Here is a 47,008-nt window from a genome sequence, read left to right as displayed (position 1 = left end):
CCCGCGGCCCGGCCCGATCTCGGTAGGCCGCCAGTCCCTATATGACGCCCAGTGCCGCCGCCGCGCCCGCTCCGCCCAGGAGCATGAACACCGGCATCAGTACCTTCAGCTCCACCCAGCTGCCGGCCCGGAACCGCATCGCCTTCGGCGGGCCTATCGGGTACCAGCGCTTGCGGCCCAGCGGGATGGGCCACAGGATCGGGCAGCCCGACACCGTCAGCGCGTCCCCGATGTCGTGCACCAGCGCGCCCAGGACGATCGGCAGGCCCAGCCAGAGGTACTCCTGTCCCGGGGCGGTGAACAGCCAGTCGGCGCCGTTGCCCGGCTTGTCCAGGACGTCCGCCAGGATCCAGGCGCTGGTGGCGCCGAGCAGCCAGACGAGCACATCGCTGGAGACCCGCGCGGCCCGCCACAGCAGGCCCTCCACGGCGAGCACGAGATGGACGAACAGGATCGCGAGCACCGCCCAGCGCCCGCCCGCGTAGGCCACCGCGGAGGCGCCGGCCCCGGTCAGCACCGCCCAGAGCCAGGTGTGGGTCAGTGTGCGGTGGCCGCCGCTCCTGCGAGGGTCGCCCGGCTTCCTCGTGGCCTTGTAGACGGCGTACGAGAGCTTGTCCACGATCTCGCAGAGCGTCCGTGACACCGGGCCGAACGCCCGGGAGATCGTCGCCGCCTTGTGGTCCAGATCGGGGGCGAGCGCGGCGCCCGCGCAGATCAGCGCGCCGACCACCAGGACCGGCCAGGGCATTCCGTGGCCCGCGGCAGCCGTCGCCGCGCCCACCCCCAGCCAGGCCGCGGCCCCCGACAGAGAGTGTGCCGGTCCCATCATGCTTGTACCCGCCCCGATGCAGTTGTGATGAAGCCCCGCGTACGGGGGCCCAGTTGACAGGCCAGGGTACCGTCCGTGATCTTCGCTTCCCCGGCCGGTTCCCGTATCCAGGGGGAAGACAGGCAAGATGGGGGCGTGACCCTTATCGATCAGCTCCCGCCGGACGCCGACCCCGATGCCCTCTTCGAGGCCTTCTCCTCCTGGGCCGAAGGCCAGGGCATCACGCTCTATCCGGCTCAGGAGGAGGCGCTGATCGAGGTGGTCTCCGGAGCCAACGTCATCCTGTCCACCCCCACCGGCTCCGGAAAGAGCCTGGTCGCGGCGGGTGCGCACTTCACGGCGCTGGCCCAGGACAAGGTCACCTTCTACACCGCGCCGATCAAGGCGCTGGTCTCGGAGAAGTTCTTCGACCTCTGCAAGCTCTTCGGCACGGAGAACGTCGGCATGCTGACCGGCGACGCCTCCGTGAACGCCGACGCCCCGGTGATCTGCTGCACCGCCGAGGTGCTGGCGTCGATCGCGCTGCGCGACGGCAGGTACGCGGACATCGGCCAGGTCGTGATGGACGAGTTCCACTTCTACGCCGAGCCGGACCGCGGCTGGGCCTGGCAGATCCCCATCCTGGAACTGCCGCAGGCCCAGTTCATCCTGATGTCGGCGACCCTCGGTGATGTCTCACGCTTCGAGGAGGACCTGACCCGCCGTACGGGCCGGCCCACCTCCGTCGTACGGTCCGCGACGCGCCCGGTCCCGCTGTCGTACGAGTACCGCCTCACCCCGATCACCGAGACACTGACCGAGCTGCTGGAGACCAAGCAGGCGCCGGTCTATATCGTGCACTTCACCCAGGCCGCCGCCGTCGAGCGGGCGCAGTCGCTGATGAGCATCAACATGTGCACGCGCGAGGAGAAGGACCGGATCGCCGATCTGATCGGCAGCTTCCGCTTCACCACCAAGTTCGGGCGCAACCTCTCCCGCTATGTGCGCCATGGCATCGGGGTGCACCACGCGGGCATGCTCCCCAAGTACCGGCGGTTGGTGGAGAAGCTCGCCCAGGCCGGTCTGCTGAAGGTCATCTGCGGTACGGACACGCTCGGCGTCGGTGTCAACGTCCCGATCCGTACGGTGCTGTTCACCGCGCTCACCAAGTACGACGGCAGTCGTGTCCGGACCCTGCGCGCCCGGGAGTTCCACCAGATCGCGGGCCGGGCGGGCCGCGCCGGATTCGACACGGCGGGCCTGGTCGTGGCTCAGGCGCCCGAGCATGTCGTGGAGAACGAGAAGGCGCTCGCCAAGGCGGGGGACGATCCGAAGAAGCGCCGCAAGGTGGTGCGCAAGAAGGCCCCCGAGGGCTTTGTCGCCTGGTCGGAGACCACGTTCGAGAAGCTCATCGGTTCCGATCCCGAGCCGCTGACCTCGCGCTTCCGGGTCACCCACACCATGCTGCTGTCGGTGATCGCGCGGCCGGGCAATGCCTTCGAGGCGATGCGCCGGCTGCTGGAGGACAATCACGAGCCGCGCAGACAGCAGCTCCGGCACATCCGGCGGGCCATCGCGATCTACCGCTCGCTGCTGGACGGCGGGGTCGTGGAGCGGCTGGAGACCCCGGACGCGGAGGGCCGTATCGTCCGGCTCACGGTCGATCTCCAGCAGGACTTCGCGCTCAACCAGCCGCTGTCGACCTTCGCGCTGGCCTCGTTCGAGCTGCTGGATCCCGAATCCCCCTCGTACGCGCTGGACATGGTCTCCGTCGTCGAGTCCACGCTGGACGATCCGCGGCAGATCCTCGCGGCCCAGCAGAACAAGGCGCGCGGTGAGGCGGTCGCCGCGATGAAGGCGGACGGTGTCGAGTACGAGGAGCGGATGGAGCGGCTCCAGGATGTCTCGTACCCCAAGCCCCTCGAAGAGCTGCTCGTCCACGCGTACAACACCTACCGCAAGAGCCATCCATGGGTGGGCGACCATCCCGTCTCGCCCAAGTCGGTGATCCGGGACATGTACGAACGGGCGCTGTCCTTCACCGAGTTCACCTCGTTCTACGAGCTGGCCAGGACCGAGGGCATTGTGCTGCGCTATCTGGCGGGCGCGTACAAGGCGCTGGAACACACCATTCCGGACGATCTGAAGTCGGAGGACCTGGAGGATCTCACCGCGTGGCTCGGGGAGATGGTGCGTCAGGTCGACTCCAGTCTGCTCGACGAGTGGGAGCAGCTCGCCAATCCGGAGGTGGAGACGGCCGAGCAGGCGCAGGAGAAGGCCGATCAGGTCCGACCGGTCACGGCCAACGCCCGCGCCTTCCGGGTGCTCGTACGCAACGCGATGTTCCGCCGTGTGGAGCTGGCCGCCCTGGACAAGGTCGGCGAACTGGGCGAGCTGGACGGTGAGTCGGGGTGGAACGCGGATGCCTGGGGCGAGGCGATGGACGCGTACTGGGACGAGTACGAGGACCTGGGCACCGGGCCCGACGCCCGTGGCCCCAAGCTGCTCGCCATCGAGGAGGACCCGGCACACGGTCTGTGGCGGGTCCGCCAGACCTTCGCCGATCCCAGCGGCGACCATGACTGGGGCATCAGCGCGGAGGTCGATCTGGCGGCCTCCGACGAGGAGGGCCTGGCCGTGGTGCGTGTCACATCCGTGGGGCAGCTCTGAGTACGGCGGACGGCTCCGGGCAGGGCCATGAGCCGGCGCCCGAGCACCCGGTGGCACGGGGGAGACGGGACCGGAACAGGACCTGGACCGGGAATGGGACCTGGACCGGGAACGAGAACGGGAACGAGACGGAGAACGGAGCACAGCGCGTCATGACGAACCCCGCCGAGCGGCTGGTCGATCTGCTCGATCTGGAGCGGATCGAGGTCGACATCTTCCGCGGGCGCAGCCCCCAGGAGTCGCTGCAACGGGTCTTCGGCGGCCAGGTGGCGGGCCAGGCCCTGGTGGCGGCGGGCCGTACCACCGACGGGGACCGGCCGGTCCACTCGCTGCACGCGTACTTCCTGCGGCCGGGCCGCCCGGGTGTGCCGATCGTGTACCAGGTCGAACGGATAAGGGACGGCCGGTCGTTCACCACCCGCAGGGTCACCGCCGTCCAGCAGGGCCGCACGATCTTCAATCTGACGGCGTCCTTCCACCGTCCGGAGGAGGCCGGGTTCGAGCACCAGCTCCCGCCCCGGCTGGAGTTCCCCGACCCGGAGACACTGCCGACGGTCAGCGAGGAGGTGCGCGCCCATCTGGGCCGACTGCCCCAGCCACTGGAGCGGATGGCCCGGCGCCAGCCCTTCGACATCAGATATGTGGAACGGCTGCGCTGGACCCAGGAGGAGATCAAGGACGCGGATCCGCGCAGCGCGGTGTGGATGCGCGCGGTGGGGCCGCTGGGCGACGATCCGCTCGTCCACACCTGCGCGCTGACATACGCGAGCGACATGACGCTGCTGGACGCGGTACGGATCCCCATCGAGCCGCTCTGGGGGCCGCGGGGCTTCGACATGGCGTCGCTGGACCACGCGATGTGGTTCCACCGCCCGTTCCGCGCGGACGAGTGGTTCCTGTACGACCAGGAGTCGCCGATCGCGACGGGCGGCCGGGGACTGGCGCGGGGCCGGATCTACGACCGCGAGGGCCGGCTGCTGGTCTCGGTGGTGCAGGAGGGGCTGTTCCGGCGGCTCGACCCGGCCGTGTCGTAGGGTCTTTCGTTTGGATCTGGCTGGATCAGGGAGCGGGGGCTGGTGCCGTGGATCGCAAGGCGGAGGAGGGAGCCCACGCGGAGCGTAGGCGACCGACGACAACGCCGCGAGGCGCGGTGCCAGGGCACGCGAGCCCAGCAAGATCCAAACGAAAGGCCCTAGGGCTCAGACGCCCGGGAGCGGATCCTGGTCGGCCTCGCGCCGACGGGTCCTGATGTCCGGCGCGGGCGGATGGAGCTTGGCGTCACAGGCGGGACCGAGGCCGGTACGGCGCGATGCCGTACCGGTGAGCGGTCGGCCGCACATACCGCACCTGATCTCGCGGCGGGGATCCGGCGGGCCGGGGTCGGGCGCCGAGCCCGGCAGCCGTCCGAAGTCGTCCGGGCCCACGCCCGGACCGTCGTCGTCGATCCCGGATACACGCATGTCCCAAGATCTATCAGCCCGCCGGAGGCCGCCGTCACCCACGGGTCCACAATGGGGGAGAACGCCGGAGACCGAGGAGATCTTGATGACTCTGTACGACATCCCGCTGCACACCCTCACGGGTGAACCCACCTCCCTGGCCGCCTACGAGGGCAAGGCCGTACTCGTGGTGAACGTCGCGTCCAAGTGCGGCCTCACCCCCCAGTACGCCGGTCTGGAGCGGCTCCAGCAGCAGTACGGCGAGCGGGGCTTCACCGTCCTCGGCGTACCCAGCAACCAGTTCGCGGGACAGGAGCCCGGCACCGCGGAGGAGATCCAGACCTTCTGCTCGGCGACGTACGGTGTCACCTTCCCGCTGCTGGCGAAGACGGATGTGAACGGGGAGACCCGGCATCCGCTCTACGCGGAGCTGACGAAGTCGGCCGACGCCCAGGGCGAGACGGGGGACGTCCAGTGGAACTTCGAGAAGTTCCTGCTCTCCCCCAAGGGTGAGGTCGTCGCCCGGATCCGGCCGCGTACGGAGCCCGAGGACCCCGAGGTCATCGCGGCGATCGAGGCGCAGCTTCCCGGCTGACCCGTCCTCACCGGGGCCGCCGCGCGCGTGGCGGCCCCGGTCCGCGGCCGTAGCAGTAGCCGCGGCCTCGGCCATGGCTATGGCTACGGCTACGAACCTCAGCGGATCGGCATGCCCGACAGGGTGCGGGCGATCACCAGACGCTGGATCTCGCTCGTCCCCTCGAAGATCGTGTAGATCGCGGCGTCCCGGTGCATGCGCTCCACCGGGTACTCACGGGTGAAGCCGTTGCCGCCCAGTATCTGCACGGCCTGGGCCGTGACCTGCTTCGCCGTCTCGCCGGCGTACAGCTTGGACATCGAGCCCTCGGCGGAGGTGAACGGCCGTCCGGTGGCCGCCATCCAGGAGGCCCGCCACACCAGCAGCCGTGACGCGTCGATCCGGGTCCGCATGTCGGCCAGTTGGAAGGCGATGCCCTGGTTGTCGATGACCGGGCGGCCGAACTGGCTGCGTGTCCTCGCGTAGTCGAGCGCGACCTCGTACGCCGCGCGGGCCGTGCCCACCGCCATCGCGCCGACCGCCGGGCGTGAGGCCTCGAAGGTGGCCATGGCCGCGTTCCTCACCCGCTCACCGCCCGGTGCCGTCCTCGCCCGCTCACGGGCCCGTGCGAGCCGCTCGTCCAGCTTCTCCTTCCCACCGAGCAGACAGTGCCCGGGGACCCGGACGTCCTCCAGGACGACCTCGGCGGTGTGGGAGGCGCGGATACCGTGCTTCTTGAACTTCTGGCCCTGGGAGAGACCGGGGGTGGCCGGCGGGACGATGAAGGAGGCATGGCCCTTCGAACCGAGTTCCGGGTCGACGACGGCGACCACGACATGGACATGGGCGATGCCGCCGTTGGTCGCCCAGGTCTTGGTGCCGTTCAGCACCCACTCGTCCTTCGCCTCGTCGTACACCGCGCGGGTGCGCATGGCGCCGACGTCGGAGCCGGCGTCGGGCTCCGACGAGCAGAAGGCGGCGACCCTCACCTCGTCCGCGTCGCCGTACATCTGCGGGATCCAGGTGCCGATCTGCTCGTCGGTGCCGTTGGCGAGGACACCCACGGCCGCCAGGCCCGTACCGACGATCGACAGGGCGATGCCCGCGTCGCCCCAGAACAGTTCCTCCATGGTCATCGGGATACCGAGACCGGTGGGGTCGAAGAACTGCTGGGCGTAGAAGTCGAGGGAGTAGACACCGATCCTGGCGGCCTCCTGGATGACCGGCCAGGGGGTCTCCTCACGCTCGTCCCACTCCGCGGCGGCGGGACGGATGACATCCGCGGCGAAGCCGTGCAGCCAGTCACGGACCTGCTTCTGGTCGTCGTTGAGTTCAAACGTGAACTCGGCCACGGTTCCCCTCCCACACTGCGTCACCACGGTGCCGCTCACACACGTTACCCACGGTAACGCCAGTCTGTTACCGGTAGGTAGAAAATGTCAACCGGCCATGGTCTGATCAGCATTGATCTCGGCCAGGGTGTTACGTTGCCGGTGCGTCAGGCAATCGCATGGGCGGGGAGACATCAGCTATGGAGACCACACAGCAGGCCGAACAGCAGCGGTCGGCGCGACAGCGGAGACGCCAGCTGCTGGAGGCCGCCGACCGGGTCGTGCTCCGGGACGGCCCGCACGCCTCCATGAACGCCATCGCCGCCGAGGCGGGCATCACCAAGCCCATTCTCTACCGTCACTTCGGCGACAAGGGCGGGCTCTACCGCGCGCTCGCCAAGCGCCATACCGACGCGCTGCTCGACGCCCTGCGGACCGCGCTCGACGCGCCCGCCGAGCGCCGCCGGCGCGTGGAGGCCACGCTCGACACGTATCTCGCCGCGATCGAGGCGCGCCCCCAGGTCTACCGGTTCCTGATGCATCCCGCCGAGGACACCCAATCGCCCGAGCAGGGCTTCGACGTGGGCCGCCACTCGGCTCCGCTGCTGCGCCGTCTCGGCGAGGAGCTGGCCAAGGTCATCGAGGAGCGGGTCGACCTCGGTCCGGACAGCGGGCAGCTCTCCCGGGTCTGGGGCCATGGCATCGTCGGGATGATGCACGGGGCCGGTGACTGGTGGCTCGGTGAACGGCCCTGCTCACGCGAGCAGTTGGTACGGAGCCTGGCGGATCTGCTGTGGGGCCGGCTGGCCTCGGTGGACGACCGCGAGGGCGGACCCGGGTTCTGAACGCTCCATCAGACGTACGAGTCCACCGCCGCGGCGGTGGACCAGGGTGCGCGGCGCGCGGCGCGCAGCACTCCGGCGCGGCGCCTGCCGGTGAGCCGGTCGGGGTAGACCATGCCTTCCAGATGATCGCACTCGTGCTGGAGACAGCGCGCGAAGAAGCCCGTTCCCTCGATCCGCAGCGGTTCACCGTGCCGGTCGACGCCCTCCGCCACGGCATGGTCGTACCGCTCCGTCCCCGCCTCGATGCCCGGCAGCGAGAGACAGCCCTCGGGGCCGCGCAGAACGATCTCGTCCGCCCGGGTCAGCCGCGGATTGACGAGGTGTCCGAGATGGCGGACGTCCTCGTCGTCCGGGCAGTCGTACACGAACACCCGGAGCGGTACGCCGATCTGGTTCGCCGCGAGCCCGACCCCCCGAGCGGCGTACATCGTCGCGAACAGGTCCTCGATCAGCCCGGACAGCGCGGGACCGAAGTCCGTGACAGGCTCACAGCGGGCGTGCAGCACCGGATCGCCCAGCATTCTCATGGCGCGTACTCGTCCGGCGCTGCCGGGGATCGAACGGTTTCGCATGCGGGTCAGGGTACGGTCACGGTGACCTCCGCCTTCCCGCCCGGTGCCGCGGTTCGGGCCCTTGGCCGGATCTCGATAGGCTGACCCCGGACCGACGCAAGGAGGATCAAGGACGATGGCAGGCAACACGGACCCGCTGACGCCACGGGCCAAGCTGGCCGTGACGGCGGGCAAGGCCGCTGCGGCGGTGTCGCGCGCCGCCGGCCGCGGCAGCGGATCGGTGATCGGCGGCAAGGTGGCGCTCAGACTCGACCCCGATCTGCTGGGTCGGCTCGCGCAGCACCTCGACGTCATCCTCGTGTCGGCGACGAACGGCAAGACCACCACCACCCGGCTGATCGCCGAGGCACTGCGGGCCGCCGGGCCCGTGGTCTCCAACGCGCTCGGCGCCAATATGCCGGCCGGCATCACCTCGGCCCTCGCGGGCGGTTCCGACGCCAAGTACGGCGTGATCGAGGTCGACGAGAAGTATCTCGCCGGTGTCGCGAGGGACACCACACCGAAGGCGATCGCGCTGCTCAATCTCTCCCGCGACCAGCTCGACCGCGCCGCGGAGACCCGGATGCTCGCCGAGAAGTGGCGCGAGGGCCTCGCCGGCACGAAGGCCGTCGTCGTCGCCAACGCCGACGACCCGCTGATCGTCTGGGCCGCCTCCTCCTCCCCCAATGTGGTCTGGGTGGCCGCGGGACAGGAGTGGAAGGACGACGCCTGGTCCTGCCCCGCCTGCGGCGGTGTGATGCAGCGCCCCGGCGACGACTGGTTCTGCGGTGAGTGCGGCTTCCGCAGGCCGTCCCCGAGCTGGGCGCTCCACGGGGACCATGTCCTCGACCCGCACGGCTCCGCCTGGCCGATCCATCTCCAGCTCCCGGGGCGTGCCAACAGGGCGAACGCCGCCACCTCGGCCGCCGTCGCGGCCACCTTCGGGGTGCCGCCGCAGGTCGCGCTGGAGCGTATGTACCAGGTACAGGCCGTGGCCGGCCGGTACGACGTGGTGTCCTTCCTCGGCCGGGATCTGCGGCTGCTGCTCGCGAAGAACCCCGCGGGCTGGCTGGAGACGTTCTCGCTGATCGACGCGCCCCCGACCCCGGTCATCCTCGCCGTGAACGCCCGTGGCGCCGACGGCACGGACACCTCCTGGCTGTGGGACGTCGACTACACCCGGCTCGCCGGCCATCCGATCTTCGTGATCGGCGACCGCAAGCTGGACCTCGCCGTACGCCTTGAGGTCGCGGGGCTGGACTTCCGGGTCTGTGAGACGCCCGACGAGGCCGTACGGATGGCACCGCCGGGGCGGATCGAAGCCATCGCCAACTACACATCGTTCCAGGATCTGCGCAGACGAGTGGGGAACTGACGTCATGTCGGGATACACCGGTTCACGGACCGAGGGACGAGCGAGAATGAGCGACAACAGCCTCCGGCTGGTGTGGATCTACCCCGATCTGCTGAGCACCTACGGAGACCAGGGAAACGCTCTGGTGGTGGAGCGCCGGGCACGGCAGCGCGGTCTGAACGTCACCCGGGTGGACGTACGCAGCGACCAGCCCGTACCGACCTCCGGCGACATCTATCTGATCGGCGGCGGCGAGGACAGGCCGCAGCGGCTGGCCGCGGAGCGGCTGCGCCGTGACGGCGGGCTCAGCCGGGCCGTCTCCAACGGCGCCATCGTGTTCTCCGTCTGCGCGGGCTATCAGATCCTGGGCCATGAGTTCGTCAACGACCTGGGCGAGCGTGAGGCCGGGCTCGGACTGCTCGATGTGGTCTCCACCCGGGGCGAGGGCGAGCGGTGTGTCGGCGATGTGCTGGCCGACATCGATCCACGGCTGAATCTGCCGCAGCTCACGGGGTTCGAGAACCACCAGGGCATCACGCATCTCGGGCCGACGGCGAGGCCGTTCGCGCGGACCCGGCTCGGTCGCGGCAACGGCACGGGCGACGGCACGGAGGGCGCGTACAACGACACCGTGTTCGGTACGTACATGCACGGACCGGTGATGGCCCGCAATCCGCAGATCGCGGATCTGCTGCTGAAGCTGGCCCTCGATGTGAACGCGCTGCCGCCGACGGACGACCGCTGGTACGAGGCGCTGCGCGCCGAGCGGGTGTCGGCCGCGATGCAGCCCTCCTGACCGTCCCCGCCGCCGTCCTGGTTCCTCCGGAGCCGGGACGGCGGCATGCGGGGGCGGGGCGGTGGCGGGACGGGGGCGGGACGGGGTGCGGAAGCCGCACGTCCGCGCGTCGGGACCGTACGGACGGGTGTCCAGCAGTCGGACGTGGGTTTCGGTCACGCCGCTGCCCGCCGGTAGGCTGAGAAGGATCTGTCCGGACGATGGGGTCCGGCCGTCGGCCCACGTTGCAAAGGTATCCCGGGCAATGCGAATTGGTGTGCTCACCTCAGGCGGCGACTGCCCCGGCCTCAACGCCGTGATCAGGTCCGTCGTACACCGCGCCGTCGTCGACCACGGCGACGAGGTGATCGGATTCCACGACGGCTGGAAGGGCCTCCTGGAGTGCGACTACCGCAAGCTCGACCTGGACGCGGTCGCCGGCATCCTGGCGCGCGGCGGCACGATCCTCGGCTCGTCACGGGTCCAGCCCGCGCATCTGCGGGACGGGGTGGAGCGGGCCAGGGGCCATGTGGCCGAGCTGGGTCTCGACGCGATCATCCCGATCGGCGGCGAGGGCACCCTCAAGGCGGCCCATCTGCTCTCCGAGGCCGGGCTGCCGATCGTCGGTGTGCCCAAGACCATCGACAACGATATCTCCGCGACCGATGTGACGTTCGGTTTCGATACGGCCGTCGGTGTCGCCACGGAGGCGCTCGACCGGCTGAAGACCACCGCCGAGTCCCATCAGCGGGTGCTGATCGTCGAGGTCATGGGCCGGCACACCGGCTGGATCGCGCTGCACTCCGGGATGGCCGCCGGAGCCCACGCCATCGTCGTGCCCGAGCGTCCCTTCGACATCGGCGAGCTGACCGCGCTGGTCGGCAAGCGCTTCTCGGCGGGCAAGCGGTTCGCGATCGTGGTGGTCGCGGAGGGCGCGAAGCCGCGCGAGGGCTCGATGGAGTTCGACGAGGGGGGCAAGGACGTCTACGGCCACGAGCGGTTCGCGGGTGTGGCCCGGCAGCTCTCCATCGAGCTGGAGGAGCGGCTCGGCAAGGAGGCCAGGCCGGTGATACTCGGCCATGTGCAGCGCGGTGGCACCCCCACGGCGTACGACAGGGTCCTGGCCACCCGTTTCGGCTGGCACGCCGTCGAAGCCGCGCACCGGGGCGAGTTCGGGATGCTGACGGCGCTGCGCGGCACGGACATCGTGATGGTGCCGCTGGGCAAGGCCGTGGAGACGCTCAAGACGGTGCCCGCGGAGCGGTACGCCGAGGCGGAGTGCGTGCTCTGACCTGCCTGCCGCCCGGTCGCAGGGCTCCGGATGCCCGGCGACGGCGGCGAACCGCCCCCGGTCGCCGTCGCGGCCGGGGGCGGTTCTAGGCTGGTGCGGACAACCGGCACGAATCCGGCCGGGGTGAGCGGTCACGTCCCACGGGAGCACACGGATGGATCACAGCGGGCACGGCACGACCATGGATCTGCCGCCGTTCACGCTGGGACGGGCGCTGGAGTACTCCCCGGACCTCTTCTTCCTGATCGGATGCCTGCTGGCGCTCGCCCTGTACGGCTGGGGGGTGCTGCGGCTGCGCCGGCGCGGTGACGCCTGGTCCGCCGGCCGTACCGTCGCGTTCGTCGCCGGTGTGCTGACCGTGGCACTGGTGATGTGCACCAAGCTGAACGACTACGGCATGGTCATGTTCAGCGTGCACATGGTCCAGCACATGGTGATCAGCATGGTCTCCCCGATCCTGCTGCTGCTCGGCGCTCCGGTGACCCTGGCCCTGCGCGCGCTGCCGGTGGCGGGCCGCGGCCACAAGGGACCGCGCGAGCTGCTGCTCATGGTGCTGCACAGCCGCTACGCACGGATCGTCACCCACCCCGCGTTCACCATCCCGCTCTTCATCGCGAGCCTCTACGGGCTGTACTTCACCCCTCTCTTCGACTTCCTGATGGGGTCCAGGACCGGGCATGTCGCGATGATGGTGCACTTCCTCGCGGTCGGTCTGATCTTCTTCTGGCCGATCATGGGCATCGACCCGGGGCCGCACCGGCCCGGCCATCTCATGCGGATGCTGGAGCTCTTCGCCGGGATGCCCTTCCACGCCTTCTTCGGGATCGCGCTGATGATGGCGAGCGAGCCGATGGTCGCCGCGTACCGCGATCCCCCCGGCTCGCTCGGGATCGACGCCCTCACCGACCAGAACGCGGCGGGCGGGATCGCCTGGGCGTTCAGCGAGATCCCCTCGGTGCTGGTACTGATCGCGCTGGTCTACCAGTGGTACCGCTCGGAACAGCGGCAGGCGCGGCGCTCCGACCGGGCCGCCGACCGCGACGGTGACAAGGAGCTGGCGGAGTACAACGCGTATCTCGCCTCGCTCCGGGCCCGGAGCCAGTAGCGCGAACCCCTTGCCGCGGGCGACGATGGGCGTCACAGCCCCGGCCCGGAGGAGGACCAGATGTCCGGATCCACGAAGACGATGGGTGTGGTGACCGTCGGTGCGCTGGTCCTGGTGACGGGTTACACCGCGGTGCTCGGCAGCAACGGGTGGCTCTGGTTCGGGTGGGTGGTGCTGGGGCTGATCACCATCGCCATGATCGCCTCACGCGGACGCTGACCGGGCACTGGGGATCCCTCGGCAGCCCGCGGAATCTAGAGCGCTCCGGCGTCCCTGGCCGTCCAGACCGAGGGGTAGAGGGGGCGGAAGCCCAGTTCGTCCCGGATGCGGAGGGTCGAGGCTATGCCGTACCAGGGGTCTGGATCGGTGCGCCCGGCCAGTCCCGGGGGCACGGGGACGCCGTTGACCTGGTGTGCCTCCACGGCCGTCAGCGGCGCGTCGTCCGCGATGTTGTACTTGCCCGCCGCCCTCCCCGGTGCGTACAGCAGCCGGATCAGCCCCTGGGCCACATCGGCGTGGTGGACCATCTGGAGCCGCTGGTTGCCCGCCCAGTGGGCCGCCCACCCGAGCGCCTGCGCGAGATGCGGGTCACCGTCCCCGTAGACGAAGGCGAGCGCGCCGATCCGTACGGCCATGCCCTGCCCGTCCGTGACCTGTCCGTCCACCACCCGCTCGCCGTCGTGCAGCGCGAGCAGTCCCGCCTCCGCCTCGGCCTTGGACTCGGTGTACGCGCCCCACAGCGGGCCGCCGGGCACGGGCTCGTCGTCCTCGGTGAGCGGTCTGCCCCGGCCCGCGCCGTACACGAGATTCGTGCTCACCTGGACGAACCGCCGCACCCCGCTGTCACGCGCGGACCGTCCCAGGGTGAGCGCGCCGTCGCGGTTGACGGCCCACGCCTCCTCGTCCGGCACGCCGCGGAAGGCCGCCGCGATGTTCACCACCGCGTCCGCTCCCCCCAGGGCGGCCAGGACGCTCTTCTCGTCGCGCAGATCGCCGACGGCGACGTCCGCGCCCAGGGCGGCGAACGGCGCGCCGCGCGCCTCGTCCCGTACCAGCACCCGGACGGTGTCGCCCGGGGCCGTGCGCCGGAGCAGCCGCGGTACGAACCGGCGGCCGACCTCACCCGTCACTCCTGTCACCAGAGTCAGCATCGCTCTCTCCTTGTTCCCTTCTCCGTCTTTCCCGCTCCGTCTTCTCGGCCGTCGCCTCTCCGACGTCTGCCGAGTGGTCCCAGCGTGGCCGGGACGCGGTGGCGACGGGAGGGACGTCCCTGTCCTGGGACCGGCTCTCCCTGGATAGAGCGCGGGCGAGGGCCCATGCTGGGGGTGTGGACCGAGAAGAGACCGCGGACTTCCTGCGCCGCTGCCGGGCGCGGCTGGATCCCGGGGACGTGGGAATGGAAACCGGGCCCCGGCGCCGTACACCGGGGCTGCGACGTGAGGAGGTGGCCCAGCTCACCGGAATGTCCGTGGACTACTACACACGGCTCGAACAGGGCCGTGGCTCGCGTCCGTCACGGCAGATGCTCACCGCGCTCGCGCGGGCGCTGCGGCTGAGCGAGGACGAGCGCGACCATCTCTTCCATCTCACGGGCGAGGAACCGCCGCGCGACACCCATGCCTCCACACATGTGCGGCCGGGGCTGATGATGATCCTCGACCGGCTGTACGACGCGCCCGCGCAGGTGATGAGCGACTGGGGCGAGGTGCTCGCGCAGAACGCCATGGCGGCGGCGCTGACGGGCGAGTCGGAAGTGGGCCGCAACATCGTCCTCCGCTACTTCACCGAGCCCGCGGTCCGTGCGCTCTTCCCGCCCAAGACCCATGAGGAGCACGCCAGGAGCCATGTCGCCCAGCTCCGTTCCGTGCTCGCGGCCCGGCCCGCTGATCCGGGCCCCGCGGCTCTGGTGGCCCGGCTGCGGGCGGTGAGCGAGGAGTTCGCGGCGCTGTGGGAGGAGCACGAGGTGGCCGTACGGCGGTCTTCGGCGAAGTGCTTCATCCATCCGGTGGTCGGGCGGCTCGACCTGGACTGCGAGCTGCTGCTCAGCGGTGATCAGGGCCAGTATCTGATCGTCCACTCGGCCCGTCCGGGTACCGAGACCCATGAACGGCTCCAACTGCTGCGTGTGGTGGGCCTCCAGGATCTGACACCGGAACGGTAGCCGCCGGGCGGAGCCGACGGAACCGCAGGAGTCGGCGGCCGGAGCCGGCGGAGGCACAGGACTCGGCGGGCCCGCCCGGGTGGGCGGACCCGCCGGAACTCCGGGAGTCAGTTGTAGTCAGTTGGAGTCAGTTGGACTCGGTGACGCGGAGCGCGGGCTTGCCGTTCACACTCGACGCCTTGGCGGCCCCGAGCGCCCCGCTCCGCAGCGAGTTGAGGATGGCCATGCCCTGGCCGACCAGACCCGCCGCCATGTCGTTGACACCGTCGGTGCCGTTCAGCACGGTCAGGTTGGCACCGGACATACCCCGGGAGGCCGCGTCGGCCAGCGCCGGCAGATTCTCCACGAGGCGGTTGGCGGCGATGAGTTCCTGGTTGCCGTCCTTCAGCGAGGCGGCACGGGCGGTGTTCGCGTCGGCCTGCGCCTGGGCGAGAGCGCGCTCGGTGTACGCGCTGCCGTCCGCCTCGAACTTCGCCCGGTCACGGGCCGCTTCCGCGAGGGTGCGCTGCCGGTACGCCTCCGCGTCGGCCGGACGCCTGACCTCGGCCTCCAGCCGCTGTGCGGCCAGCTGCGCCTGCCGCTCCGCCAGATGCGTCTGCTCCTCGATGGTCTCCTGCGAGGACCGGGCCTCGGCCAGCGGTCCCGCCTGCGCGGCACGGGCGTTGACCTGTTCGGTCTCGGCGTGGAAGCCGGCCCGTTTGATCGCGGTGTCCCGTTCGTACTCGGCCTTGAGCGCGGCGGCCTGCTGCTCGCGCTCGGCCGCCTGCTGGTCCGACCTGGCCTGCGCGATCCGTGCCTGGCTCGCGACGGCCGCCGCGTGCGGGGCGGCCAGATTGTCGATATAGCCGGTGGTGTCGTCGATCTCCTGGATCTGGAGCGCGTCCACGACGATGCCGAGCTTCTCCATCTCGCTGTGGCTGCCCTGCTTCACTTCCTGGGCGACCCGGTCACGCTCGCGGATGATCTGCTCCACGGTCAGTCCGCCGACGATGGAGCGGAGGTGACCGGCGAAGATCCGGCCCACCAGTTCCTCCATCCGGTCCTGTTCCGCCAGGAAGCGGCGGGCCGCGTTGGCGATGGACACGGCATCGTCGCCGACCTTGAACACCGCGACCGCGCGGACCCTGAGCCGGATGCCCTGCTGGGTGACGCAGTCCTCGACGATCTCCGCCTCCCGCAGCGCGAGGGAGAGCATCCGCGCCTTCTGCTTGATGGGCATCACAAAGCTGCCGTGCCCGGTGACGATACGGAACTGAGTGTCCTGCGCCTGCCGTTTGGAGCCGGATATCAGCATCGCCTCGTTGGGCGCGGGAACATGCCAGAACAGCATGGTGGACTCCTGTCGTACTGCTCAGTCGTACTACTGCTCAGTCGTACTACTGCTCAGTCGTACTGCTGCTCAGTCGTACTGCTGAGAGAAAAGCTCAAGAAAGCTCAGGCGGGGAAGGGCTCCACGATCACCGAACGCGCCGAGACGCACTCGACGACGATCACACGAAGGTTTATGCCGATCGGGTGGTCCGCCCAGGCCGCGTACGCCTCCGAACCGCCCCGTACGGACACCAGGACCTCACCGGGTCCGTCCGCCGGGATCGGGACCGTCACCCTGCCGATCGCGCCGACCGGGCTCTGCGCGGACTCATCTGCCGCGCACATACGTCGTTGCCCGCGCCCGTACGCCGCCCGGTTCATCAGCCGCGATCATGGGACCACGCCTCCTGGAGGGCTGTGCCTCCGACCTCGTCCTTCATCGAGGACGCCCCCGGCGGAGCGGCCGACGGCGACATCCCCTCGATAGATTCACAGTACTCCGCGCCCATCGGGAGGGCGTGCCGAGCAGCGAGCCCCCGACGATCCAGCCGGATCCCGGGGGCCGGGGGGAGCGGGCGGCACTGGACCCGCGGTGCCCCCGCTCCCCCCGGTCCGCCATCGGTCCGGCACACCGTGGCCGTGGCCGGCCCGCCCCTCAGCCGGCCTTCTTGACGAACTCCGTGGTGAAGGTCTTGCTCAGATCGACCGTGGCGTTCTGGAGGTTGGGGTTGAACGCCTTCAGTACGCGCTCGACGGTCTCCGGGCCGTCGGCCGGCATGACACCGTCCGTGGTGAACATCGGCAGGGTGCTCTTGATGGACTGCGCGTACAGTTCCTTGCCGCCCTGCGCGTAGTCGGCGGGCATCTTGGCGGCGATCTCCTCCGGCGAGTGCGTGGACATCCACCGGAGCGTCTTCACGAAGGCGTTGGCCAGCTTCTGCACCGTCTCCTTGTGGCCGTTGACCCAGTCGGTGTTCATGTACAGGCTGGAGGAGGGGTAGGGGCCGCCGAGCGCCGCCTTCGAGCCTTCGGGCGTCCGCATGTCGATCAGGACCTTCCCGAGCTTCTTGTCGAGGATCTGCGCGACCGTCGGATCGGTCGTCATGCCTCCGTCGATCGAGCCCTGCTGGAGGGCCGAGATGAAGGTCTGGCCCGCTCCGACCGCCACCGAGGTGAACTCCTCCGTCTTTACGCCGCCGCTGACCGCCAGGTACTTGGTGAGGAAGTCGGTGGACGAGCCGAGTCCGGTGACCCCGAGCTTCTTGCCCTTGAAGTCCTTGGGTGAGGTGAGACCGGCGGCGGCCTTGTTGGAGACCACCTCGACCTCGCCGGAGGCGTGCGAGAACTGCACGACGGACTCCACCTGCTTGCCCTTGACCTGGAGGTCGAGCGTGTGGTCGTAGAAGCCGACGACGCCCTGCACATCACCGGAGACGAGCGAGGTGGTGGCCTGCACACCGGCGGGCTCCGTGAGGAGTTCGACGTCGACGCCCTCGTCCTGGAAGTAGCCGAGCTTCTGGGTGAGCATCGCGGGCATGTAGATGACCTTGTCGAGGCCGCCCACCATGATCTTGACCTTGCCGCCGGAGCCGGAGTCCGAGGAGTCGCCGCCACAGGCGGTCAGGGTGCCGAGGGCGAGCGTCGCGGCGAGCGCGGCGGCCGGGATCCCGAGATGTCTGTGCATGGTTCACGTCCTTGTGAAGAGGTGCTGGGGGCGGAGAAGGGCCCGGGGAGGGCCGGAAAGGACCGGAAGACCCGGGAACGGGGAGGGAGAGCGGGGGCGGGGCGGGGAGGTGGGCCGGGAGGGCCCGGGGTCAGCGATCGGTGCCGGCCTCGACGGGCTTCCAGCGGAAGAGCCGCCTCTCCAGGAACGACAGCAGCCCCTCGGCGAGCAGCGCCACCACGGCGAGGATCACCATGGCCGCGTACACACCGGCCGCGTTGAAGGTGCCCTGCGAGGCGGAGACCAGCAGACCGAGCCCCTTGGTCGCGCCGATGTACTCGCCGACGATCGCGCCGATCAGCGCGAAGCCGAAGCTGACATGCAGGCTGGTGAAGATCCACGAGGTGGCCGACGGGATGACGACCTGGAGTGTGACCTGCCGGTTGCTCGCGCCGAGGATCCGGGCGTTGGAGACCAGATTGCGGTCGACCTCCCGCGCGCCCTGGAAGGCGTTGAAGAAGACGGGGAAGAAGACGAGCACGACGGCCGAGGCGATCTTCGAGGCCGGGCCGAGACCGAACCAGATCAGGAAGATCGGGGCGAGGACGATCCTCGGCAGCGCGTTGAGCACCTTGATGTAGGGGCCCAGTACCTCGGCGAGAAAACGGATCCGGCCGAGCGCGATCCCCAGCACCACGCCGCCGATGACCCCGATGATCCAGCCGAGGAGCGCTTCGTAGAGCGTGTACCAGATCTGCTCCCAGAGGGTGCCCTGCGGGGTCCCGTGCAGGGCCCACTGGCGCATCTGGTCCCAGATCTTCGACGGCATCGAGAAGTTGAAGGGATCGATGACGGCGCTCCTGGCCAGCCACTCCCACAGCCCGATCAGCGCGACGAGAAGCAGTACGCGGGCGCCCTGGACCACGATCCGGTGCTGACGGGCGGCCCGCGCCCTGGCCTGGGTGCGCTCCCCGCCGCCACCGCCGCCGGCGGCGGACGCTTTGGGCTTCCCGGGCTTCCCGGTCCTGCCGGGCTTGTCCGCCCCGCTGGTGCCGGCGGACGGAACAGTGACGGTCTCAGGCGGCATCGGCCGCACCCCTCTCGCGGGTGATCCGTACCTCTTCGCCGAGCGAGGACCAGATCTCCCGGTAGATCTCGATGAAGCGCGGTTCGAGCCGTACGGACTCGACCTTGCGGGGACGCGGCAGGTCGATGGTGAAGACCTCCTTGACGGTGGCGGGGCCCGCCGTCATCACCACGACCTTGTCGGCGAGGGCGATCGACTCCTCCAGGTCATGGGTGACGAAGACGACCGAGGCGCCCGTCCCCGCCCACAGCTCCAGCAGTTCGTCCGACATCAGGGCCCGGGTCTGCACATCGAGGGCCGAGAAGGGCTCGTCCATGAGGAGGAGTTCGGGATCGTTGACAAAGGTCGCCGCGAGCGCGACGCGCTTGCGCTGACCGCCGGAGAGCTGGTGCGGATAGCGGTCCTCGAAGGACGAGAGCCCGACCCGGGCGAGCCACTCACGGGCCCGCTCCCTCGCCTCGCCCTTCGGTACACCGCGGAAGCGCGGTCCCGCCATCACATTGGAGAGGACGGTGCGCCAGGGGAAGACCGCGTCCTGCTGGAAGACGAAGCCGATCTTGTCGCCGATACCGCTGACCGGCTCACCGGCCACCAGCACCTCGCCCTCGGTGGGCTCCTCCAACCCGCTGACCAGCGTCAGCGTCGTCGATTTACCGCAACCGGTGGGGCCGACCACCGCGACGAACTCGCCGCGCTCGACCGTCAGATCCAGATCCCTGACGGCGGTGTGCAGCGCCCCCGACGGAGTCCGGAATGCCTTGCTCGTTCCCCGCAGCTCGATGGCGGGGCTCGTATTGCTGCTCATGGGCCGGGAGGCTAGGAGCGCCATGGGCCGGGGCGGCAGTCTTGTGGGCGCAATCCGTCTTTGTGCGCGCAAACCCCGTTCTGCTCATTCTGCCCACCCGAGAACCACAAAAGCGTGGCACGGGGCTGGGCAGCCGCTCTCCGGCGGCTTACGTTGCGTGCACAGCGATGTTAAGCGGACCGGCCTGTTCCGCGCGGGGAGCGGCCGGATGATCCCGACAGCCGGGAGTGATCCGGAGCGCCGGTAGTGATCCGGAGAGCCGGGGAGGAGAAGGGAGACGGGATGCGGTTGCGCTGGCCCCGGCGGGTCGCCGCCCAGGTCCTGGTGGTGCAGCTCGCCATCACCACGGGGGTGATGGTGCTGGCCACCGGACTCTTTCTCGCCCCGCTCGGCTCCGAGCTGGACGACGCGGCCACGCGCCGCGCCCTGGCCATCGCCGAGACCACCGCCGCCGATCCGGACATCGCCGAGGGGCTGCTCACCAGCGCGCCGACTCCGGCCGGTCCGGTGCAGACCGAGGCGGAGCGGATCCGCCGGGCGACCCAGGCGCTCTATGTGGTGGTGCTGGACACCCATGGTGTGCGCTGGTCCCACACCACCACCGCCGAGATCGGCCGGCATGTCTCCACCGACCCGAGCGTCGCGCTCTCCGGTCATGAGATCCGCCAGATCGACAACGGCACACTGGGCCGCTCCGCCCGCGCCAAGGTGCCGCTGCTCGACAGCGGCGGAAGGATCGTCGGCGCGGTGTCGGTGGGTATCGCGTACAACAGCGTGCGCCAGCGGCTGATCGGTGCCATACCCGGACTGCTGCTGTGCGCGGGCGCGGCGCTGGGCGCGGGCGCGCTGGCCGCGCTCGCCGTCTCGCGGCGGCTGCGCCGTATCACGCACGGTGTCGCCTTCGCCGATATCTCGGCGCTGCTGGACGAGCGGGAGGCGATGCTCCACGGGGTCCGTGAAGGGGTCGTCGCCTTCGACCGGCAGGGCCGGATCCGGCTCGCCAACGACGAGGCGGTACGGCTGCTCGGGTTCGACGCGGACGCCACCGGCCGCGCGCTGGACGAGGTGCTGGCGCCGGGCCGTACGACGGACGTACTGGCGGGACGGGTGGACGGCACGGATCTGCTGACCGTCAGCGGCGGCCGGGTCCTGGTCGCCAACCGGATGCCGACCCGGGACGGCGGGGCCGTGGTGACCCTGCGGGACCGGACCGAACTGGAACTGCTCGGGCGTGAGCTGGACAGCACCCAAGGGCTGCTCGACGCGCTGCGCGCACAGGACCACGAGCACGCCAACCGGCTGCACACCGTGCTCGGACTGCTCGAACTCGGCCGTCATGAGAAGGCGGCGGAGTTTGTCGCCGGTGTCGCCAACGCGCACCGGGCCACGGCGGAGCAGATCGCCGAGCGGGTACGCGATCCGCTGCTCTCGGCGCTGCTCGTGGGCAAGGCGGCCATCGCGGCCGAGCGCGGTGTCTCCCTGCGGGTCTCCCCCGCCACCCTGCTGCCGGACCGCGTGGTCGATCCGCGCGATCTGGTGACCGTACTCGGCAATCTCATCGACAACGCGCTGGACGCCGCAGCCGGGTGTCAGGCCGAGCCCTTCGTGGAGGTCGAGCTGCGTGCCGAGCGCACCACCGTGGTGATACGGGTCTCCGACTCCGGGCCGGGAGTACCGCCGGAGCTGCGCGAGCGTGTCTTCGCGGAGGGCTGGTCCACCAAGCGGCCCGCCGCTCCCCCGCTGCCGGAGGAGCCCTCCGATCCCCCGCGTCCGGCCTTCCGGCGCGGCAGGGGCATCGGACTGGCCCTCGTACGCCGGCTCTCCGAGCGGTACGGCGGTATGGCCCGGGTGACGGCGCGCGCGGGCGGCGGCGCGGTCTTCACCGTCGTACTGCCCGAGGCACTCGCCTCGGACGACCTGGCGGGGGACGCTCCGCCCGTGGCCGGGGACGCCTCCCCCGCGCCTCAGCTCACACCGGCGGGAGACTCACGGTGATCGATGTACTCGTGGTGGACGACGACTTCCATATCGCCGAGATCAACGCCGCGTATGTGGCCCAGGTGCGGGGCTTCCGTGTCATCGGCCGCGCCCATACCGCCGCCCAGGCCCTGGCCACCCTGGAGCGCGCCCATGTCGATCTCGTCCTGCTCGACCACTATCTGCCGGACGAGACGGGCCTGACGCTGGTGCGGCGGATGCGGCAGCTCGGCCACCACGCCGATGTGATCATGGTGACGGCGGCCCGTGATGTGGCCACGGTGCAGGCGGCGATGCGGTACGGAGCGCTCCAGTACCTGGTCAAACCGTTCAGCTTCGCCGGGCTGCGGGCGAGACTCGACGGCTATGCCGCCATGCGCCGCACCCTCGACGGTGTCGGCGGGCGCGGGGAGGCGGGCCAGGAGCAGGTGGACCGTATCTTCAGTGCGTTCAAGATCGCGGACTCCCCTCGCTCGGAGCTCCCCAAGGGCCACTCCGTGGCGACCGTCGCCCTCATCCGGCGCACGCTGGGCGAGGCCGAACACCCGCTCTCCGCGCACGAGGTCGCGGAGCGCACCGGTGTCAGCCGCTCCACGGCCCAGCGCTATCTCAAGTATCTGGAGCGGACCGGGCATATCAGTCTGACCCTGAAGTACGGCGACACCGGCCGCCCGGAGCACCGCTACGCGTGGGCGCCCACGAGGTGAGAGCGGCGCCGACGAATGGGCGCCGACGAGCCGGGACCCGCCGGCACGCGTCGTACCGGGCCGGCGCCGAAGGCCGACGCGGTACGACGGGGGCGCGGGTGATCAGCCGCACTCGCGGGCGGCGGGGTCAGCCGCTCTTGCGGGCGACGGCGCCGTACATGGCTATGTCACGGTCGTCTATGGGTTCCTGATCGGGGTCGGGCCGCCAGTGATGGACCTGCGTCAGCCCTGGCTCGACCAGATCGAGGCCGGCGAAGAAGCTCTCCGCCTCGGCGTGGGTACGCAGCTGCATGGGCATACCACGGCTGGCGTACTCGGCGGCGACCCGGCCGACCTCGACCGGAGCGAAATCGGCGGTGCCGATGGTCATGGCCAGGAAGCTGCCCGCGGGCAGCGGGTCGAGCAGCCGCTGGACGAGACCGTGATCGTCGTCGCTGTCGAGAATGAAGTGCAGAATGCCGATGATCATCAGTCCGACCGGCTCCTTCAGATCCAGGAGTTCCTGGAACTGGGGGGAGCCGATGATGGCCTCCGGGTCCCGCATATCGGCGTCGACGTACGCCGTACGGCCTTCGGGGGAACTGGTCAGCAGCGCGCGGGCGTGGGCCAGCACGATCGGGTCGTTGTCGACATAGACGATCCGGGCGTCGGGGCGTTCCCTCTGCACCACCTCATGCACATTGGGCGAGGTCGGCAGGCCTGTGCCGATGTCCAGGAACTGCCCGATACCCTCCTCCCGCGCCAGATGGCGGGCCGCGCGGTGCATGAACTCCCGGTTGGCGCGCATATGGACCGGCAGCGCGGGCCACCCCTCGCACATCGCGTCGCCGGCCTCCTGATCGACCGGATAGTTGTCCTTGCCGCCCAGGATGTAGTCATAGACGCGCGCCGAATGCGCCTCGCCGGTGTTGAAACGGTCGTCCGAAGAGCCCTGCGGTGCCACCTTCACTCCTCCCGGGTACCGGGGCCCGTGCCATGGGGTACCCGTGTACCAGTCCCGGTCCCGTCGGCGCCCGGCCAGGCCCGGCCCCGATCAAAGCCTTGGCCCGAGTCTAAGCGCTCAGTGATCTTTTGCGGTATGGCCCGGACCGGCACCGCAGGGGGGAAGCGGCGGAGGGTGGAAGGCGGAGGGTGGCAGCAGGGGCCGGGGAGGGGCCCTTCTCGGCGAGCGCCCGGCGTGGTGCCGAGCGCGCTGTGTACCGGGGCGCCGCGCGTGCTATTTCGCGAGCGCCGCGCGTTCGATGCTGGCGGCGAACAACGGGGTTTCACGGTTGTTGTGGTCACTGGAGGCCAACTGCCGCTCGTGCGCCGCCTGTTCGAAGGAAATGTCATGCTCCTTGAGGAATACGAGGAATTCCTCCGTGGGATGCGAGACCACCGAATTGGTGTATTCGCAGCGCTCGTCGTCGATCGGCCTGGCGCTCAGATCCCAGACCACCTGCACCTTCGTCCGCCCCTGGAGGGTGTAGACATCGGAGGTGGAGACCATATGGCAGTGGTCGGCCTGGGTGATCTCCCCGACATAGTGCTGGATCACCAGTCCGGTGCCGATCATTTCGACATTGACCGACATAGGACGCCCGTCGTCGGTCGTGGTGGCTCCGGCGGCTATGTGATCGGGGGGCGCGCAGCGCTGATATTCGGCGTCCGGAAGACCGAAGAGCCAGGCGGCGATATCCACTTTCCCGATCGGCGCACGGATCGGGGCATGCACGGTCGACTCCGAGAGAACGAGATCGGCACGCACGGTCGTCATGTCCTTACCTCCTCGACGTGGACTGTCGGTGGCAAGGACGTCGTTCTTCGCATTCTCTGCCGCCATACGGGCCCATTTCCGTACCACTTTATTTTGCGGGCCGACCGTCCACATCTTGAGCGCCCCGAGCCACCCGAAACGATCACTCTCCGCGACCGGACACGCACGGAGCGGCGACTTGACAGACAGTCAGGTGCGCCACTAAATCTAGCGACATGACATTCATTTCCAATAGAAGAGACCACTGATGCGTGTCGCGTTCGTCGGAAAGGGCGGCAGCGGCAAGACCACGCTGTCGGCTCTCTTCGCCCGTCATCTCGCGCGCTCCGGCGCGCCCGTCCTCGCCATCGACGGCGACATCAACCAGCATCTCGCCGAGGCTCTCGGCTCCGGTACGGACGAGGGCGGGGGTGGGGACGGGGATGGGGGCCAGGGCAACTCCTTCACCGCCCCGCCGCTCAGCGCGCGGCTGGCGGAGATCAAGGACTGCCTGCGGGGCGGCAATCCACTCATCGCCTCACGGGAAGTCATGATCAAAACCACTCCGCCGGGGCGCGGCTCCACCCTGCTCCGTCTGCTCGGTGACGATCCGGTGCACGCCCGCCATGTACAGGAGGTGGGCGGGGTTCCGCTGATGGTGACCGGTGAGTTCGACGAGAGCGATCTGGGGGTGGCCTGCTACCACTCCAAGCTCGGCGCGGTGGAGCTGTATCTCAACCATCTCGTCGACGGGCCCGGCGAGTATCTCGTCGTCGACATGACGGCGGGCGCCGACGCCTTCGCCTCCGGTCTGTTCACGCGGTTCGACCTGACGTTCCTGGTCGCCGAACCCACCCGTAAAGGTGTCTCGGTCTACCGCCAGTACCGCGACCACGCACGAGAGTTCGGGATCCCTCTCGCGGTCGTCGGCAACAAGGTCACCGGGGAGGACGATCTGCTCTTCCTCAAGGAGCATGTCGGCGACGATCTGCTGGCCCACTGTGTGCACTCGCCGTTCGTACGGGCCCAGGAGCAGGGGCGGGCCCGGGGAGATCTGGAGGCGCACAATCTCCACGCCCTGGAGCGGCTGCGCTCCGCGCTCGACGCCCGTACGAAGGACTGGACGGCCTTCCAGAAGCATGCCGTCGAATTCCATCTGCGCAACGCCACGGCCTGGGCCAACCGGGCCACGGGCATCGACCTCGCCACACAGATCGACCCCGGCTTCGAACACGGCCCGGCCGCCCTGATGTCCACGGTCTGACGCCGACGGCCTGACGTCGACGGTCCGATGTCGACGGTCCGACGTCGACGGCCCTATTCCGACGGTCCGGCCGCACTCCGGCCACGCCCGTACCCCCATGAACACCTAGCGAGAGGACCTCTCCTCATGTCACTCGATGTCTCCCCCGAACTGCTCGCCGACGCCGAGCGGGGCGAAGTCCGCGAAGACGACTTCGTGACCACCGTGCGTACGTCCCTTCCGTACGCGTACGACCTGATCGCCGGGCTCGTCGAAGAACTGCGGGCCGGCACGGGCGAGTTCGCCGACAACCACACCCCGCCGCCCTCGGAGAAGGACCGCGGCCAGCTTCTGCGGGCGCTGTCCAGCGACGCCATCCGCGGCAGTCTGGAGCGGCACTTCGGTGTGGGCCTGGCCTTCATGAACTGCCACCGGGTCGCCGTCTTCCGGCCCGAGGCGGTCGGCGGCAGTACGCACACCCGGTTCACCTCGCTGCGCTCGCAGCTCCTCAACCAGTCACCGGAGTTCCGCGACTGCTGAGCCCGCGCGGGTGGCGGGTGGCGGGCGACGGGTGGCCTGGGCAAGGACCGTCCGGGCAACGTCCACCCGAGCGAGGACCACCCGAGCGAGGACCACCCGAGCGAGGACCACCTGAGCGAGGAGCGGGCCCCGGCTGCGCCCCGGGGCCCGGTCTCCTTCAGTGTCGCAGTTCCCGGTACGACGGTGCCACCTGGCGAGCGGGCGTATCTCCTCCGACACCTGTACGCATACCGGCAGTGCCCACCCTCCGGAGTGAAAGGCTCCGAACTTCCTGTCGCGGCAAGGCGGTCTGCCTAGGCTGAGGCGCCCATGGAACGACAGGGGGAGGCCATGCCCATCCCGATCATCACCGCGGGCCCGGCGCGGGCGGGGAACGCGGACGGACAGCGAAGGTCCTCGGCAAGCGGCCGGAAGACCGCCTGATGACACTGCCCGACCCCGTCGCCTCCCGCGCCGTGCTCATCGGTGTCGACGAGTACACGGTCCTGGACCAACTGCCCGCGGTGGCCAACAACATCGCCGGTCTCGCCAGACTGCTCACCGGTCCCGGCTCATGGGGCCTGCCGGACGAACACTGCGTCGTACTGTCCAACCCGCGGACTCCCGGCGAGGTCCTCGACGCGGTCCACACCGCCGCGGCTCAGGCGAAGGGCGCGTTCCTCGTGTACTTCGCGGGACACGGACTGCGGGCGCGGGACATGAATCTCCATCTGGCACTGCCGGACTCGCACCCCGGTCGTCTCTACCACGCGGTGAACTACAACGACATCCGCGAGCAACTGGTCCATGAATGCGGGGCGCTGAGCCGTGTCGTCATCCTGGACTGCTGCTACGCCGCCGCCTCCATGCGCGGCTATATGGGCCGGCCGGACCACCTCGCCGATCTCGCCGATCTCGCCGACCGCAGCAGTGTGGAAGGCACCTATGTCATGGCGGCGTCGGGCGAGACGAAGCCCGCCCTCTCCCCGGCGGGCGAGCACCACACCGCGTTCACCGGCGAGTTGCTGAAGGCGGCCACCGAGGGGGTGCCCGACGGCCCGGAAATCCTCGACATGAGGACGCTCTTCCTGCATGTGCGGCGGGAACTGGTCGCGAAGAGCCGCCCGGTGCCCCAGCAGCGCGCCCGCAACGGCGGCCACAGCATCGCTCTCACCCGCAATCACTGGTCCCCCACCCCGGGGCCCGAGGCCGCCGCCTACGCCTCGGCGCTTCGGGAGCTGTTCCGGTCCGCCACCGGGCGAGGAGCTGACGCCGATCGAGGAGCTGACGTCGGTCCAGGAGTTGACGTCGGTCCAGGAGTTGACGCCGGTCCAGGAGCCCCCGCCGGTCGCGGAGCCGACCTTGAACCGCTCGCCACCCGGGCCTCGGTCACCATCAGCACCGTTCAGCGGTATCTCCGGGGAGAGCGCGTCGCCCCGAGGGAGTTCCTGGCACGGCTCGCCGAGATGCCGGACGCCCATGGTGCCGTACCGTCCGCGGCGGAACTCGACCGTATCCACGGCCTGCGGCGTGAGGCGCAGAAGGCCGCGCCGGACGACTCGACGCGGCTGCTGTACTGGCAGGAGGAGGTCGAACGGCTCCAGGCCGCACTCGCCATGGCGCTCGACCGGCTTCATGACCAGGAGCGGAGCGCCGGCCGTGAACTGGCCCTGGTCGAGGAGAGACTGGCCGGGCTCGGCCGTGAACTGGCCGACGCCCACCTCCGTATGCGGCGCGCGGAGAGCGAGCGGGACGAAGCGGTCGCGCTGGCCGACGCGCGACGGCACCAGCTCGATCACGCCCGCGACTACACCCGCCGGATCGAGGGCGAACTGACGCGGCAGACGGACCTGGTCCAGCGGCTGGAGACCGAGGTGAAGGTGCTCCAGGGGCAGGTGGGCCGACTCCTCTCCCCGGACGCCCCGCCCCGGACCGGGGACCCGGAGTCTCTCGTCGGCGCCGTTCCCCGGGTCACCGGCGCGCACGCGACGGCGGGCACCGGGACACGGACGCGGGAACATCCGCCGCAGGCCCCCGGGCGGCCTTCCGCCCCCGGGGAAGGAAGCACCACATCCGCCCCGAGACCGGTCCGGGGCGGCTGCCTGTTCGGCGTCCTCATCAGCCTGCTCTACACCGTGGCCTCCTGCGAGGTCAGTACCTGGGACGTGCCGTTGAGGTTCGACAGCGGCAGAAAGCCCGCCTCGGTGGAGAAGCCGCACTACTCCGAGGTGTCAGGACCGCGCCATTTCTGGGATGTGACGGAGCGCGTCGAGAGCACCTTCCGGCCCGACGGCGACGGCGCGGCCGACACCCTGCGCGGCGACCTCACCGTCTCGCTGCGCGCCGGGTGCGAGGACAGGACCGTCGACTGGGAGATCGCCGTCGACGGCGCGCGTACGGGACACGGCTCACTGACCGGGAAGCGGGAACACCTCGTGCCCGTCGACTACGACCTGCCGCGCACCCCCGAGACCGTCACGCTCACCGCCCGTTGGGACGGCGGCACCGGCTCCTGCGGTGACTTCGGCCTGGTCTGGAACATCCCTCGGCTGACCAGGGACTTCACCTTCCTCGGCTTCTGAGCCGGTCGAGGACAGCACGGGCGAGGGCAGGACGGTCGAGGACAGGACGGTCGGCGACCGGCGAGGAACGGCGAGCGGGAACGCGAGTGGGAGCACGGGTGGAACACGGAAGCAAGCGGGGAGAGTTCTGGGGACTGGGCGCTCTGGGCCTGCTCGCCTGTGCGGTCTTCCTCGCCATCAATCTGGGGTCGTGCAGCACCCACCCCCTGCCGCTGGAGCACTCCGGCGGCGCGTCACCCCTCGCCGAGTCCAGGACCGTGGGGGCGAAGACCGCCGCCCGTACGGTGGATCATTACCTATGGGACGTACGAAAACGTCTCAGCAGCTCCTTCACGGTGGAACAGGTCTTCGGCGACGGTGAGATCACCCGTCTGCTGGGCCACTTCGATGTCTCGGTGCCGCCGGACTGCGCCGACCGGACCGTCCACTGGGAGATCACCGCCGACGGCGAGCGGATCGGGCAGGGCCGGCTGCGCTGGCTCCGGAAGTACGAGGTCCCCACCGAGCTGCCGGTCCACGGCACCCCCGCCACGATCACGGTCACGGCGTGGTGGAACGGCGGCACCGGCACCTGCCCGTCCTTCGCCCTGGGCTGGGACGACCCGGGTCTGGACCGGGAGGCGGACTTCAACTTCCTGGACCCGGACTTCTACCCCGGCTGAGACCCGGGCTTCCGCACCGGCCACGGACTTCCGCCCCGGCAGGCCCCGCCGCCGATGCGGTGGATGCGGGGCCTGGTGCCGGGGCAGGCCGTCCCTACCGGGCTCCCGCCGGAACCGGTGTGCCGCCGGGGACGTTGGTGAGCGGGCGCCCGGCCCGGTCCTTCTCCGCCGACCGCGTGAGCGACTGCGTCGGTGACGGCGACTGCGACGGCGACGGGGCGAAGACGTCCGTGACGCACCGGCCCTCGACATCGGCGCGCGGTGCGAACACCACGTCCAGGCAGTCGTCGTCGGTCGGCGACCAGGTGATCGCCGTCCAGTGGCCGAGGCGGTCGCCCAGCCGGTGGAACTCCTCCGGGTCCGGGGCCGGTGGCCTGGTCCCGGGAGCACGCACGGTGCCCGCACCCGCACCCGCACCCGCACCGGCACCCACACCCGCACCGGCATCGGCACCGGCATCGGCACCGGACAGTTCGTCCAGCGTGGCGAGGTCTTCGCGCAGACGGGCGTTGGGCACTCCCGTGACACGGACCGGGAGGGTCCGCGCGAGACGGGTCGCGAGGTCGTCCAGGCTCGTCACCTCGGTACCCCAGGCGAGCGTCGGCACGGAGGCCATCGGGACGGTATCGGCCGGGGGCGTGGCCAGGAGCACGTCGTAGCGGTAGCGGTTCAGCTCGTTGTGGGCCGCGCCCCGCTTCGTGCGTACGTCGACGGCGACCACCCCGCCCGACCGCTCGGCGAAGGCCGTGAAGTACGCCGGATCCAGCAGCAGTTCGTTCTCCGTCTCCATCGCCCGGTCGACCAGGGCGCGCCGCGTCGCCGCGTCGGTTCCGGCCGGTGCCCGCCGCCGCTGCACCGCGCTGGTGAAGCACTCCTGGAGCCGCAGGTTGCGGACATCGCCGATGAAGACCCGGCCGCCGGCGGCCAGCAGGGGCAGCACGCCCGTCAGCACACCGGTCAGATAGTCGCCGCTCGGGAAGTACTGGACCACCGAGTTGATCACCACGGTGTCGAAGTAGCCGTCGGGCAGTCCGGTGGTCACGTGGGCGGGCTGGGCTCGCAGCTCCACCCGCTGCCGGAGCGCGGGATGGGCTTCGAGCTGCCGGTCGAGTGTCTCGACGGCGACCGGCGACAGGTCGGTGCCCACGTACTTCTCGCAGTGCGGGGCGATACGCGCCAGGAACACCCCACTGCCGACACCGATCTCCAGGACCCGGCGCGGGCGGGTCTCCAGGACGCGGTCGACGGTCGCGTCCCGCCATTCGCGCATCTCCGCGACGGGGATGGCCGATCCGTCGTAGCTGCTGTCCCAGCCGGTGAAGTCCTCCCCCATCGCGTCCCAGGAGCCGGCGTACGAGGTGTCGTACACCGTGCGCCAGGTGTCGAGCCACTCGTCCTCCGCCGTCGCGGTGGTGCCCGTCGCGGTGCCCGTCTTGGTGGCGGGAGCAGTGGCGGCGGGCGGTCCCGTCGGCCGGAGGCCGTCGAGCGCCGGCAGCAGTCTCTCGTCCGCGCGCCGCTGCTCGGTGTCGCGGTCCTCGATCTCCGGGTCCGGGACCGCGTCCGGCAGGGCGTCCTCGACGAAGCGCAGCTTGCGGTTGAACCACGCCCGGACGGTCCAGAGCGTGAGCAGCAGGCCGCTGACGACGATGACCAGGGCGAGGCCGCGGCCGGGGCCCGTACCCAGCACGGTTCCGAAGGAGCCGGCCAGCGCGCCGTCCGGCATGAGCATCGGACGGAAGACATGGTCGGCCAGCGGCCCGACGACCAGATAGCCGAGCGGCATGGTGGCCGTGACGACCGTGATGAAGATGGCCAGGACCCGGCCCTGGAGCTCCAGGCCGACCTTCCGCTGGAGCAGCGCGATCCAGTGGCCGTTGATGAGCGACTCGGTGAAGGCCATGCCGAACATGCCCGCGACCAGCAGCCACGGCCGGCCGGCCAGCCCGATCACCAGCAGCCCGAGGTTGTTGGCGCCCATGAAGAGGAGCATGCCGTCGGTACGGCGGCGGGTACCGCCCCACACGCTCATGGCGAGGGAGCCGAGCAGCGCGCCGAGGCCACCGCCGCTGAGCACCACACCGAGGGTGGCGGTGTCGTACTCGATCAGCACCAGCGGGGTGATCAGCGCGAACCCGACGGCGTACAGGGAGTGGTCGACGACGAAGTACCAGAGGACCGACTTCAGTCCGGGCCGCCGGGTGATGTAGCGCCAGCCGTTCAGCATCTCCGAGCGGACGGCCTCCTCACGGCGGCGGAACAGCCGGTCGGGGAAGCGGACCAGGAGCAGTGTGGCCACGGCCACGCCGAAGGTGGCCAGATCGATCAGAAGGATCACCGGCAGCGAGACGACGCTCAGCAGACCCGCGCCGAGCATCGGGGCAAACAGCGCGCCCGCTCCCGTACCGAGCTGGGTGATGCCGCCCGCGTGTCCGAGGAACGGTTTCGGTACGAGCTGGGCCACGGCCGCCAGATAGGCGGGCCGCTGGAAGGCGCTGGTGACGGAGGTCAGCCCGCAGAGCAGATACACGTAGGGCATGCTCACGCGGTCTCCGGTGAGCAGCCCGATCATGCCCAGCACGGCGAGTCCGGCGGCCAGGTCGCTGAAGAGCATCACCTTCCTGCGGTCGTAGCGGTCGGCCACCACACCGGCGAGCGGTCCGACCAGCAGGCCGGGCAGCAGTGAGACGGCGGCGACGAACGCGAAGGCGGTCACCTGGCCGGTCCGCTGGTACACCCACAGGCTCATGACGAGCTGGCTCAGCGCGCTGCCGACGGTCGACACGAACTGCCCCGCCGCGACGGCCGAGAACCGGCCCAGACTCGGCTCGGGTCCGGACGGCCGCGGACGGGCGGCCGGAAGCGGCGCCGCCCGTGAGGTCCGCGCGCTCCGGCCCGCCCGCGCCGCCCGCTCGGTCTGTACCGTCTGCTCGGTCCGGGCTGTCTCCTCGGTCTCCTCCGTCGCGGGGGCCCCTGTCCGTGCGCCGGGGTCCTGCGGGGAGGCATCCGGTGCGGCTCGGCGCCCGGCCCAGGCCGCCACCTCCTCCGCCAGTTCCACCGCCTGGTGCTTGAGGAAGCCGTGACCCGCCTTCGGGATCACCGCCAGTTCGACATCGTCCGCGTAGTGCTCCCACTCGCGGAAGCGCTCGGTGTACAGCTCGGTGACGCGGTCCTTGGAGCCGACCACGCTCAGCAGCGGGGCCTTCAGCGCCTGGCCCCGTCCCCGGCTGAGCGTGCGGGCGTAGTAGTGCTCGGAACCGCGCTCGTCATGACGTACCGAGCGCATCGCGAAGGCGTACTCCGCCGGGTCGTCGAATTCCGACATCCCGCCGCCCAGCGCGCGGATCTCCTCCAGGATGGCGCGGTCCGACACCAGCCGGTCGACCGGGAAGTGCCGGTAGACCCAGTCGAAGAACCGTCCGGGCAGCCGGGCCATCGGGAACATCGCGCCGATCGCCACACCCGCCAGCGGCAGGCCCGCCGCCTCGGCCCGCATACCCAGTTCGAGGGTGATCGCCGAGCCGTGGCAGTGCCCGTACAGGTAGACCGGGCCCGGCAGTTCACGCATCTCGTCCAGACAGCGGTCGATCAGTTCGTCGAACGGCAGCGCCTCCTCGTCCGGACGGCTCCAGTCGCGGCCCGGACTCTGGAGCGCGTACAGCGACCAGTCGTCCGGCAGCGCCCTGGCGACCGGCTCGAAGGCGAGCGCGTGGCCGCCCGAGTACGGGATGCAGACGAGGGTGGCCGCGGCGGGGCGTTCGCGGTCCGGGGTGAGCCGGTGGAGCAGTGATCCCGCACCGGCGGAGCCGGCCGTCCCGGCCCGCGCCGGGTCCACGGGGTTCGCGGGGTCCACGGGGTTCGCGGGGTCCACGGGGTTCGCGGCGCCGGTGCGCAGAGCGATGTGCTCGGCGAGCCGCTCGACCGTCGCGTTGCGGTACAGGTCCAGCAGCGCGACCCGGACACCGCACCGCTGCTCGACGAGGCGTACCAGCCGCAGGGCGGCGAAGGAGTCGCCGCCGAGATCGAAGAACCCGTCGTTCAGCGCGATCCGCTCGCGGCCCAGCACCTCGCCCCAGAGGGCGGCGAGTTCCTTCTCGGTGCCGGTTCGCGGCTCGGTCCTGGCGCCGCTCTCCAGTTCCTCGGGAGGCTGCGGCAGCGCCTTGCGGTCCACCTTGCCGTTCGCGCCGAGGGGCAGCGCGGGCAGGATCACCGTCCTGGCGGGTATCGCGTAGTGCGGAAGGATCTCCTGCACCCCCCGGCGCAGCGCTTCCGCGGTCGGCGGCAGCGCCGGGTCGGCCGGGACGGCGTACCCCACGAGCCGGGAGACGCCCCGGGTGTCGGGACGGACCGCGACCGCCGCGGCACGCACGCCGGGCTGGGCGGCCAGCGCCGCCTCCACCTCGTCGAGTTCGATGCGATGACCGTTGATCTTGACCTGGTCGTCCAGACGGCCGAGGAACACCATCACCCCGTCGGCACGCAGCCGCGCGCCGTCGCCGGTCCGGTACATCCGGCCGCCGGGCTCCGGGGCGAACGGGTCGGGGCGGAAGCGCTCCTCGGTGAGGTCGGGCCGGGCGTGGTAGCCGGTGGCCACACCCGGGCCGCCGATCCACAGTTCGCCCGGGACGCCGAAGGGCAGCGGGCGGCCGTGCGTGTCGAGGACGTACAGCCGGTTGCCCGGGTACGGGCGGCCGATCGGCAGGGGTGCCTGCGCCGGTTCACCGCTGACGTCACCCTCGAAGTAGGCGTTGTCGACGGTGGCCTCGGTGACACCGTACGAGTTGACGACCCGTCCGCCGGGGCCGACCAGGGCCAGGGCGCGACGGTACTCGTGGACGTACCACTTCTCGGCGCCGCCGGCGAGCAGCCGCAGCTCGGGCAGCGGCTGCGGCTGCGGGGCCGGCGCCGATGGGCCCGCTCCCTGTCCGGCTCCCGGCCGGGTCTCGGCGTGGTCGAGGAGGCCGCGCAGCACGGTCGGTACCAGCTCGGCGACATTGACCCGCTCGTCGCGCAGCAGGCCGTAGAGCGCGTCCGGGTCGAGCAGGGTCTCGTGCGGGCAGACGACGATCCGGCCACCGGTGCCGAGGGCCCGCAGGGTCTCGCCGACGAAGACGTCGAACGAGGAGTTGGCGGCCTGGAGATGGGACAGGCCGGGAGTCAGCCCGTACGCCTCCCGCCACATGGCGACGGCGTGGTGGAGGTTGCCGTGCGAGACCACGACACCCTTGGGCAGGCCGGTGGTGCCGGAGGTGTAGAGGACGTACGCCGGGTCGGCGGCCGTGATCGGGTGTCGGGGCGGGGCGGCCGGTGTTCCTGCGGCGTCCGTGTCCAGGGCGGCGGCCTCAACTCCGGCTCCGGGTCCGGGTCCGACCGCGGCTCCGGGTCCGGCTCCGGTGGTGAGGATGACCGGGACACCGTCCGGTGCGACGAACCCCGTCGGGTCGCCGGGCCCGTCGGTGAGCAGCACGCACGCACCGCTGTCCGTGAACATGTGCCGCAGCCGCTCGGCCGGGTAGCGGGGATCGAGCGGGACGTAAGCCGCGCCCGCCTTCCAGACCGCGAGCACCGCCGCGTACACCGCCGGACCCTGCGGCAGATGGATACCGACCCGGTCGCCGTTGGTGACCCCGGCGGCGCGCAGCGCGTGGGCGAGCCGGTCGGCCTCCTGGTCCAACCGGGCGTAGCTCCAGTGCAGGCCGCCCTGGGTGACGGCGGGGGCGTCCGGAGTGCGGCGGGCGTGTTCCTCGAACAAGGTGTGTACGCCGCCCTGCTCAGGCGCGCCCGAAGCGCTCTGCCGCCCGTCCACCGGGGCCGTCGCCTGTTCGCCCGCCGGAGCCGTCGACGTCTGGCCCGCGGCCAGCACCTCCCGGCGCCGCTCCGGCGACAGCAGCGTAAGGCGGCTGATCGCGGCGGTGGGCTCGTCGAGCGCGCTCCCCAGCAGCGTCAGCAGGTTTTCGAGCAGCCGCTGTGCGGTGGCGCGGTCGAACAGTTCGGTGGCGTATTCCACGGACAGCACCGGCCCGGCGGCCGGGAAGTCCAGGGTGAGGGTGAGGTCGAGCTTCGTGGTTCCGGGGAAGGTGTCGCCGAGGTGTTCCACGGTCACCGCGCCGTGCCGGGCCACCGAGGCGGGTGTGTTGACGACGATCAGCATCACCTGGGTGAGTGGTCCGCGGTCGGCGCGGGGCGTCACCGGCAAGGCGCGGACCAGCTCGGACAGCGACTGGTCCGGGTGGCTGAGCGCGTCCACGACCGTTTCCGTCGCGCGGCGCAGCGCCGTCCGGAAGTCGGGGTCACCGGAGAGATCGGTGCGCAGCGGAAGGATGTTGATGAAGGCACCCACACCGCGCTCGCTGTCCGGGGCGTCGCGGTGCGCGACCGGGGCGAGCACCGTGATGTCGGTGCGCCCCGTCAGCCGGGCGACGAGGGTCTGCAGCGCGGCGAGGACGAAGGTGTGCGTCGTGGTGCCGGACGCGCGCGCCGCTTCGTCGACGCGGGTCAGCAGTGCCGGGTCCAGCCGGTGTTCGATCTTGGCGCCGGTGAAGGACCGTACGGCGGGACGCGGCCGGTCGGCCGGTACCTCCACATCCGTGTCGACACCGTCGAGCCGGTTGGTCCAGTGGCTCAGCAGGGCGGCCCGCCGGGCGGGGTCCGAGGCGGACCGCAGGGCCCGGCGCAGATGCGGGGAGAAGCGGTCGGCGGGGGTGGGCGGGGCGCCGTCGAGGAGGTGCGCGAGGTCGTCGGCGAGAACGGAGGCGGACCAGCCGTCGAAGACCAAGTGGTGTACGGCGACGACGAGTTCCCAGACATCGTCGTCCAGCCGCAGCGAAGTGGCGGCCAGCAGCGGGCCGGTGGCGAGGTCCAGGACCGTACGGCCGCGGGCGTCGGCGAGTTCGCCGCGCCGGATCTCGCGTTGCCCGGCGGGGAGTTCCCTCAGGTCGTGGGCGGAGACCTCGATGTCCGGCGTCCGTCCGCCGAACGCCATCAGCGGCCCGTCGTCCGACTGGCCGAAGACCGCGCGCAGCGCCTCGTGCCGTTCGGCCAGTCGCCGCAGTGCGGCGGTGAGGGCGTCGGGGTCCACGGGGCCGGTGACGCGGTAGCGCAGCCCGAGGGTGTGCATGGGCGTGCCGGGGTGCAGTTGTTCGGCGAGCCAGGCGTCCTGCTGGAACGGTGTGAGCGGCAGCCGGTCGTCGGCCCCGGTGTCGGCCTCGGGCCCGGTGCGAACCCCAGCCCCAGCCCCAGCCCCGGTGCCGGTGCCGGTGCCGGTTTCGGACGCGGACTCGCCCTGGTCCGGGGCGGTGTTCGGCTCGGCCTCGGCCAGAAGGGCGGACAGTGCCGCCACCGTGGGGTTCGCGTACAGATCCGCGAGGGTGAACCGGACGCGGAACGCGCGCTCGATCCTGGTGACGATACGGATCGCGGTCAGCGAGTTCGCACCGAGCAGGAACACGGAGTCGGCCGCGCCGACGGACTCCACGCCCAGTACGTCGGCGATCAGATCCGCGAGCGTCCCCTCGGTGCCGGTCAGGGGGTCCGGCGCCCCGGGGCCGGAGGCAGTGCCGGTGGGGCCGCCGGTGGGGCGGCCGGTAGGGCGGTCGGCGGAGCTGAGGGCCAGCGCGGCGAGCGCCTCGGCGTCCACCTTCCCACGGGAGTTGAGGGGGAACGCCTCGACCGGCACGAGCCGGGACGGGACCGCGTACGCGGGCAGCCGGTCCGACAGTCGCGCGGTCAGCTCGGCCAGGTCCAGATCCGTCAGCGCGGACGGGGCCGCCGAGGATTCTCCGGCGGGCAGCAGATAGCCGACGAGAGTGGCCCGTCGGGCGTCGTACCGGACGACGGCGTCGCGGACCCGGGGATCCGCGAGGAGCACCTGCTCGACCTCGGTGGGCTCGACCCGGAACCCGCGCACCTTGATCTGCCGGTCCATCCGGCCCAGATAGACGAGGCTGCCGTCGGGCAGCTGCCGGACCCGGTCGCCGGTGTGGTAATAACGGACGCCGTCCGGGCCGGTGCCGAACCGCTCGGCGGTCAGCTCGGGCAGATTCACATACCCGACGCCGACGGTGGGGCCGCCGATGTGCAGCTCACCCTCCCCGCCCGGGGCGACGGGACCCTCGCTTCCGACGATCCGTATCCGTACGCCCGGCAGCGGGCGGCCGATCGTCGCCGGCGCGTCCACGGGGCGGACCCCGGCGAGCGGTCCCGCCAGATCGTCCCAGGTCGCGACGACGGTGGTCTCGGTCGGACCGTAGACGTTGACGAGGCGTACCGGGGACCCTGCGTGCAGCCGGCGCCAGTCGGCGACGCGGTCCTGCCGGATCTCCTCACCGCCGACGCTGACGATACGGGCCGAGCCCGGCAGCCGCAGACCGTCGTGGACCATGGCGTCCACGACCTCGTGCCAGTACGCGGTCGGTATGTGCAGGACGGTGAGGCCCAGTTCACCGCACCGGTCGAGGAACGCGCCGGGGGACGCGAGCATCCCCTCGCCCCGTACGACGACGGTGGCGCCCGCGTACAGCGGCGGGAAGATCTCCTCGACGCTGCCGTCGAAGGAGATCGACGAGAACTGGAGCACCCGGTCGCCGGGCGCCAGACCGTACCCGGCGGCGATCTCCCGGCTGAAGTGGTCCAGCGCCCGTCGGGGGATGGCGACGCCCTTGGGCTGTCCGGTGCTTCCGGAGGTATGGATGATGTACGCGAGATCGTCCGGACCGGGGTCCGCCGCGACCGCCGGCCCGCCATCGTCCTCCGGCCGCGCCAGGTCCGTGCCCAGGTCCGTGTCCAGGAGCGCGGGCGGCGGCACGACCGGGGGTACGAGCGGCGGCACAGGCGCTGGTACGACCGGGGGTACCAGCGGCGGTACGGGTGGCAGCACACGCAGCCCGGCCCGCTCGAAGTCCGCCGCCCAGCGCTTGGGGGAGACGGCCACGCGGACCCCGCCACGCTCGGCGATCGACCGCAGCCGCTCGGCCGGATCGGCCGGATCGAGCGGTACGAACGCGGCGCCGGCCCGCAGCAGACCGAGCATGGCCACCACGGCGGCCGGTCCGCGCCGGGCGCACAGACCGACGTTGTCGCCCGGCCGGACGCCCGACCGCCGCAGCTCCTCGGAGTAGCGATCGACCAGTGCGTACAGCCGCCCGTACGAGATCTCGTCCGTACCGTCGGTGACCGCTATGCCGTCGGGACGGCCGTGCGCGTGCCGGGCGATGGCCGCCAGCACGTCGAGGGCGGCCGGCGGGCCGTCGGGTCCGGGGGGAGAAGGCGGAGTGGGGGTCGGTGGGACGAGCACGGTGGTTCCTTGCCTTCGGTACATGACGGGCGGGGCGGGGCTCGAAACGCGGGGTGGGACAGGGCGGGAGGGGACGGCGCGGGGTGGCCTGCGCGGGGTGGCCTGCGCCGGACGGCACAGCGCCGGGCGCGGCCGCGTGGCGCTTCGGGACGGGACGGGGCGCCGCGCGGCGGGAGCACGGTGGAGTGGTGGACGGCCGGTGGAGTGGTGGACGGCCGACGCCGTGGTGAGCGGTCGGTGCCGTGGTGAGCGGTCAGCGGTCGGCCGTCAACGGTCGGCGGCCGGCCGTCATGGCGAGGGCCGGCCGTCACGGCAGAGGCCGGCGGGCAGGGCTCAGCCGTCAGCCGGCGTCGGCGTCGGTGTCGGTGTCCCTGCCGACCAGCAGGTAACCCAGTTCGAGCGCGGTGGAATCGACGCGTACGTCCGGGTGCGCGAAGTCGACGACGTCCAGCCGCGCCCGGTCGAAGAGCTCGTCCCAGAACGCGCGCTTCTCCAGCCGCTGTTCGGTGATGACATGCAGCAGGAAGTACGGGTTGTAGTACGAGAGCCCGAGCGCGTGGGCCATGGTGCCCGGATCGTCCAGCTGATGGTCCACCTCGATGACCAGCCAGTGGGCGCCCGGGTGGTTCTCCATGGTCTTGCGCAGCAGTTCCTCGACCGCCGACTCGCTCTCCTGCTCCAGCATCTCCTGGAGGACGAAGGCGGTCAGGAAGCAGAGGGTGCCGTCGGTGGGCAGTTCGAAGGCCGCGGCGTCGGCCGCCCGGCCCCGGTGGATGGTGATCCGGTCGGACAGCCCCTCGGCCTCGACGCGCTCGGCCGCCAGCCTGCTGCCCACCTCGTCGGGCTCGACGCCCACCCCGCGCAGACCGGGACGGCGGCGGACCAGCTCGGTCAGGAAGGCCGCGTCCCCGCAGCCGAGGTCGACCACGGTGAGGCCCTCGCCGGGCAGCGTGTCCAGCAGCCGGTCGGCCAGCGGCAGCGCGTCGAACATGCTCATCCCGCACGATCCGGCGCCCACCTTGGCGCCGTCACGGCTCGCGAACGGAGCGCCCTTCTTCAGTACGTCGCCGAGCTGGCCGAACGTCTGCGCGTACCCGCCCACCAGAAGTGTGTACCAGGGCTGGAACGGCGCGAGGGCCGCCGCCTTGCCGGTGAGATGCCAGCCTTCGTCCGCCCCTCCGGTCCGCCGGGCGAGGTAGCCCTCGTTGGCGAGATAGAGACAGAAGCCGGCGAACCGCTCGGCATCGAATCCGTGCCGTTCGGCGAGGTCGGCGGAGGTGAGGCCGGGTTCCGCGGTGAGGGCTGCGTACACCCCGCTGTCCATCATGGTGTGGAGCGCGTGGGCGAGCGCGAGGTGACGGATCGGCTGGATCGCCTCGACGAGCCGGTGCTCGAAGTCGGTCGGTACGGCGGTGGCGTCGTTCATGAAACGTTTCTCCAACTTGCTGGTGGCGAGGTCAGACGCGCTGGGGCGCGGTGCGCGGGGGTGTGTGCGCGGAATCGATCGCGCTCAGCTCGTGGATGAGCCGATCGAGGTCGTCATGGGTCCCGACGGAGATACGCAGCCATCCGGGCAGGCCGAGCGGCCCGCAGTCCTTGACCCATACGTCCCGGTCGCCCAGCCCGCGGACGACATCGGCCGAGGACAGTCCGTCCCGGCAGCGGGCGACGACGAAATTGGTGTGCGTGTCGCGCGCCTCGGCGAACACCGGATGCGAACCCAGCGCCTCTACATACCGAGGGCGGTCGGCGAGCACCTGGGCACACAGCCGCAGCCGGTGCGCGGGGTCTTCGAGGGAACCGGCCAGGGCGTGCAGGGCGATGGAGTTGACGGAGTGGAAGCGCTGCCGGGGGCGCAGCCGGGAGATGAGCTCGGGCACACCGATCAGCGCGCCGAGCCGCACACCGGCCAGGCCGTGGCTCTTGGAGAAGCTGCGGAACAGCAGCAGCCCCGGGTGGGTGCCGAGGGGGTACGGGTCGGTCAGCGCACTCCGTACGTCCGGAGCGGCGAAGTCGGCGTACGTCGTGTCGAGGAAGGCCAGCTCCGCGCCGGCGACCACCGCGTCGACCCACTCGGAACGGAACAGATGGCCGGTCGGGTTGTGCGGCTGGGCGAGGAACAACGCGCCCCCGCGCGCGAGTTCGGCGGGCGCGACAGCGGGTTCCCAGTGCTCGTCCAGCGGGATCGCCCGAGCCGTACGGCCGAGCACCAGGGCCCGGTCGAGGTAGGCGTCGAAGCCGGGCGAGACGAAATACGCGGTGTCGACCAGGGACAGCGCGAGGTCGACTGCCTCGTCCACACCGTTCGTCAGGAGTACGGACTCCGCCTCCACCCCGTTCTCCCGGGCGACGGCCTCGGTCACCTCGCCCAGCAGTCCGCGCGGATACCGGTGGAGGTCGGCCGCGTTGGCGACGACGCGGGCGATCGCCGCCGGAGAGGGTCCGCTGGCGCACTCGTTCCAGTCGAGGCGCAGGCCGGAGGTCCCCCCGTGAACAGTGCTCTGCATATTCGTTCCGTTCCATGGGGTGTTTCCGCGGCCACCGGAGAGTTTCTGCTCAAGGTGAACTTCCCCAGGGAGAAGGGTGAATTGCCGACCACGGGGCGAAGATCAATTTCCGCCCCTGACCTGGTCGTTCTCAGCCGTCGGCGGCCGTGATGCGCACGTGATCGATGTCTTCGTCCAGAAAGGTGGCCAGGGCTTGGCCTTCGGCGTGAACGGCTTCCTGTTCCGCGGTGGAGAGGGAGCGAAGCGGGGTGATGGCGAGTCGGCTGCCGCGCACGGTCCAGGTCGCGGAGACGCGTCCGTCGACGAGGACGGCGCGCAGGCCGGCGACGGACAGGCCGAGGTGGGCGTCGTCGATGATGCGGGAGCGGTCGTGGTAGCCGAGGATCACATTGTCGAAGGCCGGGAGGAAGCGGACGGGCGCGGGGGTGTCGGGGTGCGGGCGCGGCGCGTCGGGCAGGTCGAGGAGTTCGCGGCCGCGTTCGTCGCGGAAGGTGACGAGCTCCTCGCGGACGGCTCTGACGGCGGCGGGGAGTCCGGCGAGGCCGCACCAGGCACGGATGTCCGCTGTGGCTGCGGGCCCGTGGACGGCGAGATAGCGCCGTACGAGCTGTTGCCCGGCCGGGTCGGCCCCGTCGGTCGGGTCGGCCCCGTCGGCCTCGTCGGCCGGGTCGCTCGCGTCGGCCACGTCGGCCGGGTCGGGGGAAGGCGGATCGATGTCGCGTCCGAGCCAGGTGGCCAGGGGCAGGTTACGTACGCCTGCCCTGGTGTGCCACAGTCCGCGGGGCGGGAGCTGGACCATCGGAATCAGGGCGGCGACGAGCAGTTCGCCCAGAGCGCGGCGTGGTGGCGTGGGCCAGCGGTCCTGGAGTGCCTGAACGAGTTCGGCCATGGTGCGGGGCCGGTGGTCGGCCATCACCGCCCTGCCTGCCGCGGCGACCTCGTCGAGGTCGATGCCGGCGAGTTCGCGCCGGTAGGTCCCCAGCACCCGCCGGCGCAGCATGGAGTCATGGCGGGCGCGCCAGGCCAGCGCGTCGTCGGCGGTGACGAGGTGGACGGTACGGCGCATCAGGTGTGTGCGCACGACCTCCCGCCCTGTCAGCAGGTCGTCGAGCGCGTTCGGCTCGAAGGCGCGGAGCCGGGACCACAGACCGATGAACGGCTCCTGCGGCTGTTGTGCCTGCATCCCGCACAGATGGGCCACGGCGTCGCGGACCGGTGTGTCGGCGCGGTCGAGCAGATACTGACGGGCGAGGGTCGCGCGGTTGAGGGCACGGGTGTCAAGGACGGGCATGTCTTCCTCGGACAGCGCCCCGCGCGCCAACGGGACGCCGGCGCGGGTCGGTTCGGGCGTTGGAGGGGCGGCGCGTGGACCACGATCACAGGGATGGCGGACAGCCTGTGTCCTATACGGGAGACAGAATGGCGGACATGCGGAACTCCTCTTCTGCGGTCACCGGGGCGGCCGGTCAGGCACGGCTCTCGTGTTCGTGCTCGTGGAGGATGTCTTCGACGATCCGGCGCGGCTGCGCCACCCGCGCGGGGTCGGAGCCGGCGAACTCGACCCAGGTGATCAGGGCTTTCCACAGTGCCCAGCCACGGCCGCGGACCCAGGTGCCGTGGTCGGCCCGCAGCGCGGCCCGGAACGCCTTGCGGCTCGTCCCCGACAGCAGCGTCCAGGCGATCACCACATCGCAGGCCGGATCACCGACACCGAAGCAGCCGAAGTCGATGACGGCGGCGAGCCGGCCATCCCTGACCAGCAGGTTCCCCGCCGCGACATCGCCGTGGAACCAGACCGGCGCGTCCTCCCGGGCCGCCGCGAGAGCCGCCTCCCACACCGCCGTGGCCGCCGCCCCGTCGATCAGATCCCCCAGCGCGCCGATCGCCCGCCGGGTTTCCTCGTCGTAGACCGAGGGCGGAGCACCGCGGAAACCGGAGTGCGACGCGGGCGGCGGTCCGCCGGACGCGTCGATCCGCGCCAGCGCGTTCAGGAACCCGGCCAGCGTGACGGCGAATTCGGTCAGGTCGTCGATCCGGCCGGCATCGGCGCTCTCCCCCTCCAGCCAGGGGTAGACGGACCAGTGCAGCGGATAGCCCTCGCCGGGCGCGCCCTTCGCCAGCGGAACGGGCACGGGGAGCGGGAGGCGCGGTGCGAGGAACGGCATCCACCGCTGCTCCTGGCCGACCTGCCCCGCGTACCCGGGACCGCTGGGAAGCCGAACGGTCATGGTGTCACCGAGGTGAAAGGTCCGGTTGTCGTTCCCGCCGACCGCGACGGGTCTGACGGGGAGCCCGGACCATCGGGGAAACTGCGTGCCGACCAGCCGCCGTACCAGCGCCGTGTCGATCGGCGGCACAAGGAGCCCCGTCGACCCGTCCCCCGGCCCGTCCGCCGGTCCCGCGCCCAGACTGTCCCCCGGCCCGTCCTCCGGTCCTGCGCCCGCTCCGTGCTGTCCGTTGTCGCTCATACGCCCCAGAGTGGTCAGCCCGCCCACCGGCTGACAACCGAATTCCGCGGGTGCCGAGTGGCCGGAAGCCGGTCCTGGTCCTCTCGTCGTAAAAGACGTGAGGGATACGGATGTCCGCGACGTCGTCCGTGCGGGCTCCCGAGCCACGGCTCCCGCATAGGCTGGAACGGTGTCGAGCGGGCCAGTGCGGGATTACGGTCGAGTCGTAACTGTCGCGGCGTGGGCGGTCATCGCGACGATCTTTCTCGGATGGGCGGGGTTTCTGGTCGCCTTCGGCGTCTTGGAGCTTGGCCGGACGGGCGAGACGGAGCGCATAAAAATCTCGTCGTGCCACTCGGAAGGGGGCGGGCGAGGGCCGAGCCATGTCGTGTGTGTCGGACGCGCCGTGGATGGCGGGACGCGGGACGAGGTATCGGTGCGTTACGACGGCAGGCCGGGCGAGACAGTGCTGGTGGAGCAGACGCTGTTGGGCCCCAGCCCGGTTGTCGAGAAGGGCTTCGTCGAGTGGGCGGTGATCCTGCTCTTCCCGCTGCTTCCGCTGGGGGTCGGCGTCCTGTGTGTGGCTCTCGCCGTACATGCTGCCCGATCGACCGCGTGTCTCATGTCACATTCCGGAATGTGAACAGAGGTGACCGGGAGGTTGTCCGCGCTCTAGCCTGGCTGGTGCAGCTGGTTCGCCCTGCCCGCCAGGCAGACGCGTCGTAAGAGGGAACCCGGTGGGAATCCGGGACTGCCCCGCAGCGGTAAGTGGGAACGACCGCCGTCATACGCACTGGATCCGGCCGGATCCGGGAAGCGACGGCCAGTAGGAATCTGTCTCGGCAGATGTGCCCACGAGTCCGAAGACCTGCCCGTTGCCCGTACGCGAACGATCGCGTGCGGCCATCCCGGTGACCTCGTGGGCGGGTCGGCGTACATACCAGACGGACAGGCGCGCGCGACGGCGCGGAACTGTGCCGCTCGGTTCGTCACCCCTTCGCGCTCGCGTCCCGTCTCCGGGATCCAAGGAGATATCTCGCGAAGGAGATTTCCGTGACAGCGAAGTCCGCAGCCGCGGCAGCACGGGCCACCGTGTACGGCTACCCCCGCCAGGGCCCGAACCGGGAACTGAAGAAGGCCGTCGAGGGGTACTGGAAGGGCCGCGTCACCGCCGACGCCCTCCGGGAGACGGCGGCCGGCCTGCGCCGGGCCAACTGGCGGCAGCTGGCGGACGCCGGCGTCCACGAGGTGCCGACCGGCGACTTCTCGTACTACGACCATGTCCTGGACACCAGCGTCATGGTCGGTGCCGTACCGGCGCGGCACCGTGACGCCGTCTCGGCCGACGCGCTCGACGGCTACTTCGCGATGGCCCGCGGCACCCAGGACGTGGCGCCGCTGGAGATGACCAAGTGGTTCGACACGAATTACCACTACCTCGTCCCCGAGCTCGGCCCGGACACGGTCTTCACCGCCGACTCCGCGAAGCAGGTCGCCGAGCTGAGGGAAGCCCTCGCGCTCGGTCTCACCGCCCGCCCGGTGCTCGTCGGCCCCCTCACCTATCTCCTGCTCGCCAAGCCCGCCCCCGGGGTGGCCGCCGACTTCGAACCGCTGACCCTGCTGGACCGGCTGCTGCCGGTGTACGCCGAAGTGCTCGCGGACCTGCGCGCCGCCGGCGCGGAGTGGGCCCAGCTCGACGAGCCCGCCCTCGTCCAGGACCGCACCCCGGCCGAGCTGAACGCCGCCGCACGCGCCTACCGTGATCTCGGCGGCCTCACCGACCGCCCGAAGCTGCTCGCCGCTTCCTACTTCGACCGGCTCGGTGACGCCCTGCCCGTCCTGGCGAAGGCCCCGATCGAGGGTCTGGCGCTCGATTTCACCGACGCCGCGGCGGCCAACCTCGACGCCCTGGCCTCGGTGGGCGGACTGCCCGGCAAGCGGCTCGTCGCCGGTGTGGTCAACGGCCGCAACATCTGGATCAACGACTACGAGAAGTCCCTGTCCACCCTCGGCACCCTCCTCGGGCTCGCCGACCGGGTCGATGTGGCCGCCTCCTGCTCCCTCCTGCACGTACCTCTCGACACGGCCGCCGAACGGGACATCGACCCGCAGATCCTTCGCTGGCTCGCCTTCGCCGAGCAGAAAACCACCGAGATCGTCACCCTGGCCAGGGGACTGGCCCAGGGCACCGGCGCCATCGCCGCCGAGATCGCGGCCAACCGCGCCGACCTCGCCTCCCGGACGAACTCCCCGATCACCCGCGACCCGGCCGTACGGGCCAGGACCGCCGCCGTCACCGACGCCGACGGCCGCCGCTCCCAGCCCTACACGGAGCGTGCGATCGCCCAGCGCGCCCATCTCAGGCTGCCGCTGCTGCCCACGACCACCATCGGCTCGTTCCCGCAGACCGACGACCTGCGCACGGCCCGCGCCGCCCTGCGCACGGGACGTATCGACACCGCCGGATACGAGGAGCGCATCAAGGCCGAGATCAGCGAGGTCATCGCCTTCCAGGAGAAGGCGGGCATCGACGTCCTGGTGCACGGCGAGCCCGAACGCAACGACATGGTCCAGTACTTCGCCGAACAGCTCACCGGCTATCTGGCCACCCAGCACGGCTGGGTCCAGTCCTACGGCACCCGCTATGTCCGCCCGCCGGTCCTCGCCGGCGACATCTCCCGTCCCGAGCCGATGACGGTGCGCTGGACCTCCTACGCCCAGTCGCTCACCGGGCGCCCCGTCAAGGGCATGCTCACCGGGCCCGTCACCATGCTGGCCTGGTCGTTCGTCCGCGACGACCAGCCGCTCGGCGACACCGCCCGCCAGGTCGCCCTCGCCCTGCGCGACGAGGTCGACGACCTCGAAGCCGCCGGTACCTCGGTCATCCAGGTCGACGAGCCCGCCCTGCGCGAGACGCTCCCGCTGCGCGCCGCGGACCACGGCGCCTACCTGGACTGGGCCACCGAGTCGTTCCGCCTCACCACCAGTGGCGTACGCCCGGACACCCAGATCCACACGCACATGTGCTACGCCGAGTTCGGCGACATCGTCCAGGCCATCGACGACCTCGACGCCGACGTCATCAGTCTGGAGGCCGCCCGCTCCCATATGCAGGTCGCGCGCGAACTCGCCGTACACGGCTACCCGCGCGAGGCGGGCCCCGGCGTCTACGACATCCACTCCCCGCGCGTGCCCGACGCGGAGGAGGCGGCGGCCCTGCTCCGCAAGGGACTGGAGGCCATTCCCGCCGAACGGCTGTGGGTCAATCCCGACTGCGGGCTGAAGACACGCGGCTGGCCCGAGACCCGCGCCTCGCTGGAGAACCTGGTCACCGCGGCCCGCACCGTCCGCGAGGAACTGCCCGCCTCGTGATCCTCCTGATCCTCCTGGATCAGGAACTGCCCGCCTCGTGATGCCCCCGGAGGCGGGGGAGGCCCACGCGCGGGGGCGTACCCGCCCCGCCCCCGAGGGTTTTTGGGGGGCCGGGCGGGGGGCCCGCCGCCCCCCCCCCCCCCCAGGCCCAGGTGATCAGGCGCTTCGGCTGTTCCAGGATCGCCGCCGTGTCCGCGA

Annotated in this window: 35 protein-coding genes and 1 riboswitch; of the genes, 18 read left to right on the top strand and 17 right to left on the bottom strand. The window is 70.9% G+C overall.

Features of this window, described 5'->3' with window-relative positions; translation table 11 throughout:
* Positions 1-37: 37 nt before the first annotated feature.
* Positions 38-829 carry a metal-dependent hydrolase gene (locus tag ACWGDX_RS16610; RefSeq protein ID WP_453626191.1) on the bottom strand — a complete coding sequence of 264 codons (792 nt, stop codon included), beginning with the start codon at positions 827-829 and terminating at the stop codon, positions 38-40.
* A 75-nt stretch (positions 830-904) separates the two neighbouring features.
* On the opposite strand from ACWGDX_RS16610, the gene ACWGDX_RS16605 reads away from it, so the two are divergent.
* Together ACWGDX_RS16605 and ACWGDX_RS16600 are read left to right on the top strand one after the other, a co-directional pair.
* A complete protein-coding gene (locus tag ACWGDX_RS16605; protein ID WP_453626189.1) occupies positions 905-3,478 on the top strand; it encodes a DEAD/DEAH box helicase in 2,574 nt (857 codons plus the stop codon).
* A 152-nt stretch (positions 3,479-3,630) separates the two neighbouring features.
* Positions 3,631-4,512, top strand: a complete 882-nt coding sequence (locus ACWGDX_RS16600; RefSeq protein WP_453626187.1) for an acyl-CoA thioesterase — start codon at positions 3,631-3,633, stop codon at positions 4,510-4,512.
* 165 nt (positions 4,513-4,677) lie between these two features.
* Here the strand turns inward: ACWGDX_RS16600 and ACWGDX_RS16595 are convergent, their stop codons facing one another.
* The gene (locus tag ACWGDX_RS16595) at positions 4,678-4,938 is read right to left on the bottom strand and encodes a DUF6011 domain-containing protein (protein ID WP_453626185.1); all 261 of its coding nucleotides are present in this window, start codon (positions 4,936-4,938) and stop codon (positions 4,678-4,680) included.
* 85 nt (positions 4,939-5,023) lie between these two features.
* Between ACWGDX_RS16595 and ACWGDX_RS16590 the strand changes: the two genes are divergently transcribed.
* Entirely contained in the window at positions 5,024-5,512 is a 489-nt protein-coding gene (locus tag ACWGDX_RS16590; protein WP_453626183.1) for a glutathione peroxidase, read from the top strand.
* A gap of 98 nt (positions 5,513-5,610) precedes the next feature.
* On the opposite strand, the gene ACWGDX_RS16585 is transcribed toward ACWGDX_RS16590, so the two are convergent.
* Complete coding sequence (locus ACWGDX_RS16585; RefSeq protein ID WP_453626181.1) at positions 5,611-6,843, bottom strand: acyl-CoA dehydrogenase family protein; 1,233 nt, start codon at positions 6,841-6,843, stop codon at positions 5,611-5,613.
* 179 nt (positions 6,844-7,022) lie between these two features.
* On the opposite strand from ACWGDX_RS16585, the gene ACWGDX_RS16580 reads away from it, so the two are divergent.
* The gene (locus ACWGDX_RS16580) at positions 7,023-7,667 is read left to right on the top strand and encodes a TetR family transcriptional regulator (protein ID WP_453626179.1); all 645 of its coding nucleotides are present in this window, start codon (positions 7,023-7,025) and stop codon (positions 7,665-7,667) included.
* 8 nt (positions 7,668-7,675) lie between these two features.
* On the opposite strand, the gene def is transcribed toward ACWGDX_RS16580, so the two are convergent.
* A complete protein-coding gene (gene def, locus ACWGDX_RS16575; RefSeq protein ID WP_453626177.1) occupies positions 7,676-8,239 on the bottom strand; it encodes a peptide deformylase in 564 nt (187 codons plus the stop codon).
* Positions 8,240-8,354: 115 nt separating this feature from the next.
* Between def and ACWGDX_RS16570 the strand changes: the two genes are divergently transcribed.
* From ACWGDX_RS16570 to ACWGDX_RS16550, 5 genes are all read left to right on the top strand, one after another.
* Entirely contained in the window at positions 8,355-9,593 is a 1,239-nt protein-coding gene (locus ACWGDX_RS16570; RefSeq protein WP_363082428.1) for a Mur ligase family protein, read from the top strand.
* Positions 9,594-9,639: 46 nt separating this feature from the next.
* Positions 9,640-10,368, top strand: coding sequence for a type 1 glutamine amidotransferase (locus tag ACWGDX_RS16565; protein ID WP_453626175.1), 729 nt, complete (start codon positions 9,640-9,642; stop codon positions 10,366-10,368).
* 244 nt (positions 10,369-10,612) lie between these two features.
* On the top strand, positions 10,613-11,638 hold the full coding sequence (locus ACWGDX_RS16560) for a 6-phosphofructokinase (RefSeq protein WP_453626173.1): 1,026 nt from the start codon (positions 10,613-10,615) through the stop codon (positions 11,636-11,638).
* A 154-nt stretch (positions 11,639-11,792) separates the two neighbouring features.
* A complete protein-coding gene (locus ACWGDX_RS16555) occupies positions 11,793-12,743 on the top strand; it encodes a cytochrome c oxidase assembly protein (protein ID WP_382855628.1) in 951 nt (316 codons plus the stop codon).
* 60 nt (positions 12,744-12,803) lie between these two features.
* Positions 12,804-12,962, top strand: a complete 159-nt coding sequence (locus ACWGDX_RS16550; RefSeq protein ID WP_169922709.1) for a hypothetical protein — start codon at positions 12,804-12,806, stop codon at positions 12,960-12,962.
* A gap of 35 nt (positions 12,963-12,997) precedes the next feature.
* On the opposite strand, the gene ACWGDX_RS16545 is transcribed toward ACWGDX_RS16550, so the two are convergent.
* Entirely contained in the window at positions 12,998-13,894 is an 897-nt protein-coding gene (locus tag ACWGDX_RS16545; RefSeq protein WP_453626171.1) for an NAD-dependent epimerase/dehydratase family protein, read from the bottom strand.
* A 176-nt stretch (positions 13,895-14,070) separates the two neighbouring features.
* On the opposite strand from ACWGDX_RS16545, the gene ACWGDX_RS16540 reads away from it, so the two are divergent.
* A complete protein-coding gene (locus ACWGDX_RS16540; protein WP_453626169.1) occupies positions 14,071-14,904 on the top strand; it encodes a helix-turn-helix transcriptional regulator in 834 nt (277 codons plus the stop codon).
* Between the two features lie 127 nt (positions 14,905-15,031).
* Here ACWGDX_RS16540 and ACWGDX_RS16535 read toward each other — a convergent pair whose 3' ends face one another.
* From ACWGDX_RS16535 to ACWGDX_RS16515, 5 genes are all read right to left on the bottom strand, one after another.
* Positions 15,032-16,234 (bottom strand): flotillin family protein, encoded by a 1,203-nt coding sequence (locus ACWGDX_RS16535; RefSeq protein WP_365902915.1) that lies wholly within the window; start codon positions 16,232-16,234, stop codon positions 15,032-15,034.
* A 104-nt stretch (positions 16,235-16,338) separates the two neighbouring features.
* Positions 16,339-16,596 (bottom strand): hypothetical protein, encoded by a 258-nt coding sequence (locus ACWGDX_RS16530; RefSeq protein ID WP_453626167.1) that lies wholly within the window; start codon positions 16,594-16,596, stop codon positions 16,339-16,341.
* A gap of 274 nt (positions 16,597-16,870) precedes the next feature.
* On the bottom strand, positions 16,871-17,899 hold the full coding sequence (locus ACWGDX_RS16525) for an ABC transporter substrate-binding protein (RefSeq protein ID WP_453626165.1): 1,029 nt from the start codon (positions 17,897-17,899) through the stop codon (positions 16,871-16,873).
* Positions 17,900-18,029: 130 nt separating this feature from the next.
* A complete protein-coding gene (locus ACWGDX_RS16520; RefSeq protein WP_453626163.1) occupies positions 18,030-18,965 on the bottom strand; it encodes an ABC transporter permease in 936 nt (311 codons plus the stop codon).
* Positions 18,955-19,770, bottom strand: a complete 816-nt coding sequence (locus tag ACWGDX_RS16515) for an ABC transporter ATP-binding protein (protein WP_453626161.1) — start codon at positions 19,768-19,770, stop codon at positions 18,955-18,957. The genes ACWGDX_RS16520 and ACWGDX_RS16515 overlap by 11 nt, the downstream gene beginning before the upstream one ends.
* Positions 19,771-20,052: 282 nt before the next feature.
* Between ACWGDX_RS16515 and ACWGDX_RS16510 the strand changes: the two genes are divergently transcribed.
* A complete protein-coding gene (locus tag ACWGDX_RS16510) occupies positions 20,053-21,765 on the top strand; it encodes an ATP-binding protein (protein WP_453626159.1) in 1,713 nt (570 codons plus the stop codon).
* Positions 21,762-22,454 carry a response regulator gene (locus ACWGDX_RS16505; RefSeq protein ID WP_453626157.1) on the top strand — a complete coding sequence of 231 codons (693 nt, stop codon included), beginning with the start codon at positions 21,762-21,764 and terminating at the stop codon, positions 22,452-22,454. Before ACWGDX_RS16510 ends, ACWGDX_RS16505 begins: the two co-directional genes overlap by 4 nt.
* Before the next feature lie 127 nt (positions 22,455-22,581).
* Here ACWGDX_RS16505 and ACWGDX_RS16500 read toward each other — a convergent pair whose 3' ends face one another.
* Together ACWGDX_RS16500 and ACWGDX_RS16495 are read right to left on the bottom strand one after the other, a co-directional pair.
* Positions 22,582-23,397, bottom strand: coding sequence for an SAM-dependent methyltransferase (locus ACWGDX_RS16500; protein WP_453626155.1), 816 nt, complete (start codon positions 23,395-23,397; stop codon positions 22,582-22,584).
* Positions 23,398-23,670: 273 nt separating this feature from the next.
* Positions 23,671-24,210, bottom strand: coding sequence for a hypothetical protein (locus ACWGDX_RS16495; protein ID WP_453626153.1), 540 nt, complete (start codon positions 24,208-24,210; stop codon positions 23,671-23,673).
* Positions 24,211-24,457: 247 nt separating this feature from the next.
* Here ACWGDX_RS16495 and ACWGDX_RS16490 point away from each other — a divergent pair, with 247 nt between their 5' ends.
* The 4 genes from ACWGDX_RS16490 (at position 24,458) to ACWGDX_RS16475 (ending at position 29,195) form a co-directional block, all read left to right on the top strand.
* The gene (locus ACWGDX_RS16490; RefSeq protein ID WP_453626152.1) at positions 24,458-25,453 is read left to right on the top strand and encodes an ATP-binding protein; all 996 of its coding nucleotides are present in this window, start codon (positions 24,458-24,460) and stop codon (positions 25,451-25,453) included.
* Positions 25,454-25,579: 126 nt separating this feature from the next.
* Positions 25,580-25,972: an SCO5389 family protein gene (locus tag ACWGDX_RS16485; protein ID WP_453626150.1), complete on the top strand. Its 393-nt coding sequence runs from the start codon at positions 25,580-25,582 to the stop codon at positions 25,970-25,972.
* Between the two features lie 422 nt (positions 25,973-26,394).
* On the top strand, positions 26,395-28,533 hold the full coding sequence (locus ACWGDX_RS16480; RefSeq protein WP_453626148.1) for a caspase, EACC1-associated type: 2,139 nt from the start codon (positions 26,395-26,397) through the stop codon (positions 28,531-28,533).
* 98 nt (positions 28,534-28,631) lie between these two features.
* Positions 28,632-29,195, top strand: a complete 564-nt coding sequence (locus ACWGDX_RS16475) for a hypothetical protein (RefSeq protein WP_453626146.1) — start codon at positions 28,632-28,634, stop codon at positions 29,193-29,195.
* 94 nt (positions 29,196-29,289) lie between these two features.
* Here ACWGDX_RS16475 and ACWGDX_RS16470 read toward each other — a convergent pair whose 3' ends face one another.
* From ACWGDX_RS16470 to ACWGDX_RS16450, 5 genes are all read right to left on the bottom strand, one after another.
* Positions 29,290-38,484: an amino acid adenylation domain-containing protein gene (locus ACWGDX_RS16470; RefSeq protein WP_453626144.1), complete on the bottom strand. Its 9,195-nt coding sequence runs from the start codon at positions 38,482-38,484 to the stop codon at positions 29,290-29,292.
* A 340-nt stretch (positions 38,485-38,824) separates the two neighbouring features.
* Positions 38,825-39,910: a 2-ketoarginine methyltransferase gene (locus ACWGDX_RS16465; RefSeq protein ID WP_453626142.1), complete on the bottom strand. Its 1,086-nt coding sequence runs from the start codon at positions 39,908-39,910 to the stop codon at positions 38,825-38,827.
* A 31-nt stretch (positions 39,911-39,941) separates the two neighbouring features.
* Positions 39,942-40,991, bottom strand: a complete 1,050-nt coding sequence (locus ACWGDX_RS16460; RefSeq protein ID WP_453626140.1) for a pyridoxal phosphate-dependent aminotransferase — start codon at positions 40,989-40,991, stop codon at positions 39,942-39,944.
* 130 nt (positions 40,992-41,121) lie between these two features.
* On the bottom strand, positions 41,122-42,282 hold the full coding sequence (locus tag ACWGDX_RS16455) for a winged helix DNA-binding domain-containing protein (protein WP_453626139.1): 1,161 nt from the start codon (positions 42,280-42,282) through the stop codon (positions 41,122-41,124).
* Between the two features lie 175 nt (positions 42,283-42,457).
* Complete coding sequence (locus tag ACWGDX_RS16450) at positions 42,458-43,459, bottom strand: aminoglycoside phosphotransferase family protein (RefSeq protein ID WP_453626137.1); 1,002 nt, start codon at positions 43,457-43,459, stop codon at positions 42,458-42,460.
* Positions 43,460-43,844: 385 nt separating this feature from the next.
* On the opposite strand from ACWGDX_RS16450, the gene ACWGDX_RS16445 reads away from it, so the two are divergent.
* The gene (locus ACWGDX_RS16445) at positions 43,845-44,081 is read left to right on the top strand and encodes a hypothetical protein (RefSeq protein WP_453626135.1); all 237 of its coding nucleotides are present in this window, start codon (positions 43,845-43,847) and stop codon (positions 44,079-44,081) included.
* Between the two features lie 31 nt (positions 44,082-44,112).
* Positions 44,113-44,328: riboswitch (cobalamin riboswitch) on the top strand.
* Between the two features lie 163 nt (positions 44,329-44,491).
* Complete coding sequence (gene metE / locus ACWGDX_RS16440) at positions 44,492-46,810, top strand: 5-methyltetrahydropteroyltriglutamate--homocysteine S-methyltransferase (RefSeq protein WP_453626133.1); 2,319 nt, start codon at positions 44,492-44,494, stop codon at positions 46,808-46,810.
* Positions 46,811-47,008: the final 198 nt, after the last annotated feature.

The sequence above is a fragment of the Streptomyces sp. NPDC055025 genome, from assembly GCF_053608565.1.
The sequence above is the reverse complement of the archived record's forward strand: the minus strand, read 5'-3'. Positions and strand labels throughout refer to the sequence as shown.

Excerpts from the sequence above, each read along its gene's own strand:
- ACWGDX_RS16610 (WP_453626191.1), bottom strand. The coding sequence starts at position 829 with ATGATGGGACCGGCACACTCTCTGTCGGGGGCCGCGGCCTGGCTGGGG.
- ACWGDX_RS16600 (WP_453626187.1), top strand. The coding sequence starts at position 3,631 with ATGACGAACCCCGCCGAGCGGCTGGTCGATCTGCTCGATCTGGAGCGG.
- ACWGDX_RS16595 (WP_453626185.1), bottom strand. The coding sequence starts at position 4,938 with ATGCGTGTATCCGGGATCGACGACGACGGTCCGGGCGTGGGCCCGGAC.
- ACWGDX_RS16590 (WP_453626183.1), top strand. The coding sequence starts at position 5,024 with ATGACTCTGTACGACATCCCGCTGCACACCCTCACGGGTGAACCCACC.
- ACWGDX_RS16580 (WP_453626179.1), top strand. The coding sequence starts at position 7,023 with ATGGAGACCACACAGCAGGCCGAACAGCAGCGGTCGGCGCGACAGCGG.
- def (WP_453626177.1), bottom strand. The coding sequence starts at position 8,239 with ATGCGAAACCGTTCGATCCCCGGCAGCGCCGGACGAGTACGCGCCATG.
- ACWGDX_RS16570 (WP_363082428.1), top strand. The coding sequence starts at position 8,355 with ATGGCAGGCAACACGGACCCGCTGACGCCACGGGCCAAGCTGGCCGTG.
- ACWGDX_RS16565 (WP_453626175.1), top strand. The coding sequence starts at position 9,640 with ATGAGCGACAACAGCCTCCGGCTGGTGTGGATCTACCCCGATCTGCTG.
- ACWGDX_RS16560 (WP_453626173.1), top strand. The coding sequence starts at position 10,613 with ATGCGAATTGGTGTGCTCACCTCAGGCGGCGACTGCCCCGGCCTCAAC.
- ACWGDX_RS16555 (WP_382855628.1), top strand. The coding sequence starts at position 11,793 with ATGGATCACAGCGGGCACGGCACGACCATGGATCTGCCGCCGTTCACG.
- ACWGDX_RS16550 (WP_169922709.1), top strand. The coding sequence starts at position 12,804 with ATGTCCGGATCCACGAAGACGATGGGTGTGGTGACCGTCGGTGCGCTG.
- ACWGDX_RS16545 (WP_453626171.1), bottom strand. The coding sequence starts at position 13,894 with ATGCTGACTCTGGTGACAGGAGTGACGGGTGAGGTCGGCCGCCGGTTC.
- ACWGDX_RS16535 (WP_365902915.1), bottom strand. The coding sequence starts at position 16,234 with ATGCTGTTCTGGCATGTTCCCGCGCCCAACGAGGCGATGCTGATATCC.
- ACWGDX_RS16530 (WP_453626167.1), bottom strand. The coding sequence starts at position 16,596 with ATGAACCGGGCGGCGTACGGGCGCGGGCAACGACGTATGTGCGCGGCA.
- ACWGDX_RS16525 (WP_453626165.1), bottom strand. The coding sequence starts at position 17,899 with ATGCACAGACATCTCGGGATCCCGGCCGCCGCGCTCGCCGCGACGCTC.
- ACWGDX_RS16520 (WP_453626163.1), bottom strand. The coding sequence starts at position 18,965 with ATGCCGCCTGAGACCGTCACTGTTCCGTCCGCCGGCACCAGCGGGGCG.
- ACWGDX_RS16515 (WP_453626161.1), bottom strand. The coding sequence starts at position 19,770 with ATGAGCAGCAATACGAGCCCCGCCATCGAGCTGCGGGGAACGAGCAAG.
- ACWGDX_RS16510 (WP_453626159.1), top strand. The coding sequence starts at position 20,053 with ATGCGGTTGCGCTGGCCCCGGCGGGTCGCCGCCCAGGTCCTGGTGGTG.
- ACWGDX_RS16495 (WP_453626153.1), bottom strand. The coding sequence starts at position 24,210 with ATGACGACCGTGCGTGCCGATCTCGTTCTCTCGGAGTCGACCGTGCAT.
- ACWGDX_RS16490 (WP_453626152.1), top strand. The coding sequence starts at position 24,458 with ATGCGTGTCGCGTTCGTCGGAAAGGGCGGCAGCGGCAAGACCACGCTG.
- ACWGDX_RS16485 (WP_453626150.1), top strand. The coding sequence starts at position 25,580 with ATGTCACTCGATGTCTCCCCCGAACTGCTCGCCGACGCCGAGCGGGGC.
- ACWGDX_RS16480 (WP_453626148.1), top strand. The coding sequence starts at position 26,395 with ATGACACTGCCCGACCCCGTCGCCTCCCGCGCCGTGCTCATCGGTGTC.
- ACWGDX_RS16465 (WP_453626142.1), bottom strand. The coding sequence starts at position 39,910 with ATGAACGACGCCACCGCCGTACCGACCGACTTCGAGCACCGGCTCGTC.
- ACWGDX_RS16460 (WP_453626140.1), bottom strand. The coding sequence starts at position 40,991 with ATGCAGAGCACTGTTCACGGGGGGACCTCCGGCCTGCGCCTCGACTGG.
- ACWGDX_RS16455 (WP_453626139.1), bottom strand. The coding sequence starts at position 42,282 with ATGCCCGTCCTTGACACCCGTGCCCTCAACCGCGCGACCCTCGCCCGT.
- ACWGDX_RS16450 (WP_453626137.1), bottom strand. The coding sequence starts at position 43,459 with ATGAGCGACAACGGACAGCACGGAGCGGGCGCAGGACCGGAGGACGGG.